This window comes from Nocardioides lijunqiniae (assembly GCF_015024225.1).
GTDB lineage: Bacteria > Actinomycetota > Actinomycetes > Propionibacteriales > Nocardioidaceae > Nocardioides > Nocardioides lijunqiniae.
The window spans coordinates 57,672-113,870 of the sequence record NZ_JACJGM010000013.1 but is presented as its reverse complement, the minus strand read 5'-3'; the positions used below and the strand labels follow the sequence as shown (position 1 = coordinate 113,870).

Below are 56,199 nucleotides of genomic sequence, written 5' to 3'. Positions count from 1 at the left end.
CCTGGTGGAGGACGTCGCCCTGGCGACCGGCGCGGTGGCCGAGGAGGTCGAGACCCCCGGCGCCTTGCCGGCCTTGGTGGCGCTCACCCGCACCGACAGCCGTCGTCCGACGTCCGCCGCACCGACCCGGTACGTCGGTCCGGTCGCGCCGGCGATCGGCGTGCCGTTGCGCAGCCACTGCCGGGCCAGGGCGAGGCCCTTGGTGTTCCAGGAGCCGGTGGTGGAGGCCAGCGTCGAGCCGACCCGCGCCGGACCGGTCACCTGGGGGGCGACCAGCGCCGCGACCGTCTCCACGTCGGCCAGGGTCACGGTCTCCTGGCGCACCGCCTCGGGGTTGCCCGCGACGTCGGTGGAGGCGAAGTCGACCAGGTGGGGGCCGTAGCCCGTCACCGTGATCGGCGCCTCGCCGGCCACCTGCCACTCGCCGCCGTCGACGCGGTAGGCCGTGCGACCCACCCCGCTGGTCGCGTCCTGAGCCGAGAAGACCAGGGTCGCCCGGTCGGAGAACTCGACCCCCGGCCGCTGCGTGACCGCGAGCTGCGTCGTCGGCGCGACCGTGTCGATCCAGACCGGCAGGGTTCCGACCGCCGAGGTGTTGCCGGCCGCGTCGCGACCGCGGAAGGTCAGCTCCCGCTTGCCGTCACCGGTGACCGGCACCGGTCCGACGTAGGCCTGCCAGCCGGCGTCCGCACCGGTCTCGACCGTGAGGGCCTCGTCCCGGTTGTCCGCGGCGTCGACCTGCACGAGGACGTCCGAGCGGTACCACCCGTCGTCGCCCACGGTCCCCGAGGAGACCGCGGCGGAGAGGTCCGGCGCCTGGGTGTCGGCCGGGACCGGCAGCACCCACAGGTCGGCGATCGACGGGTCGAAGAAGCCCGACGCGTCCGTCGGGTACTCGAAGCGCACCCGCACGTCGCCGTCGGCCGCCAGGACCGACGGGTCGTCGACCAGCGCGTCGTAGACCTTGGTGCCCGCGCCCCCCTCAGTGCGCGGGACCAGCTGCGTCTTGACCAGGACGTCGTCGACGTAGACGTGGTACTTCTTCGTCCGCGCGCCGTCGAAGGTCTCGATGTTGCGCAGGACGAACGGCTGACCGGCGGGCACGTCGACCAGCACGGAGTACCAGGACCCGGGCGTGGCCGAGTTGGCGTAGCGGCGGGTGAGCCCGGCCTCCACGTTGGTCCCGCTGCTCGCCGAGGCCTGAAGACCGTGCGCGGTCTCGGAGGCGCCGTTGCCGAAGTCGACGTGGTCGACGACGCCCGCGCTGGGCGGGGTGGCGAGGCCGAGCGTCGCCGTCGTGTCCCTCGACGCCAGGGTCGCGCCCGCGCGGCGGACGGAGACCGTCACCGGCATGCTCCCGGCCACGCGGTCGAGGGGCACCACCACCGGCACCGTCGCGACGACGGATCCGCCGGCGGGCACCAGGACCTCCGGCGAGGGCACGGAGGCCCAGCCGTCGGGCAGGGTCGCCACCACGCGGGCCCGGACGTCGGACGCCCCGGTGTTGGAGACCGGCACGTCCAGGGTGGCCCGCTCGGTCGGCTCGCCCGTGCCGAGCTCGGCGACCACGTCGCCGATCTCGAGCCCGGAGGTGACCGTCGCCCAGCCGGCGGTGGTGTCCTCCACGGTGAACGTCTCCCCGCCCAGGGTGAAGGTCAGCGAGAGCGCCGCGTCGTAGGCGCCGGGCGCCTGGTGCCTCGGCACCGCCACCGTCACCGGCAGCTGCACGCTCTGTCCGGCCGGTACGCCGGCGGCCGAGATCTCCACCGGGTCCCAGCCCTCCACCGTGACCGTGCCCGTCAGGTCCGTGATGCCGGACGCCGCGGTGTTGGCGACCTCGAGGGTGCCGGTCACCTCGCCACCCGGCAGGACGGCGCCGCTGACCGGCGGCAGCGTCACCGAGAAGCCCAGCGCCGACGTGACGGCCAGCACCAGCTGGTTCTCGATCGCGGCGAGCCGGGAGTCGAGGTCGGCCGCGACCGGCGCGGCGACCGCCGAGCCCGTGAGCCAGGCGCGCAGGTCGCGCACCTCCGTGAGCGCCGAGCGCAGGGCCGGCGTCGCGGCGTCGTCGTCGCCCGCGAGCCGGGCGAGCAGCGCCTCGGCCACGTCGTCGTGCGCGGCGGACAGGCCCTCGTCGAGCTGCCCGCGGTCGCCGGCGGCCAGGTCGCCCGCCTCGGTGAGGTCGCCGACGTGGCCCTTCAGACCGTCGACGGCCTCGAGGATCGCGCCGAGCTCGGCGTTGCCCGCGGTCACCGCGAGCTCGTAGTGGCCCGAGCCGACGGTCACGGTGACGTGGCCCGGCTCGGACGTGACCTCGGTGACGCCCTCGGCCTGGTCGAGCAGGGTGCCGCTCTCGGTGACGGCCCACGCGGAGTCGGCCGGGACCACGATCTCGGCGGTGGTGTTGACCGGGACGTCGACGGTGAGCGACAGGTCCTCGCCCTCGAGCCGCCAGTCGGTGGCGATGGTGCCGTAGACCGACTCCATCTCACCGCCGCCGTGCGTCAGACCTCCGCCGACGACCGGCGCGACGCGGATCTTCCTGTAGCCGGGCTCGAGCGCCTTGATGCCACCGATGTTCTGGTACATCCAGTCGCCCACGGCGCCGTAGGCGTAGTGGTTGAAGGAGTTCATGCCGACGTCGCCGAAGGTGCCGTCGGGCTTGATGGAGTCCCAGCGCTCCCACATCGTGGTCGCGCCCTTCGCCACCTCGTAGCCCCACGACGGGTAGTCCTCGTGCATGAGCAGCGTGTAGGCGAGGTCGTCGCGGCCGATGCTGCTGAGTGCCGGGAGCAGCCAGGGGGTGCCCAGGAAGCCGGTGGTCAGGTGGTTGTCGCTGGCGGCGAGCTTGGCGACGAACCTGGCCGCCACCTTCTCGCGCAGGGCGGCGTCGGGCACCAGGTCCATGCCGAGCGCCATCGCGTACGCCGTCTGGCTGTTGCCGTCGACGGTGCCGTCGGGCTGCACGAGCGTGTCCGCGAAGGCGGCACGCACGTCGGCCGAGAGCTGGGCGAACTCGGCGGCGTCGGCGTCCTCGCCGATGCCGGCGGCCATCTCGGACATCATCCGGGCGTTCTCCGCCAGGTAGGCCGTCCCCAGCACGCTGGTGGGCGTGTTGTCGTTGAGGTTGAGCCAGTCGTCCCAGTTGCCGCGGGCGGTGTCGATCAGGTCGGCGCCGGCGCCGTCCTGGGTGAAGCGCAGGAACTTCTCCATCGCGACGTAGTTCTCCCGCACGATCGCGGTGTCGCCGTGGGCCAGCCAGACGGCGTACGGGACGGTCACGGCGGCGTCGGACCAGCCGAGCCCGCTGCCCAGGTCGATGCCGGGCGGCACGGGCGCGATGCCGTGGAAGTTGCCGTTCTCGCGGGCCGAGTCCTGCAGGTCCACCATCCACTTGCCCAGGAAGGCCCGGGTGTCGCGCAGGTAGCTGGCCGTCGGGGCGAACACGTTGATGTCACCGGTCCAGCCGAGGCGCTCGTCGCGCGCCGGGGTGTCGGTGGGGATGGACAGGAAGTTGCCGCGCTGCCCCCACGAGATGTTGCTCGTCAGCTGGTTCAGCATCGCGTCGGAGGTCTCGAGCGTGCCGGTGGCGGCGAGGTCGGAGCCCCAGACCACGCCGGTCACGTCGGCGGCGGCCGGCGGCGTCGCGGCGCCCACGATCTCCACGTAGCGGAAGCCGTGCTGGGTGAACTTCGGCTCGTAGGTCACCGTGCCGGTGGTCGCGAAGGTGTAGCGGTCGGTCACCTTCGCGGCGCGCAGGTTGGCGGTGTAGAGCGTGCCGTCGGGGTTGAGCATCTCGCCGTAGCGGATGGTCACGGTCTGACCGGCGACGCCGGACAGCTGCATCCGGGCGCCGCCGACCATGTTCTGCCCGAGGTCGTAGACGAGGGCGCCGGGGGTGGGCTCGGTGCGCTCGACCGTGGCGAGCTCCTCGGTGACGCGCACCGGGTCGTCGCGCTGCGGCACCAGCTTGGCGGTGTCGGACGCCACGACGGCCACGTCGGCCCAGCCGGCGTCGTCGAACTCCGGCTGCTCCCAGCCGGTCTGCTCGGCGCGGGCGTCGTAGGTCTCCCCGTCGATGTTGTCGGTGAAGACGTAGGGGCCGTAGTGGGACGTCCAGGTGTCGTCGGTGTCGACCCACTCGCTGGAGCCGTCGGTGTAGTCGATCCGCAGACGGGCCACCAGCGCGAGCTGGTCGCCGTACATGTCGGGACCCCACATGCCGACCTTGCCGGCCCACCAGCCGTCGGCGAGCTCGGCGCCGAAGGCGTTCTCCCCCGACCGCACCAGCTCGGTCACGTCGTAGGTCTGGGCCTGGATGCGCTTGCGGTAGTCGGTCCACCCGGGAGCGAGGAGCTGGTCGCCCACCTTCTCGCCGTTGAGGTTGAGCTCGTAGATGCCGTGCGCGGAGGCGTAGACGCGGGCGCTCGCCACGGTCTTGCCCGCCTCGGTGGCGAACTCCTTGCGCAGCAGCGGGCGGTTCGCGTCGGGCGAGCGCCACAGCGCGTCGAGCCGGCCCTTCAGCTGGAGGCCCTCGGGGACCAGGGTGCCGCCGTCGAAGGGGTTGCCGTCGGTGAAGTCGGTGTCGAGCAGGACGTCGCCGTTCTCCGCGGTCACCGTCACCTCGTGGACCGTCGCCTGCTCCGTGCCCTCGTTGGCCTGGTCGAAGCGGAAGCCCACGAAGCCCCGGTCGAACGTCGGGTCGGTGCGGGTGTCGATCGTGGTGCCGTCCAGCTTGGTAGTGATGGTCGGGCCGTCGAAGGTGACGCTCATGGTGTGCTCGCCGTCGAGCAGGTCGGCGGCGGAGACGACGTCGGCGATGCTCTTGTTGGCCATCAGGCTGTAGTTGCCGTTGACGCGCAGGTGCGGACGGAACCTCGGCGTCCCGTCCGCGACGCTGAGCTGCCACATGTAGGCGTTGCCCGTGGTGCTGGCGCGCACGAAGGCGCCGAACACCAGGTTGTCGATGTCGAAGTCGAAGTCGACGGTGTAGTCGGTCCAGCGGTCGACCTCGGTCCCGGCCGGCTTGCCCACCCACGCGGCGTCGCCCCAGTCGGCCGGCTCCAGGAGCCCCGTCTCGAACGTCGCCGGCGCGCTCCAGGCGGACTGCTCGCCCGCACCGTCCCAGACCCGCACCTGCCACACGTACTCCGTGCCCGACGCCAGCGCCGGGCCGGCGTAGGCCACGTCGACCTGGCGGGCCGAGTCGACCTTCCCGCTGTCCCACACGTCCGGCTGCCCCAGCGCGTCCTCGCTCGAGGCGACCCGCACCTGGTAGGCGGACTGCACGACGCCGCGGGCGGTGGACTCCGAGACCCAGCCCAGGGTGGGCGGCGCTCCCGGGATGCCGAGCGGGTCGACGCGGCCGTTGGCGGTGAGGTGGCCGACCGAGAGCGGCTCCGCGGCGTGGGCCGCGGGAGCGCCGAGGGCGATCGGGGCCACCACGCCCAGGGACAGCGTGAGCGCCAGCCCCGAGACGAGGGAGCGCAGGCGGTGCGAGGGAGCAGGCAGCATGGGGGGTCCTGACTGGAGAGGCTTTGAAACGTTGCAACCAGCAACGTAGGGCCTCGTGACGCTCGTCACAATGCGCGTGTCCGCATCCGGTCACGCCGGATTCCGGCACTCCTCAGATCAGCCGCGACCGGACCGCGTGGACGACCGCCTCGATGGTCGAGTCGACCCCGATCTCGTCGGCGATCGCGCGCAGCCGCCGCCGCACGGTGCGCTCGGAGACGCCCTGTCGGCGGGCGACGGCGTCGACGGTGAGCCCGTCCGCGAGGAGGCTCAGCACCTCCAGGTCGGCAGGGTCGGGCCGCCACCGGGCGCCCTCGCCCGGCTGCCCCTCCGAGACCTCCCTGGGCATGCCTGGTCTCAGCCCCGGGGGGACAACCGTCGCAGCGCGGTGACGTGACGGGGCTCGAGCTCGTCCAGGGACGTGACGCCCAGCAGGCGCATGGTGCGCTCGATCTGCCCGGTCAGGATCTCGATGGTGCGGTCCACGCCCTCGCGCCCGCCCGACATCAGGCCGTAGAGGTAGGCGCGGCCGATCATCGTGAAGTGGGCGCCGTGGGCGAGCGCCGCCACGATGTCCTGGCCCGACATGATGCCGGTGTCGAGGTGCACCTCGAGGTCGGACCCGACCTCGCGCACGACCTCCGGCAGCAGGTGGAAGGGCACCGGCGCGCGGTCGAGCTGGCGGCCGCCGTGGTTGGACAGCACGATCGCGTCGACGCCCAGGTCGGCGAGCCGGCGCGAGTCCTCGACGTTCTGCACGCCCTTCACCGAGATCTTGCCCGGCCACTGCGAGCGGATCCAGGCGAGGTCCTCGAAGGTGACCGTGGGGTCGAACATCGTGTCGAGCAGGTCGGCCACCGTGCCCGACCAGGAGTCGAGCGAGGCGAACGCCAGCGGCTCGGTCGTCAGGAAGTTGATCCACCACGCCGGTCGCGGGATCGCGTTGACCACGGTGCGGGGCGAGAGGGTCGGAGGGATCGTCATGCCGTTGCGCACGTCGCGCAGGCGGGCGCCGGCGACCGGGACGTCGACGGTGACCAGCAGGGTGTCGTAGCCGGCGGCGGCGGCCCGGTCGACGAGCGCCATCGACCGCTCGCGGTCCTTCCACATGTACAGCTGGAACCAGTGCCGTCCGCCGGGCGCGGCCGCGGCGACGTCCTCGATCGAGGTGGTGCCCATCGTCGACAGCGCGAACGGGATGCCGGCGGCGGCGGCCGCCGTGGCGCCGGCGATCTCGCCCTCCGACTGCATCATCCGCGTGAAGCCGGTGGGGGCGATGCCGAACGGCAGGGAGGTCGGGGCGCCGAGCACCTCGCGCGAGGTGTCGACGGTCGAGACGTCGCGCAGGATCGCCGGGTGGAACTCCACGTCGGCGAAGGCCTCGCGGGCGCGGGCCAGCGACACCTCGCCGTCGGCGGCGCCGTCGGTGTAGTCGAAGGCCGCCTTGGGCGTGCGGCGCTTGGCGATGCGGCGCAGGTCCTCGACCGTCAGCGCCGAGGCGAGCCGCCGGTCCTTGGGCGAGAGGACCGGCTTCTTGAACTTGAGCAGCGGCGCCAGGTCGTGGCGCTTGGGGAGCTGTCGCTTCATACGGGAAGTCCACCATCCTTCAGGGGGAGCCGCGACTCGGCGGCGTCCCAGTCGACACCGGCGCGAGGCAGGTGCTGTCGCACGTCGTGGGTACGGCGGACGAGGTCGCGCATGGAGGCCAGGTCGGGCACCCCGGCGCCCAGGGTGCGGGCCTGCACCAGGACGTTGCCGAGGGCCGCCGCCTCGGCGGGACCGGCGAGCACGGGCAGCTCGCAGGCGTCCGCGGTGAGCTGGCACAGCAGCTCGTTCTGCGAGCCGCCGCCCACGACGTGCACGACCTCGACGCGGCGCCCGGCGAGCTCGGCCGCCGTGCGGAGCTGGCGGCGGTAGGCCAGTGCCAGGCTGTCGAGGATGCACCTCGTGACGGCCACGGGCGTGCGCGGGATCGGCTCGCCCGCCTCTTCGGCCAGCCGCACGATCCGTGCCGGCATCGCGTCGTGCGCGCCGGTTCCGGGCGGCAGCAGCCGCGGGTCGTTGACGTCCACGACCGTGCGCGCGGCCGGGGCGTCCGTCGCGGCGGCGAGCAGCGTGTGCAGCTCCACCCGGGTGGCGCGGTCGTCACCCCAGGCCCGCAGGCACTCCGAGAGCACCCACAGCCCGGTGACGTTGCGCAGGAAGCGCACCGTCCCGTCGATGCCGCCCTCGTTGGTGAAGTCGGCCAGCCGGGCCGCCTCGCTCAGCACCGGCTCGTCGAGCTCGAGCCCGACGAGCGACCAGGTGCCGGAGGAGATGTAGGCGAAGGCCTCGTCCTGGGCCGGCACCGCGACGACCGCCGACGCGGTGTCGTGAGAGGCGACCGCGATCACGGGCACCTCCTCCCCGACGCCCAGGTGGTGGGCGACCTCCGGCAGCAGCGGTCCGACCCGGTCACCGGCGTCGCGCAGCGGCGGCAGGACCGCCCACGGGATGCCGAGGCGCTTGGCCAGGTCCAGCGCCCACTCCCGCGCGCGCACGTCGTAGAGCTGGGTGGTCGAGGCGTTGGTGCGCTCGGCCCCCACGGTCCCGGTGAGCCAGTAGCCCAGGAGGTCGGGCAGCAGCAGGAGCGACTCGGCCGACTCGAGCGCGGCCGTCCCGCGCGCGGCCACGAGCTGGTAGATCGTGTTGAAGGGCAGCTGCTGGAGCCCCGTGGTGGCGTACAGCTCGGGTCCGCTCACGGTCTGCAGGACCTGCTCCATCACGCCGTCGGTGCGGGCGTCGCGGTGGGAGTAGGGGTTGCCCAGCAGCAGCCCGTCGCGGTCGAGCAGCCCGTAGTCGACGGCCCAGGAGTCGATGCCGATGCCGTGCAGCGGACCGGTCCGCGCGACGGTGCGCAGCCCGGCCAGCACCTCGCGGTGGATGCCGAGGACGTCCCAGAACAGCCCGCCGCGGGCGCGCACGCCGCCGTTGGGGAAGCGGTGCACCTCGTCGAGCTGGAGGATCCGCTCACCGACCCGGCCGGCCATCACGCGACCGCTGGTCGCGCCCAGGTCGACCGCGGCCACCCGGACCGGAGCCGGACCGCTCATCGCAGGAAGGCGGCAGCGACACCCGCGTCGACCGGCACGTGCAGCCCGGTGGTGTGCGAGAGGTCCGGGCCGCAGAGCACGAAGACCGCGTTCGCGATGTTCTCCGGCAGCACCTCGCGCTTGAGGATCGTGCGCTGCGCGTAGAACTTGCCGAGGTCCTTCTCCTCGACGCCGTAGACCGCGGCGCGGTTGGCGCCCCAGCCGCTCGCGAAGATCCCGGAGCCCGCGACGACGCCGTCGGGGTTGACGCCGTTGACCTTGACGCCGTGCTCGCCGAGCTCGGCGGCCAGGAGCCGGACCTGGTGCGCCTGGTCGGCCTTGGTCGCGGAGTAGGCGATGTTGTTGGGACCGGCGAAGACGGAGTTCTTCGAGGAGATGTAGATGACGTCGCCGCCCATGCCCTGGTCGATGAGCACGCGCGCCGCGGCCTTCGACACCAGGAACGAGCCCTTGGCCATCACGTTGTGCTGCAGGTCCCAGTCGGCCTCGGTCGTCTCGAGCAGCGACTTGGACAGTGACAGACCGGCGTTGTTGACGACCAGGTCCACGCCACCGAAGGCGAGCACGGCGGCGTCGACCATGGCCTGCACGGCCGCCTCGTCGGAGACGTCGGCGGCCACGCCCACGGCCACGTCGGGGCCGCCGATCTCGGCGGCCGCGGCCTGCGCCTTCTCCAGCGACAGGTCGGCGATGACGACGCAGGCGCCCTCGGCGGCGAGCCGCTTGGCCGTGGCCTTGCCGATGCCGCCGGCGGCGCCGGTCACCAGCGCGATCCGGGTGGCCAGGGGCTTGGGGGCCGGCATCCGCTGGAGCTTGGCCTCCTCCAGCGCCCAGTACTCGATGCGGAACTTCTCGCTCTCGTCGATCGGGGCGTACGTCGAGAGCCCCTCGGCGCCGCGCATGACGTTGATGGCGTTGGTGTAGAACTCGCCGGCCACGCGGGCGGTCTGCTTGTCCTTGCCGTAGCTGAACATCCCGACGCCGGGCACCAGCACGATCAGCGGGTCGGCGCCGCGGATCGCGGGCGACTCCGGGGTGGCGTGGCGGTCGTAGTAGGCCTGGTAGTCCTCGCGGTAGGACACCGCGAGCTCGCGCAGCCGGGCCACCGAGTCCTCGACCGACGCGGAGGCGGGGAGGTCGAGGACGAGCGGCTTGACCTTGGTGCGCAGGAAGTGGTCGGGGCACGACGTGCCCAGCGCGGCGAGGCGGGGGTGCTCGCTGCTGGCCAGGAAGTCCAGCACCACGTCGGAGTCGGTGAAGTGCCCGACCATGGGGCGGTCCTGGGACGCGATGCCACGGATGGTGGCGCCCAGCGCCGCGGCCTTGGCGCGCCGCTCGGTCTCCGGGAGGGCGGCGTACCCCTCGAGGGCGGGGCCGAACGGCTCCGGCCTGCTGTGCTCGGCGATGTGGGCAGCGGCGGTGTCGATGATCCACAGCGAGCTGCGCTCGGCCTCCTCGCTGGTGTCGCCCCACGCGGTGATGCCGTGACCGCCCAGGATGCAGCCGACCGCCTGGGGGTTCCTCGCCTTGATCTCGGCGATGTCCAGGCCGAGCTGGAAGCCGGGACGACGCCACGGCACCCAGACCACCTTGTCGCCGAAGATCGTGGCGGTCAGGGCCTCGCCGTCGGCGGCGGTCGCGATCGCGATGCCGGAGTCGGGGTGCAGGTGGTCGACGTGCGCGGCGTCGACGAGGCCGTGCATGGCGGTGTCGATCGACGGCGCGGCGCCGCCCTTGCCGTGCAGGCAGTAGTCGAAGGCCGCCACCATCTCGTCCTCGCGCTCGACGCCGGGGTAGACGTCGACGAGGGCGCGCATGCGGTCCAGCCGCAGCACCGCCAGGCCGGTCTCCTTCAGCGTGCCGAGGTCGCCGCCCGAGCCCTTGACCCACAGCAGCTCGACGGGCTCACCGGTCACCGGGTCGGTCTCGGTGCCCTTCGCGGAGGTGTTGCCGCCGGCGTAGTTGGTGTTCTTGGGGTCGGCGCCCAGGCGGTTGGACCGAGCGATCAGCTCGGCGGCGGTCGGGTTGCTCATGTGGAAGGCGTCCTCGGGGAGAGTGTGGGTGACGGGCGGTGGGTGGGTCAGGTCCAGGACAGGGCGGTGCCGCCGACGCGGGCGGTCTCGATCTCCTGCTGGTAGCCGCTGGCGGCGTAGGCCTTCATCGGGCTGGCCGGCAGGCCGCGCTCCTCGCGCCAGGCGGCGAGGTCGGCGCGGACGTCGGTGGAGTAGGCGTCCATGAAGACCTCGTGGGCGCCGAGCACGTCGCCGGCCTCCTGCGCGGTGGCCAGCGCGTCCCGGTCGACGAGCAGCGCGCGCGCCGTCATCTCCTGGACGTTGAGGACCGAGCGGATCTGGCCGGGGATCTTGTCCTCGACGTTGTGGCACTGGTCGAGCATGAAGGCGACGTCGCTGTGGCCGTCGGGGTTGGCCGGGCCGTAGCCGCCGCCACGGATGACCTCGAACATGATGCGGAACAGCTGGAAGGGGTCGGCCGCGCCGACGATCAGGTCGTCGTCGGCGTAGAAGCGCGAGTTGAAGTCGAACGACCCGAGCCGGCCCAGACGCAGCAGCTGCATCACGATGAACTCGATGTTGGTGCCGGGGGCGTGGTGGCCGGTGTCGAGGCAGACCACCGCCCGCTCGCCGAGCGCGCTGACCTGGGCGAACGACGTGCCCCAGTCGGGGACGTCGGTGTGGTAGAACGCCGGCTCGAAGAACTTGTACTCCAGCACCAGCCGCTGGTCCTCGCCGATGCGCTCGTAGATCGTGGCCAGCGACTCGGCCAGTCGGTCCTGACGACCCCGCAGGTCGGCCTGGCCGGGGTAGTTGCTGCCCTCCGCGAGCCAGATCTTCAGGTCGCGCGACCCGGTGGCGTTCATGACGTCGATGCACTCGAAGTGGTGGTCGATCGCCTTCTGGCGGACCTTGGGGTCGGTGTGGGTCAGGGCGCCGAGCTTGTAGTCGTCGTCCTGGAAGGTGTTGGAGTTGATCGTGCCCAGGGCCACGCCCTGGTCGGCGGCGTAGGCGCGCAGCGCGACGTAGTCGTCGACCAGGTCCCAGGGGATGTGCAGGGCGACGGTGGGCGCGAGGCCGGTGAAGCGGTGCACCGTCGCGGCGTCGGCGATCTTCTCCTCCACGGAGCGCGGGGTGCCGGGCGTGCCGAACACCTTGAAGCGGGTTCCGGAGTTGCCGAACGCCCAGGAGGGGAGCTCGATCGCCTGACCCTCCAGGAGGGGCGCGATGTCGGCGAAGTTCGTCATGGTCAGCTGCCTTCGGGTGCGGTGTGGGTGGGAGCGGGGAGCTGGTCCTCCAGGTGGAAGACCTCCTCCAGCTGCAGGAACGCCTCGTCCGGCCCGACTCCGTCGAGGTCGACGAAGTACTCGGCCATGTCGGCCTGCCAGCGGGCGTTGACCTCGGTGGCGGCCATGCCGGCCTGCGCCGCGGCGAGGTCGGGGGTCTCGAGGTAGCCGATCAGCAGGCCGTCCCCGCGCAGGAACAGGGAGTAGTTGTGCCAGCCGGTGTCGTGCAGCGCCTGGCACATCTCCGGCCAGACCGCGGCGTGCACGGCGCGGTAGTCGTCGATGCGGTCGGGGCGCACCTGGAGCTGGAAGCAGACGCGCTGCATCGCGGGCCTTTCCGAGAGGGGGAGGGCTGCCGGCCGTGGGGGGACGGCCGGCAGCCCGGCGTGGGACGACGGCTCAGAAGTCGAACTCGTCGATGTTGTCGGCGTTGAAGCGGAACGGCTCGCCGAGCAGCACGCTGTTGTCGGGACCGACGGTGTACTCGCCGAGGTCGCCGGCCTCGAAGGTGTCACCCTCGCCCTCGATGTCGCCGTCGACGAGCGCCTTGGCGGCGTACGCGGCGAGGTAGCCGAGGTCGGCGGGGTTCCACAGGGCGAACTCGGTGACGGTGCCGTCGGTGACGTACTCACGCATCTGGTTGGGCGTGCCCAGACCGGTCAGCGCGACCTTGCCCTTGGCGTCCGAGGTGGACAGGTAGCGAGCGGCGGCCGCGATGCCCACCGTGGTCGGGGAGATGATGCCCTTGAGGTCGGGGTGCGACTGCAGGAGCGCGGCGGTGCGGTCGAAGGACGTCTGGTCGTCGTCGTCGCCGTAGACGGTGTCGACCACCTCGATGTCGGGGTGGTTGGCGGCGATCTCCTCCTCCATGAGCTTGATCCACTCGTTCTGGTTGGTCGCGTTGGCCGCGGCCGAGAGGAAGGCGATCTCGCCCTTGTCGCCGATCTGCTCGGCGATCATGTCGACCTGGACCTTCGCGATGCCGGCGGAGTCGGCCTGGTTGATGAACAGGTCGCGGCAGTCGGGGTTGGTGTCGGCGTCGTAGGTGACGACCTTGATGTCGGCGTCGCGCGCCTCGCCGATCGCGTCGCACAGGGCGTCGGGGTCGTTGGCGGAGATGACCAGGGCGTTGCGGCCCTGCTGCGTGGCGGTGTTGATGTAGGTGACCTGGCCGTCGGGCGAGCCCTCGGCGGGGCCGACCTCCTCGTAGCTGCCGCCGAACTCGTCGACGGCCTTCTCGCCACCGGCGTTGGAGGTGTCGAAGTAGGGGTTGCCGAGGTTCTTCGGGATGAACGTGACCGTCGTGCCGTCACCGCCGCCGGAGCCGCCGGAGCCGCCCTCGTCGTCGCTGCCGCAAGCGGTGAGAGCCAGGCTGGCGACCAGCGTCACGGCCGCGAGGGTCGAGAGTCGTCGATTCTGGAGCTTCATTCTTCTTACCTTTCGATTGCTTCCGGCAGCGTTGCCGGAATCAGCTCAGCGACCGCTTGCCGGCGCTGTCCGAGGTGCGGCCCGAGGAGCGCGCCCCCTTGCTCGCGGCCACCAGACGGCGGACAGGCGCGAGAAGACTCGTGGACATCACGGAGAGCACGAGGAGCACTCCGATGACGATGTTGATGATGTTGACCGTCTCGCCGCTCAGCAGCATGGCCCGCTGGATGACGCCGATCAGGAGCACGCCGGCGATGACGCCGTGCAGGGCGCCGCGGCCTCCGAAGATGGAGACCCCGCCGAGCAGGACCGCGGCGATCACCTGGAGCTCGAGGCCCATGGAGTTCTCGGCGCGGGCGACCCCGGTGACCAGGGTGGTGTAGATCCCGACGACGCCGGCGACCGTGCCGGCGAGCACGAAGAGGATAGCCTTGGTGCGGGCCACGTCGACCCCGGTGAAGGTGGCCGCCTCGTCGTTCAGCCCGATCTCGAAGACCCCGCGGCCGAACGGCGAGAAGTGCAGCAGCAGCGCGAAGCCGATCGCCAGCACGACGAACGGGATCAGGATCATCGGGTAGGGCTGGTCCTCGACGATGCGCTGCTTGGCCAGGTCGGTCCAGGAGTCGGGGAAGCCGGTGCGCGACTCGGTGCCGAGCAGGCCGGCCCCGATGCCGCGGAAGAGCGCCATGGTGCCGATCGTGACCGCGATCGAGGGCAGCCCGACGTAGGCGACGAGGAAGCCGTTGACGGCTCCACACACGGCGCCGAGGCCGATCGCGAGGATCGCGGCGACCCCGACCGAGAGGCCGCCGTCGACGTGGAGCATGCCGAAGCAGACGCTGGTCAGCGCGACCGTGCTCGCCACCGAGAGGTCGATCTCCCCGGTGATGATGATCGCCGTCATCGGCAGCGCGAGGAGCAGGATGCTGGCGGAGTCGCGGAACAGGTAGTACATCGTCTGCGGGCCGTCGAAGTACTCGACCGACGAACGCGAGTAGACGATGGCGGCGATCAGCAGCGCGATGACCACGAACTCGCGGCTCATCACGACGCGCTGCCAGAAGGGGCGCGAGTAGGCCGAGTAGCTGCGGGCCTGCGCGGGGGCGTCCGGGGTCAGGATGCTCATCGCACGACCTCCTCGTGGTCGGTCGGGCCCTGCGGCGCCGTCGGGAGTGGGTCCGGCCCGGGATCCGCGGGGGTCCGCCCGGCATCGGGGCCGTGCTCCCGGGCCGCGATCAGCGCGCGCTCCTGCCGGCTGACGAGCACCCGGTCCAGGACGATGGCGCACACGATCAGGGCGCCGACGACGGCCTGCTGCCAGAAGTCGGAGATGCCGAGGACCGGCAGGGCCCGGTTGATGGTGACGAGCAGGAAGGCGCCCAGGGCGGCGCCCCACACGGTGCCGCTGCCGCCGAAGATCGCCACGCCGCCGATGACCGCGGCGCCCACGGCCTCGAGCTCGATGCCCTGGCCGACGCTGGAGCTGACCGTGCCGAAGCGGGCCGCCGAGACGACGCCGGCCAGGCCGGCGAGCGCGCCGCTGAGGACGAAGGCGAAGAGGATGCGCCGGCTCACCGACAGGCCGTAGAGCTGGGCCGCGTCGGGGTCGGAGCCGATGGCGTAGAGCTCGCGGCCACCGCGGGTGGTGTGGAGGTAGTAGCCGACCAGGCCCAGCACGACGGCCGCCACGATCGTGAGCACCGGGATGCCGAGGATCGACTCCGTGCCGAGGTCGCGGAAGGAGCGGGGCATGTCGTCGGCGTTGATCCGGTCGCTGCCGGCCCAGGTCAGGAAGGCGCCGCGGTAGATGTACATCGTGCCGAGCGTGATCACGAGCGCGGGCACGCGGCCCCACGAGACGAGCACGCCGTTGACCAGGCCGAGCGCGGCGCCCATCAGCACGCCGGCGAGCACCACGACGATGATCGGCAGGCTGGTGTCGATGAACAGGCGCCCGGTGAGGTACGCCGTCAGCCCGAGTGTCGAGCCGACCGAGAGGTCGACGTTGCGGGTGATGATCACCGCGGTCTGGCCGACGGCCAGCAGGACCAGCGACGACGGGGTCAGCAGCAGGTCGCGCCAGCCGGTGGAGGCGAAGAGGAACGAGTCGCTCTTGGCCGTGGTGACGGCGATGAGCAGGAGCAGCACGACCGCCACGGCCAGCTCGCGCGAGCGCAGCAGGTCCTTGACGAGCCGGCTCCCGGTGGAGGCGGCGCTGGGCTTGACCAGGGTGTCGCTCATGCCGGGACCTCCGTGCCGGTGTGGGTGACGGAGTTGGTGGCCGCGAACATGACGTTCTCGGGCGTGGCCTCGTCGCGGTCGAGCTCGGCGGTGATGCGGCCCTCGCAGACCACCAGGATCCGGTCGGCCATGCCGAGGACCTCCGGGAGCTCGGAGGAGATCATCAGGATCGCGAGACCCTGACCGGCGAGGTCGGAGAGCAGGCGGTGGACCTCGGCCTTGGTGCCGACGTCGATGCCGCGCGTGGGCTCGTCGATGATCAGCAGCCGCGGCTCGGTCGCCAGCCACTTGGCGATGACGACCTTCTGCTGGTTGCCGCCGCTCATCGTCGAGGCCGTCATGTCCAGCGCGCTGGTCTTGACCTCGAGCCGACCGGCCCAGGGGCCGGCGGCGCGGTTCTCCGCGCGGCCGGTGAGCAGGCCGCCTCGGGTCAGGCCGCGGCGGATGACGCCGGCGACGTTGCGGGCCACCGAGCTCTCGGTGATGAGCCCCTGCTTGCGGCGGTCCTCGGGGACGAAGGCCATCCCGGCGCGGATCGCGGCCCGCGGGCTGCGCGCCGGGACGCGCTTGCCCAGGAGCTCGACCGAGCCGGTGTCGTAGCGGTCGACGCCGAAGACGGCGCGGGCGATCTCGGAGCGGCCGGCGCCGACGAGTCCGGCCAGGCCGACGATCTCGCCGGCCCGGACCTGGAAGGAGACGTCCTGGAAGAGGCCGGTCGAGCCGAGGTCGCGCACGTCGAGCACCACGTCGCCGATCTCGGCGGGGGCCTTGGGGAACAGCTCGCCGACCTCGCGGCCGACCATCTGCGCGACCAGGGCGTCGACGTTCGTCTCGGCGATGTCCCACGTGGCGACGTACTCGCCGTCGCGCATCACGGTGACGGTGTCGCACAGGGCGAAGACCTCGTCGAAGCGGTGGGAGATGAAGACCAGCGCGCGACCCTCGTCGCGCAGGCTGCGGGCGACCGCGAACAGCCGCTCGACCTCGACGCCGCTGAGCGCGGCGGTCGGCTCGTCCATGATCAGCAGGCTGGCGTCGAGCGAGATGGCCTTGGCGATCTCGATGATCTGCTGGTCGGCGATGGACAGGCCGCGCGCCAGCCGGCGCGGGTCGATGGAGACGCCGAGGCGCGAGAAGAGCTCGCCGGCCTCGCGGTGCATGCGGGCACGGTCGATGCGACGGCCGCGGCCGCGGGGCTGGCGCCCCATGAAGATGTTCTCGGTGACCGAGAGGTCGGGGAAGAGCGTCGGCTCCTGGTAGATGACCGCGATGCCCGCGGCCTTGGACTCCGCGGTCGAGCCGAAGTCGACGTCCTCGCCGTGGAAGCGGAAGGTGCCGGCGTCGCGCCGGTGTACCCCCGCCACGATCTTGATGAGGGTCGACTTGCCGGCGCCGTTCTCACCCACGAGCGCGTGGATGGACCCCGCCCTGACGGACAGGCTCGCGGAGCGGAGGGCGACCACGGCGCCGAACGACTTGCGCACGTCGGCGAGCTCGAGTGCCACGCTGCTGGGCTCCTGCACGGGTTCCCCTGACGTATTGAAAGGTTTCACTTACGAGCCCGTACGCTAGGTGACTGCCGTCACAGGCGTCAAGAACTTCCAGGGAAAAGGTTTCACGTTCGTTACCTGGCGAGCGCGGCTAGGGTGACGGCGACTCACGGGAAGGGAGCCACGGGTGGTGCAGCAAGGGGGGCGCGACGCCTCGGTCGTCGACGTCGCCGCGGCAGCGGGGGTCTCCCTCGGCACCGTGTCCAACGTGCTCAACCGGCCGGACCGGGTTAGCCCCGCCACCCGGGCCAAGGTGCAGGCGGCCATGCAGGAGCTCGGCTTCGTGCGCAACGAGTCCGCCCGGCAGCTGCGCGCGGGGCACAGCCGGGTCATCGGCTACGTGATGCTCGACGTGAGCAACCCGTTCTTCACCGACGTCGCGGGCGGCATCGACCGCGCCACCGCCGACTCCGACCTGTCGCTGTTCCTGTGCACGAGCGACAACGACCCGCGACGTGAGGCGGCGTACCTGCGCAACCTGCAGCAGCAGCGCGTGCAGGGCATCCTGCTGACGCCGGTCGACGCCTCGTCGTCGCTGCTCGACGAGATCGCGCGCCACACGCCGCTCGTGATCGTCGACCGCACCCGCGACGACGACAGCTTCTGCTCCGCGGCCGCCGACGACGTGGCCGGGGGGCGCCTGGCCGTCGAGCACCTGGTGGAGCGCGGACACACCCGGATCGCGTTCGTCGGCGGGCCCTCCTCCATCGGCCAGGTGCGCGACCGGCACCAGGGCGCGCGCGAGGCGTTCCGCGACGCGGGCCTGCCCGACGACGGGCTGGTCGCCATCACCACCCCCGGCCTGACCTTCGCCGACGGCCGGGAGGCCGGCGAGCGGCTGGCCGGCCTGTCGGAGCGCCGACGGCCCACCGCGGCCTTCTGCGCCAACGACCTGGTCGCGCTGGGCCTGCTGCAGCACATGACCGAGATCGGCCGGCGGGTGCCGGAGGACCTGGCGATCGTCGGCTTCGACGACATCGACTTCGCGGCCGCCGCGGCGGTGCCGCTCACGTCGGTGCGCCAGCCGCGCGGCAGCCTCGGCCGGGCCGCGGCGGAGCTCCTGCTCGACGAGGCGACCAACCCGGCGCACCGGCACCAGCAGATCACCTTCACGCCGGACCTGGTGGCCCGGCGCTCCACGCAGAACTAGCCGTCGGTGGGGGGCGCCGTCACGGGCGACGTGGGCGTCACGGGCGTCGCCTCAGGGGCGGGCGGCGTGGGCACCGGTGCGGGCGTGGGCGCCTGCGAGGGGGAGGGCTTGGGCGGCTTCGGCGGCTTCGGCGTCGGCTGGGGGCTCGGCTTCGGGGGCGCCGGGGCCGGGGCCGGGTCGGCGGACGGCGCAGCGGGGGACGGCGCCGGGGCGGGCGCCGTGGGGGCCACGTCGACGACGTAGGTCAGCGACTCGCTGGCCTCGGCGAGCGGCCGGTCGACGAAGCGCCAGCGGTAGGAGGTGCGGGTCGTCGGCGTCACCGTCACGCGGGCGTCGTCGGCGTCCACGACGGCGACCGTCGTCCAGCGCTCCGCCCCCGCGGGCAGCTCCTCGAGCAGGAGGGTGGCGTCCGGGACGACGCCGCCGGAGACCTCCAGGACGCCCCGGAGCTCGACGCTCTCGCCGGCCTCGACGGTGGTGCGGCCGCCGAGCATCTGGGTGGAGGTGGCCAGCCCCTCGACGTCGTACGTCGTGACGGCACCGCGGGTGCCGGAGCGCAGCGCGTCCATGCTGAAGGGGCGGCCGTCGCAGCCGAACCCGACCGTGAAGAGCCCGGGGCCGTCGCCGCCGTTGGCGGCCGCGAAGGCGCGGACGGTGGTGGCGGGCGCGGTGGAGGCCGGCGTCACGACCCGGCCGGTGGCGAGGTCGTACTTCGTCCAGACGTAGGACAGCAGCGTGGCGTCGACGTTCTGCCAGACGCCGGTCGCGGCGGTGACCGTGGCCCGGCCGAACCACACCAGGTCGGTGCCGACGTCGGCGGGCGAGCGGTAGCCGGCGTAGGCCACGCCGGTGCCACCGCTCGGCGCGTGCACGGTCATGCCGGCGGCGGTGGCGCGGGAGACGGAGGCGACCGAGAAGAGCCCGCCCATGGCGTTGCCCCCGGCGAGGTCGAAGCCGAGGCTGCGCTGGCCGGCGGGAGCGAGCCCGGGCGCGCGGCCGATGCGGGGCTGGACCTGCTCCGGCGCGCGGTCGAAGAGGGAGCTGCAGCCGACGAAGCCGAGCTGCGCCCCGGCGTCGGGGAAGGCGGTCCCGCGGACGGTCACGGTCGAGTCTGCGTGGGCAGGAGCGACCGACGCCACGGTGGCCGCGGCCAGCGTGGCGAGCACTCCCAGACCGGCACGGATCGACACGAGCAGAAGCCTAACCCCGCTCGGGTGAACGCGTCCCCTCAATCTGGTGAAGCCCTGGCACGCTGGGAGGCGAAGAAGTCCTCGAGGAGGGTCGTCGACTCCTCGGCGAGGACCCCCGCCACCACCTCGGGGCGGTGGTTGAGACGCCGGTCGCGCACCACGTCCCAGAGACTGCCGACCGCGCCGGCCTTGTCGTCGTAGGCGCCGAAGACGACCCGGTCGACCCGGCTGAGCACGGCGGCCCCTGCGCACATCGTGCAGGGCTCGAGGGTGACGACGAGCGTCCAGCCGTCCAGGCGCCACTCCCCCCTCGCCGCGGCCGCGGCCCGCAGCGCCACGACCTCGGCGTGACCCGTGGGGTCCCCCTCGGCCTCGCGCACGTTGCGACCGGTCGCGACGATCGCGCCGTCGGCGGCCACCACCACCGCGCCGATCGGGACATCGTCGGCCGCGAGGGCGGCGCGCGCCTGGTCCAGGGCCGCGAGCATGGGCTCGCGCCACGGCGTGCGGTCGCTCACGCGGAGGTGAGGCCGACCGCGTCGTCGAACTGCTCGCCGAAGCCCATCCGGCGGGCGACCTCGGAGAGGATCTCGTCGGGGTAGGAGTCGACGTCGTCGAGCAGGATCGCGAGGTCCATCGCGGGCACGCCGAGGTCGCCCAGGAGGTCGAGGTCGCCGGCCGGCGCCTGCTCGTCGTCGTCCTCGAGCGGCGGCAGGCGGAGGAAGTCGAGCGCCGAGGAGGCCAGCTCCCACTCGTCGGCGGCGGTGACGTCGGAGAGCAGGACCCGGGTCCGGGGGCCGGCGACGCGCACGACGACGAAGAAGTCCTCGTCGACGGCGACCAGGCCGACCGCCCCGTGGTCGCCGGGGAACCGGCGCAGGGCGTGGGCCAGCGTCTCCACGTCGGCGAGGGTGTCGTGGACGAGCTCGTGCACGGTCCAGACGCCCTCCTCGCGGTAGGCGGCCAGCGCGAAGTCGACGCCGTCGGAGGTCTGGGACATCGCCGCTCCTCCGCTCGCTCCCGCCGGTCGTGGCACCGGACTCCTCCAGGGTGGCACGCCCAGCGGCGACGGCCAACCCTCTTCGCCTCGGGTTCCACTACGGTTTGCGCATGCGTACCCACGTCGTCGACCACCCGCTCGTCGCCCACAAGCTCACGACGCTGCGCGACGTGCGCACCGACTCGCCGACGTTCCGCAGCCTCACCGACGAGCTGGTCACGCTCCTGGCCTACGAGGCCACCCGCGACGTGCGCGTCGACCCGCACGAGATCGAGACGCCCGTGTCGCCCATGACCGGCGTCCGGCTGGCCACCCCCAAGCCCCTGGTCGTGCCGATCCTGCGCGCCGGCCTCGGCATGCTCGACGGGATGATGCGGCTGCTGCCGACGGCCGAGGTCGGCTTCCTCGGGATGATGCGCAACGAGGAGACGCTCGAGGCGTCGACGTACGCCGAGCGGCTGCCCGAGGACCTGTCGGGGCGCCAGTGCTACGTCCTCGACCCGATGCTGGCCACCGGCGGCACGCTCGCCGCGGCGATCCGCTTCCTCACCGACCGCGGCGCGGACCACATCACCGCGATCTGCCTGCTCGCCGCTCCCGAGGGCTGCGCGCGCCTCGAGGAGGCGCTGACCGGCCTCGACGTCCCCGTCACCGTCGTCACCGCGGCGATGGACGAGCGGCTCAACGAGAAGGGCTACATCGTGCCCGGCCTCGGCGACGCGGGCGACCGGCTCTACGGGCTCGCGCACTGACCCTCGGGGTCGTGGACCGACGGGCCTGGGCAGTGAGCCAGGTCACACGTCGCGCTGTGTAGGTTGACCTGCGGCTCAACCCACAGGAGGCAGCGTGCGCATCGGCATCCCGCGCGAGTCCAAGGCCGGCGAGACCCTCGTCGCCGCCACCCCGAAGACCGCGGCCCAGCTGGTCGGACTCGGCTACGAGGTGGTCGTGGAGTCCGGCGCCGGGCTGCTCGCCGACCAGCCGGACGACGCGTTCACCGAGGCCGGCGTCACCGTGGTCCCCGCCGACGAGGTGTGGGAGAGCGACGTCGTGGTCAAGGTCAACGCCCCCACCCCGGCCGAGATCCGGACCCTGCGCCCGCAGGCGACGGTGGTGTCGCTGATGGCGCCGGCACGGAGCCCCGAGCTCGTCGAGCGGCTGCACCAGGCCGGTGTCACCGCCCTCGCGATGGACGCCGTGCCCCGGATCTCCCGGGCGCAGTCGATGGACGTGCTCTCCTCCATGGCCAACGTCGCGGGCTACCGCGCGGTGATCGAGGCCGCCCACGTGTTCGGTCGCCAGTTCACCGGTCAGGTCACGGCCGCCGGCAAGGTCCCGCCCGCCCGGGTGTTCGTCGTCGGCGCCGGAGTCGCCGGCCTCGCCGCGATCGGGGCGGCCGGCGCCATGGGCGCGGTCGTGCGGGCGTTCGACGTGCGGCCCGAGGTCGCCGAGCAGGTCGAGTCGATGGGCGCGCAGTTCGTCACGGTCGACATGGAGCAGGAGGTCAGCGCCGACGGCTACGCCAAGGAGATGACCGCCGAGCAGGTGGCCGCCACCGCCGCGATGTACGACGCGGAGGCGCGCGCCGCCGACATCGTCATCACCACCGCGCTGATCCCGGGCCGGCCCGCGCCGCTGCTGATCACGGCCGACACCGTGGCGGGGATGGCCAACGGCAGCGTGGTCGTCGACATGGCGGCGGCCAACGGCGGCAACTGCGAGCTGACCGTCGCCGACGAGAAGGTCGTCACCGGCAACCTGGTGACGATCCTGGGCTACACCGACCTGGCCGGCCGTCTGGCGGCGCAGACCTCCCAGCTCTACGGCACCAACGTCGTCAACCTGTTCAAGCTGCTCACCCCCGCCAAGGACGGTCAGCTGGTCCTCGACCTCGACGACGTCGTCCAGCGCGGCATCACGGTCACCCACGGCGGCGAGCTCCTCTGGCCGCCCCCGCCCGTGCAGGTCTCCGCGGCGCCGCCGGCGGCGCCGGCGGCGGCCGTCGAGCCCGCGGCCCCGAAGCCGCCGCCCGACCCACGGCGCAAGGTCTACGCCGCCGCGCTCGGCGCCGTGCTGTTCGCCGTGCTGGCGGCGTACTCGCCGGGGCCGTTCCTCAACCACTTCACGGTCTTCGTGCTCGCGGTCTTCGTGGGCTACTACGTCATCTCCAACGTCGCGCACGCGCTGCACACGCCGCTGATGAGCGAGACCAACGCGATCAGCGGGATCATCCTGGTCGGCGGCATCCTCCAGGTCGGGTCGACCGACGTGGCCGTCTCGGTCCTCGCGACCGTGGCCGTGCTCGTGGCGAGCATCAACATCTTCGGCGGGTTCCTCGTGACGCTGCGGATGCTCGAGATGTTCAGGAAGGACTGAGATGAGCGACTTCCTGACCTCGGACGAGCTGCCGGGGCTGGTGCAGGCGGCCTACATCATCGCGGCCGTGCTGTTCATCGGCGCGCTGGCCGGCCTGTCCCGGCACGAGACCGCCAAGCGCGGCAACCTCGCCGGCATGGTCGGCATGGGCCTCGCCCTCCTCGCCACCCTGCTCCTGGCCGCGCGCCAGGCCGAGCTGCCCGACCCGCTCGACCACTGGCGCGGGCTCGGCTCCACCCTGGGCGCGATCCTGGCGGCGATGCTGGTCGGTGCGGTCATCGGCGCGTGGCGCGCCCGCACCGTCCAGATGACCGGGATGCCCGAGCTGGTCGCGATCCTGCACAGCTTCGTCGGCCTGGCGGCCGTGCTGGTGGGCCTCAACTCCTTCCTCGACCCCGAGGCGCCCACCGTCGGGTCGCTCGGGACGATCCACGAGGTGGAGGTGTTCATCGGCGTCTTCATCGGCGCGGTGACCTTCACCGGCTCGATCGTGGCCAACCTCAAGCTGAGCGCGAGGATGAAGTCGACGCCGCTCGCGCTGCCCGGTCGGCACCTGCTGAACCTCGCGATCATCGTGCTCTCGGTGGCGCTGCTCGTGTGGTTCATGAACGACCACGACAACGGGATCATCCCGCTGCTGCTGATGACCGCGCTGGCCCTGGCGCTGGGCTTCCACCTGGTCGCCGCGATCGGCGGCGGCGACATGCCGGTGGTCGTCTCGATGCTCAACAGCTACTCCGGCTGGGCGGCCGCGGCCGCGGGCTTCCTGCTCGACAACGACCTGCTGATCATCACCGGCTCGCTCGTCGGGTCCTCCGGCGCGATCCTGTCCTACATCATGTGCAAGGCGATGAACCGCTCGTTCATCTCGGTCATCGCCGGAGGCTTCGGCTCCGACGGCGCCGTCAGCGGCGAGGCCCGCGACTACGGGGAGCACCGCGAGATCCGGGCCGCCGAGGCCGCCGAGCTGCTGGCCGACGCCTCGTCGGTGGTGATCACGCCGGGCTACGGCATGGCGGTGGCGCAGGCGCAGTACCCGGTCGCCGAGCTCACCGCCAAGCTGCGCGCCCGCGGGGTCGACGTCCGCTTCGGCATCCACCCGGTCGCCGGGCGGCTGCCGGGACACATGAACGTGCTGCTCGCCGAGGCCCGCGTGCCCTACGACGTCGTCCTGGAGATGGACGAGATCAACGCGGACTTCGCGTCGACCGACGTGGTGCTGGTCATCGGGGCCAACGACACGGTCAACCCCGCGGCGCTCGACGAGCCCGGGTCCCCGATCGCGGGCATGCCCGTGCTCGAGGTCTGGCACGCGCGCGACGTGATCGTCTTCAAGCGGTCGATGGCCACCGGCTACGCAGGCGTGCAGAACCCGCTGTTCTTCAAGGAGAACTCCCGGATGCTGTTCGGCGACGCCAAGGACCGCGTCGAGGACATCGTGCGCGCCCTGCCGTCCTGAGCCTGCCGAGCCGACCCTCGTTCGTCGGACGTTCATCCGCCCTGGGTAGGTTCGGAGGGTGGAGACCGACGCCGTCCTGACCCTGCTCAAGGACGTGGCCGCGGAGGTGATCAACCCCCGCTTCCGCGCCCTCGCGAGTGCCGAGATCTCGCACAAGGGACCGGGTGACCTGGTCACCGTCGCCGACCGCGAGGCCGAGGTGCTGCTCACCGACGCCCTCGAGGCCGCCTACCCCGGCGCCGTCGTGCTCGGCGAGGAGGCCACGGCCGCCGACGCCTCGGTGCTGGAGCGCTACCAGGCCGCCGAGCACGCCTTCACCGTCGATCCCGTCGACGGCACCAAGAACTTCGTCGCCGGCTCCCCCGACCACGCGGTCATGGTGGCCGAGCTGCGCGGCGGCGACGTGGTGCGCAGCTGGATCTGGCAGCCCCAGCACGAGGTCTCCTTCGTCGCCGAGCGCGGCGCGGGCGCCTGGCGCAACGGCGAGCCCCTGGTCCGCCCGCCGCTGCGCGACGCCGTGCGCGGGGTGACCTCACGCCGTACCTGGATCGGGCGGGCGCTCGGCACGCTGCGCGCGCTCGACCTGACCTGGGTCTGCTGCGGCGTCGACTACCCCCAGCTCGTCGAGGGCGGCGCCGACTACGCGCTCTACGCCGGCACGAAGCCGTGGGACCACGCCCCCGGCTCGCTGCTGCTCAGCGAGACCGGCGGCCACGTCGGCACCTTCGGCGGCGCGGCCTACCGGCCCCAGGAGCCCGAGCCGCGCGGGCTCATCGCCGCGGCCGACCCGGCGACGTACGACCTCGTGCAGGGGCTGGTGCCGTCGCTGCCGGGCGTCTCGTCGTCGGCGTAGGGGGCAGTTTCCCCAAGGTATGCAGCCGAAGCGTCACTTCCCTCGCGCTGCATCCCCAGGGAAGTGACGGTCCACCTGCATCCCTTGGGGAAACGGTCGGGGGCCCCGCCCCTCACCCCAGCGGGAACGTCTCGACCAGCTCGTAGCGCGGACGCCGGCGCGCGCCCTGGCCGAGGTGCGAGGCGATCAGCGACACCTGGTCGACGGTGAACGTCGGGCCCTCGTAGGCGTCGAGCAGGCGCACCCAGCTCGTGACCTCGGTGGGCCGGCCGATGCGGGCCACGGTCAGGTGCGGGCGGAAGCGGCGGCCGTCGATCTCGATGCCGGAGGTCGCCGCGGCGGTGCGAGTGCCCGCGGCGAGCCGCTCGAGCGAGGTGCTCTCGTCGGGCTCGAGCGCCAGGTCGGCATAGAGGACGCGGGCGCGGGCCACGTCGGGGAAGGCTCCCCCGCCGGCCACCCGCGTCGCGAACGGCGTACGGCGCGCGGCGGCGGACCCGAGGCGCTCGACGAGGTCGTCGAGCCGGCGGTCGGGCACCGACTCGAGGAAGGCCAGCGTGAGGTGCAGCTGGTCGAACGGCGCCCAGCGGAACGACGCCGCCTCGCGGCGGGGCTCCAGGAACGCGTCGAGGTGCTCGGTCACGACCAGTGGTGGCACGACGGCCACGAACATGCGCTGCCCCATCCGACGAGCCTAGTCAGAGGTGCGTGCCGAGGAGAGACCCGATCAGGTAGGTGACCCCCATCGCGAACAGCCCGCCCGCGACGTTGCGCACCACCGCGCGCCCCGCGGGCCCGTAGCCGAGTCGGGCGCTGGCCCAGCCGGTGAGCGCGAGCGCGACCGCCACCGCGCCGACGGTGACGCCGACCCGGGCTCCCTGGCCGACGAGCAGGATGGTGAGCAGCGGCAGCAGCGCGCCGAGCGTGAAGCTGACCATGGAGGCGAGGGCGGCGTTCCAGGCGCTGGTGATCTCGTCGGGGTCGATGCCGAGCTCGGCCTCGGCGTGGGCGCCGAGGGCGTCGTACGCCGTCAGCTGGCGCGCCACCTCGACGGCGAGCTCCTCGTCGAGCCCCTTGCCGACGTAGAGGCCGGCGAGCTCGGCCAGCTCGTCCTGGGGTTCGTCGCGCAGCTCGCGCCGCTCCTGGTCGAGCAGCGCCAGCTCGGAGTCGCGCTGGGTGCTCACCGAGACGTACTCGCCGGCCGCCATGCTCATGGCCCCCGCGACGAGCCCGGCGACGCCGGCGATCGTGATCGCGCTGCGGTCGGTGGTCGCACCGGCGACGCCCATGACGATCCCGGCGGTCGACACGATGCCGTCGTTGGCGCCCAGGACACCGGCGCGCAGCCAGTTGAGCCTGCTGCGGGAGGACTCCTCGTGCGGCTCGCCCTCGTGGGGTCCTACGGAGGCGCTCACAGCCCGAGGTCGCGGCCGATGAGCTCCTTCATGATCTCGTTGGAGCCGGCCCAGATCTTGGAGACCCGGGCGTCGCGCCAGGCGCGGGCCACGCGGTACTCGTTCATGAAGCCGTAGCCGCCGTGCAGCTGGACGCAGTGGTCGAGGATCTCGTTCTGCACCTGGGAGGTCCACCACTTGGCCTTGGCCGCGTCGACCGCGGTGAGCTCCTTCTTGGCGTGCGCGAGCACGCACTGGTCGACGTAGGCCTGGGTGACGTCGACCTGGGTGAAGAGCTCGGCCAGCAGGAACTTGTTGTGCTGGAAGGAGCCGACACCCTGACCGAACGCCTTGCGGTCCTTGGTGTACTGCAGCGTCTCCACCAGGATCTGCCGCGCGTGCGCGAGGTTCGAGATCGCGCAGCCCAGCCGCTCCTGCGGGAGGTTCTGCATCATGTGGATGAAGCCCTGGTCGAGCTCGCCGACGATGTCGTCGTCGGTCAGCCGCACGCCCTCGAAGAAGAGCTCGGCGGTGTCGGACTCGTCCTGGCCGACCTTGTCGAGCTTGCGGCCGCGCGAGAAGCCCTCGGCGGAGGTCTCGACGCCGAAGAGCGTGATGCCCTTGGCCTTCTTCTCCGGCGCCGTGCGCGCCGCGACGACGACGAGGTCGGCGGAGTAGCCGTTGGTGATGAACGTCTTGGAGCCGTTGAGGACCCACCCGTCGCCGTCGCGCACGGCGGAGGTCTTCAGCGCGGCCAGGTCGGAGCCGCCTGAGGGCTCGGTCATCCCGATCGCGGTGAGCAGCTCGCCCGAGGCCACCCCGGGCAGCCAGCGCCGGCGCTGCTCCTCGGTGGTGAGCTCGACGAGGTACGGCGTGACGATGTCGGCGTGGATGCCCACGCACGAGGACAGCGCGGCGTTGACCTTGGAGAGCTCCTCCAACAGCACGGCGTTGAACCGGTAGTCGCCCGCACCGTCATCGCGCTGGCCGCCGTACTCCTCAGGAATCTCGAGCCCGAGGAGGCCCTGCTTGCCGGCCTCGAGCCAGAACTCCCGCGGCAGCGCCTTGGCCGCCGCGTGCTCCTCGACGTGGGGGACGACCGACCGGTCCAGAAACTCGCGGACGGACGAGCGGAACGCCTCGTGGTCCTCGTCGTAGATCTCACGCTTCATGCGCGCGATCCTACCGACGGGTAGCCCCACTCAGCCCGAGGTGGGCGCCGCCCTCGCCCGCCGGCGTCCCACGAAGCCGAGCACGGCTCCGACGACGGACAGGACCAGCACGACCACGCCGGCCGTCGTGAGCCAGAACGGCATCCGGGCGCTGCCCTGCAGCCGGTCGGTGGTGGCGTCGGTGTCGAGGTAGACCTCGGCGGCCGCGTCGGGGTCGTAGATCAGCGGCGACGTGTCGCCCACCGAGACGTCCTTGCAGGCGTAGCGCTCGCGGTGCTCGCGCTCCACGCCCGCCTCGTCGGCGTAGGTGTAGACGGGGCAGGTCACCGTGCGGGTGGTGTAGGTGCGCCGGCCGCTCTTCTGCCGACGCTCCACCTCGTGGGTGCCGGTGACGGTCGCCTCGACCCGGACCCCGGAGCCGTCGCGCAGCGACTCCAGCGAGTCGAGCCGGTCGTCGCTGTTGGCCTGCGCGCCGGCGTAGCCCGCCGCGAGCAGCAGCACCCCGCAGAACCCGACCTTGCCCCACATCCGAGTGCCCTCCCACGATGGAGCGCACAGGCTACCTAGCCCAGGACCTCGTCGACCCAGGCGGGCACCAGGACCCCCGCGGGGCCGTGGCGGGACTCGTGGAACCAGTCGGTGCCCTCGCTCGGCTGCAGGTTGAGCTCGAGCGTCCGGGCGCCGTACGACGCCGCCGCCTGGACGAACCCGGCTGCGGGGTAGACCGCGCCGGAGGTGCCGATCGAGACGAACAGGTCGGCCTCGGCGAGCCGGTCGGAGATCCGGTCCATCTCGTAGGGGATCTCGCCGAACCACACCACGTCGGGCCGCAGCTCGCTCACGCCGCACCCCGGGCACGGCGGCAGGTCCACGAGGTCACCGTCCCAGCGCATCCGTCCGCCGCAGGCCCGGCAGAGCGCGGACAGCAGCTGGCCGTGCATGTGCAGCACCCGCGAGGAGCCGGCGCGCTCGTGGAGGTCGTCGATGTTCTGCGTGACGACGAGCAGGTCGTCGCCGAGCCCCTGCTCGAGCCGGGCGAGCGCGTGGTGCGCGGGGTTCGGCTCGACGCCGGCGAGCGCGGCCCGGCGGGCGTCGTAGAAGCGGTGGACGGTGATCGGTGCGTGGTCGTAGGCCTCCGGCGTTGCGACGTCCTCGACGCGGTGGCCCTCCCACAGGCCGTCGGCGTCGCGGAACGTCGGCACCCCGCTCTCGGCGGAGATCCCGGCACCAGTGAGCACGACGACCCTCATGCCGACCTCCGGTGCACGGTCACGACGTACCCGCCGTCGTCGTACGGCGCGCGGTCCCAGGTCGCGAGGCGCTCCTCCGGGACCAGGCCGGCGGCGGCGAACGCCTCGTCCACGTCGGGGAGCGGCGTGACCGGGCAGTCCCCCGGGAGGTGGTCGGCGTCGAGCCCGAAGCCGCAGACGACGAGGCCGCCGGGCACGCAGTGGGCGGCCAGGCGCTCGGCGGCGGCCGTGAGCGTGGCCGGCTCGAGCAGCGGGATCACGTTGCCCGCGAGCAGCACCAGGTCGAACGTCTCCCCCAGGTCGAGGCTCGCGAGGTCGGCCTCGCGCCAGTCCAGGTGCGGCGCGGCGGACCGCGCCTCGCGGAGCATGGACGCGTCGACGTCGGTGCCGACGACGGCGTACCCGAGCTCGTGCAGGCGTACGGCGATGCGGCCCGTGCCGCAGCCGGCGTCGAGCACACGGCCAGGCGGGGCCAGCAGCGCCTCGACCAGCGCGGCCTCGCCGTGCACGTCCTGCCCGCGCTCGGCCATCCTCGCGAACCGGCGCGCGTAGGCGGCGGCGTAGTCCTCGCCGGTCGTCTCGCGCGCGATGCGCTGCCAGAGGGTCATGGGACCCCAGGCTTCCACACCGGGCTGACGACCTCGCGGCGCACGTGTCGTATCGCGTCGCTGCTGCTCGTGGGCAGGGTGACGGCGGACCATGGTGGTCCCCACCGACAGAGGAGTCCTCGTGGCGCAGTACCTGATCTACTTCAACCAGCAGTGGGTGGGCGACCACCCCGAGGAGTGGTTCCGCTCGCGCGGCCCGCTCGCGGCGGCGGTCGTCGAGGACATGAAGGACGTCGGCGTCTGGGTCTTCGCCGGCGGTCTCGTCGAGGACGGCCCGGTCTCCAGCGCCGACGCCACCTCGGGCGAGCTGCTGGTCACCGACGGCCCGTACGCCGAGACCAAGGAGGTCCTGGGCGGGCTGGCGATCGTCGACGTGCCCGACCGGGCGAGCGCCGAGGAGTGGGCGGGCCGGTTGGCCGAGGCCTGCGGCTGGCCCCAGGAGGTCCGCCTCTTCGGGTCGCTGCCCGACGACGACTGACGGTTCGTCCTGCGAGTGGCACGATGCCGACGTGATCTCCCTCAGACGAGCGTGGGTCGCCGTGCTCCTGGTGCCGCTGCTCACCGCGTGCGGTCCCGCGGATGAGGGCAGCATCGGGATGATGGTCAACGCCGACGGGCACGTCATCGTGATGGTGGAGACATGCAGCGCGGTGATCGAGTCCGTCATGTTGCAGCGGGAGCACGAGCTGTCCCCCGACCTCGTCTGGTCCGACGACTCCGTCAGCATGGGTCACGACGCGGTGCAGACGTTCGACACGGGCCTGCTGGCCGCGGACCTGCCCGCGGGCTCGTACGTCGCCTCCGCCGAGACCGACGACATCGACGCGCAGGTCGACTTCACGAGGGCTCGGCGCCGTGACCTTGTCGGGCTCGGCCTGGGCAAGGTGCTGTGGCTGAACGAGCCGGGGTACGGCCAGGAGCCGATCGTCGCCAGCGAGGACGACTTCGCCCAGCACAAGCACTGCTAGGGGCCGCCCCCTGGGCCGCTCCGTGGACCGGATCAGTAGTACCAGGGGAACGGCGACCAGTCGGGCTCGCGCTTCTCGAGGAACTGGTCGCGGCCCTCGGCGGCCTCGTCGGTCATGTAGGCCAGGCGGGTGGTCTCGCCGGCGAACATCTGCTGGCCGACCAGCCCGTCGTCGATGAGGTTGAAGGAGTACTTGAGCATCCGCTGCGCGGTCGGGGACTTGCCGTTGACCAGGCGGCCCCACTCCAGCGCGGTCGCCTCGAGCTCGGCGTGCGGGACGGCCCTGTTGACGGCGCCCATGCGGACGGCGTCCTCGGCGTCGTACTCCTGGCCGAGGAAGAAGATCTCGCGGGCGAACTTCTGGCCGACCTGGCGGGCGAGGTAGGCCGAGCCGAAGCCGCCGTCGAAGGAGCCGACGTCGGCGTCGGTCTGCTTGAAGCGCGCCTCCTCCTTGCTCGCGATGGTCAGGTCGCAGACGACGTGGAGGCTGTGGCCGCCGCCGGCCGTCCAGCCGGGCACGACGCAGATGACGACCTTGGGCATGAAGCGGATCAGGCGCTGGACCTCGAGGATGTGCAGCCGCCCGAGCTTGGCCTTGTCGACAAACTCTGAGGTCTCGCCCGCTCTGCCGTCTGCTCCCTCCGGTCGCGTGTACTGGTAGCCCGCGCGACCTCGGATCCGCTGGTCGCCGCCGGTGCAGAACGCCCACTTGCCGTGGCGCTCGCCCGGGCCGTTGCCGGTGAGCAGCACGCAGCCGACGTCGCTGCTGATGCGCGCGTGCTCGAGGACGCGGAGCAGCTCGTCCACGGTGTGCGGGCGGAAGGCGTTGAGGACGTCGGGGCGGTCGAAGGCGACGCGCACCGTGCCGTGCGCCTTGGCGCGGTGGTACGTCAGGTCGGTGAGGTCCTCGAAGCCCGGGACCGGGTCCCAGGCCTCGGGGTCGAAGGTCTCCGACACACCGGCGATGGCACTCATGCGGCGACTGTAGTGACCGGGATCGGGGGGTGGTCCGATCGGGTCGTGTGCCGGAGGCAGCGCTCCGGCGCGGGCTGCGGCACACGACCCGTCGCCGGCCGGAGGGCGCGCGGGCCCGGCGGCGTGGCCGATCGGGTCGTGTGCCGGAGGCAGCGCCCCGGCGCGGTCTGCGACACACGACCCACCCGCGACCCCGTTCCGCGCCCCGGACCACCGCTGGAATAGCCGGGGCCGACGTGGTCTTGTGGGTGGCATGACACTTGAAGGCGAGTACGAGCCCAGCCCGAGCGACTGGGTCCGCGAGCAGGTCGAGCAGTACGAGGCCAGCGGCGGCCGGGAGGCCAACACCCTCATGGGCAAGCCCGAGTGGCCGATCGTGGTCATCACCTCGAAGGGCGTCAGGTCCGGCAAGCTGCGCAAGAACCCCGTGATGCGTGTCGAGAAGGACGGCGTCTACGCCGCGGTCGCCTCCAAGGGTGGCGACCCCGAGCACCCGACCTGGTACCACAACTTCCTGGCCCATCCCGAGGTCGATCTCCAGGACGGCCCCGAGCCGCACACCTACGTCGCCCGCGTCGCCGAGGGCGCCGAGCGCGCCGAGTGGTGGGAGCGCTGCGTGGCGCAGTACGCGCCGTACGCGGAGTACCAGGAGAAGACCGACCGCGAGATCCCCGTCTTCCTGCTGGAGCGCAAGGCCTGACCCGCACTCGTCGGGGTGGTCCCGGCGACCTCAGCCGACGCGGGCGATGGACTGGGCGAGGCCGGTGAGGTGGCCCAGACGGGCGATCTCGGAGTCGAGGAACTCGGGGCCGCCGTGGCGGCCGATGACGAGCATCTCGTTGCCGTCGAGGCGGGCGGCGGCGTAGAGGGTGACGTCCTCGGCGAGGGACTCCAGGCGACCGGGCCGCTCGAGCTCGACGAACTCCAGCTCGTCGGGCGCCGCGCCCGTGCCGTAGAGGATGCCCTTGACGCGGTGCAGACGGATGCCCCAGTCGGAGCGGAACGTCATCGGCAGCAGGTCGACGAGGCGGTTGACGGCCTCGCCGGGGTGGGCGGTGAGGTCCTCAACGGCCTCGAGGTCGAGGAACAGGTTGCCGCCCGCGGCGTAGCGGCTGATCCACACGACGCTGACGCCCTCGAGGTTGTTGCACGCCGACACGATCGAGTCGGGCATCGTCGCGCCGGTCATCTCCAGGAGCACGTCGTCGACGGCGGTGCCGTCGTGGCGCTTCTCGACGATCTCGATGGCCTCGATGTCGCCGCCGGCCTCACCGACGGCGCTCGCCAGACGACCCAACGACCCCGGGACGTCGGGCAGCTCCACGCGCAGCAGGTAGGGCACGCCACGACCCTAACCCGGCGGTGTTGCGCGCCCGTTTCGGTTTCTCAGTCCTCGGCGCGCGTCGCGAGGAGCCGCTGGCGCAGGCCGGTGGCGCGCTGCGCCTGCGTCTCCACCGCCGCACGTACGGCGGCCTCCGAGCCCACCACGCGCACGTGGCGCTGGGCGCGGGTGACGGCGGTGTAGAAGAGCTCACGGGTCAGCAGCCGCGACCCGGCCTCGGGCAGGAGCACGGTGACCCGGTCGGCCTGGCTGCCCTGGCTCTTGTGGATCGTCATCGCGTGCATGGTCTCGATCGCGTCGAGCCGCCCCGGCGCGAAGCCCTTGAGCCCGCCCGCCCCCGCGATGTAGGCGCGCAGCCGGCCGTCCTCGAGCACCGCGACGCCGGTCTCGCCGTTGTAGATCTCCAGCGTGTGGTCGTTGGTGGTCACCAGGATCGGGCGGCCGGCGTACCACTCGGTGTAGATGCCCTGTCCGAGCTCCTCGCCGAGCCAGCGCTCGATCTGCGCGTTCCACCGGCGTACGCCGAACGGTCCCTCGCGGTGGGCGCAGAGCAGGCGGTGCCGGTCGAGCGCCTCGACCGCGCCGGCCGCGTCGCCGAGCACCGCGGCCTCGCGGATCTGGAGCGCCGCGCGCACGGCGTCGTCGCGCAGCGCCGACTCGGCGTCGTCGGTCTCCACGAACTCGACGTGCTCCGAGCGCGCCCGCAGCGCGGCGAGCACGCCGTCGGCGTCGCCGGCGCGCAGCGCCTCGGCCAGGGTCTGGATGTCGGCGACCGAGCGGTGGTTGACGACCAGCGACGCCACCGGCGAGGCGGGGTCGCCGTCGTAGCCGGCGACCAGGTCGGACAGCACGGCGCCGGCGCCGACCGACGTGAGCTGACGGGGGTCGCCGAGCAGCACCAGCCGACTGCGCAGCCGCACCGCGTCGAGCAGCCGCGCCATCATCGTGAGCTCGACCATGGAGGACTCGTCGACCACGACGACGTCGTACTTGAGCCGGTTGCTGCGGTCGTGGCGGAAGCGGGTGCGGTTGTCGGGGCGCCAGCCGAGCAGCCGGTGCAGGGTCATCGCGTCGGTGCGGTCGACCCACTCGCGGTCGGCCGGCTCGAGCCCGCCCACCGCCTCGGTCACGGCGTCCTGGAGCCGCGCGGCGGCCTTGCCGGTGGGGGCGGCGAGCGCGATCGAGATCCGCTCGCCGCGGGTGCGCGCCTGGTCGGCGAGCAGCGCCAGGATGCGGGCGACGGTGGAGGTCTTGCCGGTGCCGGGGCCGCCGGTCAGGACGGTGGTCCACTGCCTGACCGCTCGTACGGCGGCCGCGCGCTGCTCGTCGCTGAACCGGTCGTCGGCGAGCCGCTCGAGCGCGGCCGTCAGCGCCGCCTCGTCGACCGGCGGCGCCTCCTGCGCGGCCCGCGCGACCAGGTCGTCGCAGACCTGGCTCTCGAGGCGGTGGTAGCGGTCGAGGTAGAGCAGGCCGTGCTCGAGGCGCAGCGCGCCCCGGGCCACCAGGGGCGACGCACGCACGGCGACGGTCCACTCACCGGCGTCGGGCCACGGCAGCGCCGGGTCGAGCAGCGGCACGGAGGCGAGGTCGAGGCACACCGAGCCGCGGCGTACGGCGCGCACGGTCAGCGCCGCGGCGAGCAGCACCCGCTCGTCGGTCTCCTCGCCGAGCGCGCCCAGCCGGGCGGCGACGTGGAGGTCGGCCGCCTCGACGACGCCGGCGCGGTTGAGATCGCCCAGCAGCCCGGTCGCGCCGTCGACCAGACGCCGGTCGCGGTCGCTCGTGGGCTCGAACAGCTCGGTCACGACCGCACCCCCGCCACGACGCCGTCCAGCAGGTCGGACAGCTCCTCGACCAGCGCGACGGGCGGTCGCCAGGAGAAGATCCCGCACGGCTCGCCGTCGACGAGCGGGGTCTCGGGCCCGCACATGCCGCGCAGGTAGAGGTAGAGGACGCCGCCGAGGTGCCGCTCGGGGTCGTAGCCCGGCTGGCGCCAGCGCAGGAACCGGTGCAGGACGGCGGCGTAGAGGAGCGCCTGCAGCGGGTAGTCGGAGTGACCCATGGCGCCGTCGAGCGCCTCCGGCCGGTAGGCGTGCGCGGTGAGCGGCTCGTCGCGGGGGCCGAGCCAGTTGGTCTTGTAGTCGACGATCAGGTAGCGCGGGCCGGGCAGCCGCAGCACGACGTCGACCGAGCCGGTGAGGTAGCCGAGCAGCGACTGGTCGCCCAGCGCGGGGTTCTCGAGCGCCTCGGCGTAGCCGCGGACCGGGTCGCCCTCGGGCAGGTGGCGGCGCAGCAGCGGCGCGAGGTCGCCCAGCCGGACCCGGGGGTCGCCGGGGCGCGGGTGCGCGAGGTCGCCGCCGGCCAGCGGCAGCTCGAAGTCGAGCTCGCGCAGCCGGTCGCGCAACCCGATCTGCCGCAGCGTCGTGCCGTCGGCGAGCGACCCGAGCGGCGAGTCGCAGACCGCCACCAGCGCGTCGGCCAGCTCCTCGCGGTCCAGCTCGACCGGCCACCACACCAGCTGCTCGTCGAGGTGGTCGAGGATCTCCGCGCGCAGGTCGGGGGCGTCGGGGTCGGTGTGCTCGAGGACGGCGTGGACGAGCGAGCCGAACGTCGCACCCACCGGCAGGTCGGCCATGGGGGACGGCACCGACGCCTCGGGGGCCACGGACACCACCGGGTCGCCCGTCATCGCCTCGTCGTCCTTGGCCGCCACCTCGGGCTCGCTGGCGACCAGCCCCGCGGGCGCCGCGGCGAGCTCGACCGCCGAGAGCGAGGAGTACGACGTACGGCGCCACGTGACGTCGACGTCGCGCGTGAAGTCGCGCGCGGCCAGCGACGGGGTCTCGGCGCGCGGCGGCTCGGCGCCGGGCTCGGCCGGGACGGCGGGCTCGGGGGTCGGCCCGCCGGCGGCGTGCCAGCGGGCGAAGAACTCCGCCGCCTCGTCGTCGGTGCGGTTGGCGAACTCGTCGGGCACCGCGGCCATGCCGGGCCGGCGGCCCTGGATCATCCGCTGGAGCGGCGAGGCGGGCGTGTTGCGCGTCGGCGCCCACCAGCAGACGACCTGCGACTGCGCGCGGGTGATCGCGACGTAGAGCAGCCGCAGCCACTCGCCGGCCTCCTCGTCGCGCCAGCGGCGCACGGCCTCGCTCCACGTCGAGCCGGTCTCGCCACCCACCGCGACGCAGCGCTGGTGCTCGGCGTCGTGGAAGAGCGGGGTCGAGGGCGTGGGCAGGTTGCGGTCGGCCAGCGCCGGGAGGTAGACGACGGGGTACTCGAGGCCCTTGCTGGCGTGGATGGTCACGAGCTGGACCGCGGCGGCGTCGGAGTCCAGACGGCGGGTGCGCTCGGCGCCGCGCCCGCCGCGGCCCTCGGCCACCTGGAGGCGCAGCCACGCCAGCAGCGCCACGAGCCCGAGCCGCTCGGTGAGGGCGACCTCGTGGAGCACCTCGCCGATGTGGCGCAGGTCGGTGAGCAGCCGCTCGCCGCCCACCTGCGCGAGCACCCGCTCGGGGAGCCCGGCCGTGGTGGCCGCCTCCAGCACGGCCGCCACCCCGCGTCGCGCCAGCACGTCGGCGTAGGAGCGGAGCAGGTCGGCGACCTCGTCGGTGAGCGCGTCGCCGCCCTCGTCGATGCCGCGGGCGGTGTGGCCGACGAAGCAGGTGAGGGCGGCCGTGCGCACCCGCGGGCTGCGGTGGGGCATCTCCATGCCCTCGAGCAGCTCCAGCCACTCGACCGCGGCGGGGGTCGCGAAGACGCTGCCGCCGCCCGCGATCACCGCGGGCACGCCGACCTCCTGCAGCGCACGGCGGCAGGCGTCGAGGTCGAAGTGGCGGTAGCTGATCACCGCGACGTCCCTCGGCTCGATCGGCCGGCCCTCGAAGGTCGCCCCCGAGGCCAGCAGGGCGCGGATGTCGTGGGCGAGGTCCTGGGCGATGTGGGGCCGGGCCTGGGCCACGGTGAGCGGGTTGGACCCGCGGCGGCCGAGCTGGTCGCGGCGTACGACGCGCAGCCGGAACGGCGCCTGGCTGGGCGCACCGGCGAGCCGCGAGCCGGCGTGGTGGGCGGTGACGTCGTGCACCACGATCTGCGGGTCGCCGAGCTCGGCGCCGGCCAGCACCGTCTGGAAGGAGTCGAGCAGCGCCGCGTCGCTGCGCCAGTTGACGGCCAGGGTCTTGCGGGTGGTGGCGCTGCCCGCCGCGTCGAGGTAGGTCGTGACGTCACCGCCGCGGAAGGCGTAGATGGCCTGCTTGGGGTCGCCGATCAGCACCATCGTGGCGTGGCCGGTGAACGCGCGGTCGAGGACGTTCCACTGCACGGGGTCGGTGTCCTGGAACTCGTCGACCAGCACGATCTGCCAGCGCTGCCGCATCCGCGCGCGGGCCGGCGCCTCGGGGTGCTCGAGCGCGTCGGCGAGCTGGCTGAGCAGGTCGTCGTAGGACAGGATCCCGAGGCGGCGCTTGCGGCGCTCCATCTCGTCGCGCACGGCCCGCGCGAAGCGCACCCGCCGGCCCGCCGGCGTCGCCGGGTCGTCGTCGGGCGGGTGCAGCTCGGCCTGCGGGTCGCCGACCGCCGTGCGCGCGATCGCGAGGGCCTCGTCGCGCGAGAAGACCGGGTCGTCGCCGGCGTAGGCGAAGGCGCGGAGGTAGAGGTCGTCGACGACCTCGCCGAGCAGGTCGTCGAGGTCCTCGACGAGCCGGGCCTGGGAGTCGGTGTCGCCGGCGACGCCCAGCGAGTCGAGCACGAGGCTGCAGAACTGGTGGGTCGTCGCGATCGTCGCCGCGTCGAACGTCGCCAGCGCGTGGGTGACCCGCCGGTGGCGGCGCACCCGCTCGTCGGCGTCGCAGTCGAGCAGCAGGTCGACCAGGTCGGAGGGCTCCACGGGCAGCAGCTGCTCGGCCGCGAGCGCCCGCTCGGCCTCGACGAGCTGGGCCCGCACCCGCTCGCGCAGCTCCTGGCTGGCCGCGCGTCCGAACGTCACCACCAGCATCTGGTCGAGCGTCGCCTCGCCCTCGGCGACGTAGCGCGTGACGAGCGCGCCGATCGTCCAGGTCTTGCCCGTGCCGGCGCTGGCCTCGAGCAGGGTCGTGCCCGTGGGGAGCGGGTCGCGGATGTCGAAGGGCTGGTCGGTCGTCGCGGGGCTCATCAGAGGGGTCCCACCCGCTCGTGCTCGAGGACCGGCTCCCAGATCGCCGCGGCGTACGTCGGCAGGCCGGCGTCGACCAGCGCCTCGAGCGGCGCGCGCTCGCCGTAGACCTGCACGTGGGAGACGTCGGCGTCCTCGCCGGTGATGCCCCAGCTGTTGTTGGGGTCGGTGACCCACTCGCGGGCCGCGGCCACGGCGGGCGGGCGGTCGCTGCCCCGCTGCTCGAGGGCGCGGGCCTCGGCCCAGGCGTTGGCCGTGGCGAGCGGGGCGGGCAGAGGGCGGCGCAGGCCGAGGTCGCGCAGCTCGACGAGGCGGCGCAGGTGGTCGACGGCGCGGTGGTCGAGGGGTCCGGCGAGCGCGCGCTTCGGGCCGGCCTTGTCGCGCCCGACGGCGTGGGAGGTCCAGTGGGCGTCGGGGTGGCCGGCGCTGAGAGCCAGCAGGTCCACCCAGGCCAGCAGCCGCTGCCGGGCCTTGAGCCGGGAGTAGCCGAGGGTGACGAGCTTGTTGCCGTAGACGCCGGGGACGGTGCCGGTGAGGCGCCGGCCGCCGCCGAGGTCGACGTCCACGTCGACCGAGCGCACCTCGCCGGCGCGCAGGTCCTCGGTGCGGGCGAGGAGCCGCTGGGACTCCTGGACGACCTCGGTGAGGGAGCGGGTGCCGAGGGCGCCGGGCGGGAGCGTGCCGCGCAGCTGCTCGGCGAGCATCACCGCGGTCGGGTCGGCGCCGGCCATCACCTCGCGCAGCAGCCGGTCGCCGACGCCCCACTTCTCGAGCGCGTCGAGGTCGATCGGGATCGCGTCGCCGACCTCGTCGGCGTCCAGCGGCGCGGACACCACGAGGCGCTGGCGCAGGAACGTGCGCACGGGGTGGCTGAGGAAGGCCTTGAGGTCCAGCAGCGTCACGTCGCCGGGGCCGCGGTCGGGCAGGGCCCCGTCGAGGAACGGCGGGACCGGGCGGCGAGGGCCGACCACGGCGCGGGCACCGGACAGCGCGGCGCGGTCGAAGCTGAACGGCCGCTCCCCCGCGATGCCGCCGGGCGCGAAGTTGCGCACGTCGTGGGGCTGGAGCGGGTGGCGCACGCGGATCGCGTCGCGCACGGGCGCCGAGGAGGTGCGGTCGGCGGCGTCGAGGATCTCGCCCAGGGGCACGGCAGGCGGGCGCGGGGCCCCGGAGTGCTCGTTGGCGCCGGTGTAGGTGATGACGAGGGTCTCGCTCGCGGCCAGGACGGCGTCGAGGAGCAGCTGCCGGTCCTCGCTGCGGGGGTCGCGCTCGCCGGTGAGCGGGCGCCGCGCCAGCGCGTCGTCGCCGTCGAGCGCGCCGACCCGCGGGAAGTCGCCGTCGTCGAGGCCCACCAGGCAGACCACGCGGTGGGGCACCGAGCGCATCGGGACCATCGTGCAGACCGTCAGCGTGCCGGTGCGGAAGTTGGCGCGCGTGGGCCGGCCGCCCAGCCGGGCCTGGAGCATCGCGCGGACGTCGGCGAGGCGCAGCTCGACGCCGCTGTCGCGCGCGCCGCCGGTGGCGTCGGTGGCGCGGGCGAGCTCGCGCTCGAGCTGCGGGACCTGCCAGGCGTCGTCGGCGGAGACGTCGGCGACGCCGCGCACGCCGTCGCGCAGCGCGGCCATCCAGTCGGCGACGGTGGTCGCCGCGACCATCGCCTGCAGGCAGGTGTCGAGCCGGTGCACCAGCTCGGCGAGCCGGCCGGCGAGCTCGATGTCGTCGCTGCCGACGTCGTCGAGGGGCAGCCCTCGGCCGAGGTGGTGGTGGTCGTCGCCGCTCATCGCCACGCCCAGCAGGATCCGGTCGAGGCCGGCGCGCCAGGTGTTGTGCTCGAAGCGCTGCATGTCGAACGACGCCCGCTGCTCGGCGTCCAGGCCCCAGCGGATGCCGGCCTCGGCGACCCACGAGGTGACCCGCGCGAGGTCGTCGTCGCTCAGGCCGAACCGCAGCCGCACCGGCTCGGTCGCCGCCAGGTCGAGCACCTCGCTGGCCGTCACGCGTCCGCCCGCCAGCTCGACCAGGCTCGCCGCGACGGCGAGCAGCGGGTTGGTGCTGCTGAGGGCGCGGTCGGCCAGCCGGACCCGCAGCCGGTGGGCGGGGTGGCCGTCGCGGTCGCTGCCGTCGACGACGTCGGCGAGGCCGAAGCCCGCCGAGATCAGCGGCGCGTAGGTCTCGATGTCGGGGCACATCACGACGATGTCGCGCGGCTCCAGCGTCGGGTCGTCCTGCAGCAGTCCGACGAGCGCCTCGCGCAGCGCGTCGACCTGGCGGGCCGGGCCGTGGCAGGCGTGGACCTGGAGGCTGCGGTCGTCGGGGTCGTGGACGCGGCCCGCCCGCAGCGCCGGGTCGGGGGCGCGGTTGGCGCGCAGGTCGCCCTGGAGCCAGCCCAGGAGGGTGTCGCGCTCGGGCACCCGGTCCCGGGGCGTGGCAGGCGCGTCGAGGCCGTCGAGGGCGCGCCGCAGCTCGCGGGTGTCGCGGCCGAGCGAGGCGAGCAGCGGGTGGCCGACGAGGTCGGCGGACTCGTCGTCCTCGCGGGCGACGACACCGCCGACGCCGGTGAGGGCGTCCCACAGCGCCGGTGACGGCTGGGGCAGCCAGAGGTGGACGTCGCGGCGCTCGCCGAGGGCCCGCAGCAGCGACACCTCGGTCACGGGCAGCCGGGTGTGGCCGAACAGGCTGAGCCGCTCCGGCAGGTCGAGCCCGTCACCACCGGCCGCCAGCGCCTCGAGGGTGCGGGCGTGGCGGACGTCGGGCGGGTCGACGTTGACCCGCTCCAGGAGCCGGCGCCACAGCATGGGCTGCCAGGCGAGGTCGTCGTCGAGCGCAGCGCCCGCACCGTCGGTGTCGCGGCCCTCGCGCCAGTCGGTCACGAGGCTCGGCCGCTGGACGGCGTACGACGCGTAGAGCCCGGCGAGCCGCCGAGCGACGGAGTAGCGACGGTTGCGGCGCAGCAGCCCCTCGTCGCCGTCGAGGCCGTGGCCGAGGTGGGCGGCGAGCGTGGCGCACCACGGCTCGTCGAGGCTGTCGTCGATCGTGGCGAGCAGCGGCCACACGAGGCGGTCGGGGTCCCACACGTCGTCGCGCTCGCGGTCGAGCAGCAGGCTGACCAGCGAGCGGGGGTTGAGGAACCGCACGCCCGCGCACACCCCGTCGCCGCCGCGCTCGCCCGCGCCCAGCCGGTGCGAGAGCCGCTGGGTCAGCCACCGCTCCACCCCCTTGGCGGGCACGACCACGACCTCCTCCGCGAACGGGTCGGCCAGCGGCACGGCGAGCATCTCGCCGAGCGCGTCGGCGAGCTGGTCGGTGCGCGGAGCGCGGTGGAGGTGCAGCGTCATCGCCGCCGACCCTAGTGGCGGGGGGCGACAGTGGTCGGCGGCGGTTTCACCAAGGTATGTCGCCGAAGCGTCACTTCCCGGGCGCTGCAGAGCGAGGGAAGTGACGTTTCGCCTGCATACCTTGAGGAAACGCCACCCGCCCCACCCGGGCGCGCCGATTGCGCACCCACGCCGGAGTTCGCCACAGTGCAGGGTGACCACCAGCGACGTCCCCCGTCCCGGCGACCGCGAGCGCGACCGCACCCGGCTCCCCCTCGACGTCGACACGTCCGCGCGGCCGATCGGGCCGGTGCAACCGGGCAAGGGCGCGCCGAACGTCGTGATCGTGCTGATCGACGACATGGGCTACGGCGCCTCGACGGCGTACGGCGGTCCGTGCGAGATGCCGACGGCGGAGCGGCTGGCCGGGGAGGGGCTGCGCTACAGCCGCTTCCACGTCACCTCGCTGTGCTCCCCCACCCGGCAGGCGCTGCTGACCGGCCGCAACCACCACTCGGTCGGCATGGGCGTGACCTCGGAGATGTCGACGCCGGAGCCCGGCTACCACGGCTACCGGCCGGCCAGCGCGGCCACGATCGCCCAGATCCTCGGCGGCAACGGCTACTGCACGGCGGCGTTCGGCAAGTGGCACCAGACCCCGCCGGTGGAGGTGAGCCCGTCGGGGCCGTTCACCCGCTGGCCCATGGGTGAGGGCTTCGACTTCTTCTACGGCTTCATGGGCGCCGAGATGAACCACTGGTACCCCCAGCTCTACGCCGGCCGGCACCCCGTCGAGCCCGACCGGCTCCCCGAGGACGGCTACCACCTCTCGGAGGACCTAGTCGACCACGCGATCGACTGGGTCGAGAACCAGCAGGCCATCACCCCCGACCGGCCGTTCTTCACCTACCTCGCGCTCGGCGCCACGCACGCGCCGTTCCACGTGGCGCCGGAGTGGCGCGACAAGTACGCCGGCCGGTTCGACGCCGGCTGGGAGGTCCAGCGCGAGCAGACGCTGGCCCGGCAGAAGGAGCTCGGCATCGTGCCCGAGTCCGCGGAGCTGGCGCCGTGGGCCGAGGGCGTGCCCCACTGGGACGAGCTCGACGAGACCGAGCGGCGGGTCGCCGCGCGCTTCATGGAGACCTACGCCGGGTTCGCGGAGCACGCCGACGTCCAGGTCGGCCGGTTCGTCGACGCGCTCGACGACATGGGCGTCCTCGACGACACGCTGTTCTTCTACCTCCTCGGCGACAACGGCGCCTCCGGCGAGGGCGGGCCCCGCGGCACCTTCCGCGAGCACCTGGTCGGTCACGGCATCCAGGACGACACCGCCGACATGGCCGCCCGGCTCGACGAGCTCGGCTCCGCCTCGACGTACCCGATCTACCCGGTCGGCTGGGCGCTGGCGATGAACACGCCGTACCCCTGGACCAAGCAGGTCGCCTCGCACCTCGGCGGGATCCGGGACGGGATGATCGTGCGCTGGGGCGACGAGATCGCCGGGCGCGGCGAGGTCCGCCACCAGTGGCACCACGTCATCGACGTGCTGCCCACGATCCTGGAGGCGACCGGCCTGCCCGCGCCGACCACCTTCAACGGCACCGAGCAGCAGCCGATCGAGGGCACGAGCCTGCGCTACACCTTCGACGAGGTGGACGCGCCCGACCGCCCCCGCACGCAGTACTTCGAGATGGTCGGCAACCGCGGCATCTACCAGGACGGCTGGGCGGCCGTCACCCGGCACGGCACGCCGTGGGAGATGGTCGGCTCCGGCGAGCGGTCCTTCGACGACGACGTCTGGGAGCTCTACCACCTCGACACCGACTGGAGCCAGGCCCACGACGTGGCCGCCGATCACCCCGAGCGGCTGCGCGAGCTGCAGGAGGTGTTCCTCCGCGAGGCCGAGCGGCACCACGTGCTGCCGCTCGACGCGCGGGTCACCGAGCGCGAGAACCCCGAGGTCGCCGGCCGCCTCGACCTGCACGCCGGGCGCACCTCGCTCTCCTTCGGCCCCCGCGTCCGCCGTCTCTCGGAGGAGGCCGCGCCCAACGTCAAGAACCGCACCCACCTGATCACCGCCGACCTCGAGGTCCACACGGGCAGCAACGGCGTGGTGGTCGCGCAGGGCGGGCGGTTCGGCGGGTGGTCCCTGTACGTCGTCAACGGCGTGCCCCACTACGCCTACAACTTCGCCGGCCGCGACCTCACCACCGTGCGCGGGACCGCGCCGATGGTGCCGGGACGCCACGACCTGGTCGTGCGGTTCGCCTACGACGGCGGGCCGCCGGGCAGCGGGGCCGAGGTCACGCTCGAGGTCGACGGCGAGGCCGTGGGCACGGGCCGGGTCCCGGTCACCACGGGCTACTACTTCTCCTTCGACGAGACGTTCAACGTCGGCGTCGACCGCGGGACGCCCGTCACCGACGACTACCGGGCGGTGCACAACCGGTTCGAGGGGCTCATCCACCGGGTCCGCTTCGACCTGGCCGGCGTGGCCGACCCCGGCAGCGACGAGGAGCGCGCCCGCGCCGTGATGGTCCACCAGTGAGCGGCTGCTGCGCGCCCTCGCGGGACGAGGGGGACGGCCCTGCCGTCAGGGGTGTCGAGGCAGGACTCCGTCCTTCCGCAACCCCCGGGGAGCCCGCAGGCCTGGTCACCCTCCCCGGTGGGCTGGCGCAGCACGGCAGCGACGACCCCGACCACCCCGAGGAGTGGCCGGTGCGCGAGGTGACGCTCGCGCCCTACCGCGTCGCGCGGTGCGCGGTGACGACGACGGAGTTCGGAGAGTTCGTCGCAGCGACCGGCTACCGCACCGACGCGGAGCGCTACGGCTGGTCCTTCGTCTTCGGCGCCTTCCTGCCCGACGACTTCCCGCCTACCCGTGGCGTCGCGGCCGCGCCGTGGTGGCGCCAGGTCCCGGGCGCCGACTGGGCCCACCCCGAGGGCCCGCACAGCGACCTGCGCGAGCGGGGCGACCACCCCGTCGTCCACGTCTCGCGCACCGACGCCGAGGCGTACGCCGCCTGGCGGGGCGCCCGGCTGCCGACCGAGGCCGAGTGGGAGCACGCCGCCCGGGGCGGGCTCGTGGGCCGGCCCTTCCCGTGGGGCTCGGAGCTGGAGCCGGGCGGCGAGCACCGGATGAACGTGTGGCAGGGCCGCTTCCCCGAGCAGGACACCGCCGCGGACGGCTGGCGCGGCACCTGCCCGGTGGACGCGTTCGCACCCAACGACCACGGCCTGCACAACGTGACCGGCAACGTGTGGGAGTGGTGCTCCGGCGCCTGGTCGGACGCCGACGGCAGCGCGGTCAGCCGCGGCGGCTCCTACCTGTGCCACGCGTCGTACTGCCGCCGCTACCGGGTCTCGGCGCGACAGCCGCACTCGCCCGACTCGAGCACCGGCAACCTGGGCTTCCGGCTGGCCGCCGACGTCTGAGCCACCGGCTCAGTCGACCGTGCGCACCTCGCGCGACGTGGCGCCGGAGGAGCGGTCGGCGATCTCGATGCGGGTGCCGTCGGTGGCGGCGACCGCGCCGGCGACCGTGATCTCCACGAGACCGTCGTCGAACACCGCGTGGATCTGCTCGGCCTCGGTGCCCTCGGGCAGCGTGACCGCGCGCCGGAAGGCGCCGTGGAAGCGCTCGCGGATGAGGAATTGCGCCGACTCGTCGTCCGCCCCGGTGGGTCGCGTGCCCGAGACGGTGAGCACCCCGTGGCTGAAGCTCACGTCGACGTCGGCGGGGTCGACCCCGGCGAGCTCGACGCGGATCACCAGGTCGTCGCCGTGGGACAGGATGTCGGTCGACGGCACCCACGCCGAGGCGTGCGTGCGCTCGGAGACCTCCACGCCGTGCTCGCCCCGGCCGTGCAGGCCGACCGAGCGCATCCGCGAGAGCTCGCTGAAGAAGTCGGTGACGCCCTCGAAGGGGTTGCGGTGCTCGCTCATCGGGTCTCCTCGGTCTCGACGCGTCGGGCGGGCGCCGACGTCACGGGCTCGGCGTCGTGCGGCTCGTCACGGGGCGCCCGGGTCTCCTCGCGCAGCGCCTTGACCCAGCAGTAGGCCACGCCCACCAGGACGATCGTGAACGGCACCGAGCCCAGCACCGCCGCCTGCTGCAGGGCGGCGAGCCCCCCGACCAGCAGCATCGCGCAGGCGATGCCACCCATCAGGACGCCGAGCACGACGATGACGAGCTTGGGCGGGGTGAGCGAGCCGCGGGAGGCCAGCGTGGCCATCACCACCGACGCCGCGTCGGCGCCGCTGATGAAGAAGAGCGCGATCAGCAGGATGCACAGCGCCGAGCTGAGCACCGGCAGCGGCAGCACGTCGAGCGCGGTGAAGAGCGACAGCTCGGGCGTGTCCAGCGAGCTCAGGAAGTCGGCCTCGCCGTTGCGCTGCAGCTCGATGCCGGTGCCGCCCACGATCGCGAACCAGAAGAACCCGAAGCCGGTGGGCGCCGCGACGACCCCGACGATGAACTCCCGGATGGTGCGCCCGCGGGAGATGCGGGCGACGAACATGCCCACGAACGGCGCCCAGGAGACCCACCAGGACCAGTAGAAGATCGTGTTCTTGGCCATCCACTGCTCGTCGCCGACGCCGGTCTCCAGCGACATCGGCAGCACCTGGATGATGTAGGTGCCGATCGACTCGATGCCGTTGGAGATCACCAGGACCGTGGACCCGCCGACGACGAGGAAGAACACGAAGAGCCCGATCGTGGCGAAGGCCCCCAGGTTGGCCAGGTAGTTGATCCCCTTCTCGACCCCGGAGACGGCCGAGAGCAGGAAGAGCGCGGTGACCACGACGATGATCAGGACCGCGACGCTGTCCTTCTGCTTCACGTCGAAGAGGTAGTGCAGACCGCTGTTGAGCTGGAGCCCGTTGAGGCCGAGCGCGGTGGCCGTGCCGAACAGGGTGGCCACGATCGCCAGGGCGTCGATGAGCCGGCCGATCGGCCGCGTGGACGCGTCGGGGCCGAGGATCGGGGAGAACGTCGAGCTGACCAGGATCGGCTGGTTCTTGCGGTAGCCGAAGTAGGCCATGGCGCCGCCCATGACGGCGTACATCGCCCAGCCGTTGAAGCCCCAGTGGAAGTAGGTGTAGCGCAGCGCGGTGAGCGTCGCCTCCTCGCTCTGCGGCTCGGCGAGCTGGTGGGGCGGGGTGTTCCAGTGGGCGATGGGCTCGGAGATGCCGTAGAAGAGCAGGCCCGCGCCGAGGCCGGCGGCGAACATCATCGAGACCCAGGAGAACGTCTTGAAGTCGGGTCGCGAGTCGTCGGGTCCCAGCCGGATCCGGCCCCACGGCGAGACCGCGAGCACCACGCAGAGGACCAGGACGCCGGTGGCGACCAGGATGAACGCCCATCCGAAGTTGCCGACCACCCAGCCGAGCGTGGTGTCCATGACCGATTTCAGGCCGTTCGGGCGGACCAGCCCCCAGCCCACGAAGACCGCGATCAGGGCCGCCGACCCCCAGAAGACCGGAGGGTCGACGTCCTTCAGGTACCGCTTCATCCGTGCCCCCAGAGCATCACGTCCTGGGCCGGCCGGTCGGACCCGAGGTGGGCGACCACCCTCGTCGCGTCGCCCCGCGGGTGTCAATGTGACACCGCCGAGATGGCCGGTAGGCGCTCCCTATCGCTCGCCGGCGCCCCAGGTCGGTCCAGGTCAGCCCAGGTCAGCCCAGGTCGGCGAGGTCGAGCACGAACCGGTAGCGCACGTCGTTGCGCTCCAGCCGCTCGAGCGCGGTCGCGACCTGGCGCGACGGCAGCACCTCCACGTCGGCGGTGATGCCGTGCTCGCCGCAGAAGTCCAGCAGCTCCTGGGTGGCCGGCCGGCCGCCGCTGCCGCTGGAGCTCAAGCGCTTGCGGCCGATCAGGAGCGCGAGCGTCTCGACCGTCACCGGCCCGAGGTGGCCGACCGAGCAGAGGGTGCCGTCGAGGGCCACGGCGGCGAGGTAGGGGCCCAGGTCGTGCTCGGCCGACACCGTGTCGATCACCAGCTCCAGGGTCCCGGCCACGCGGGCCATGTCCTGCGCGTCCGTCGAGACGACGACGTCGTCGGCGCCCAGGGCGCGCGCGTCGTCGGCCTTGCGCGGCGAGGTCGTGAACACCGTGACCCGCGCGCCGAGCGCGTGCGCGAGCTTGACCGCGAGGTGGCCGAGCCCGCCCAGGCCGACCACGCCGACCGTCGTGCCCTCGCCCACGCCCCACTGCCGCAGCGGCTCCCAGACGGTGATGCCGGCACACATCAACGGCGCGACGGCGGCCGGGTCGAGCCCGGGCGGGCGGCGGTAGACGAACCCCTCCCGCACGACGTACTCGGCGGAGTAGCCGCCGCTCGTCACGGTGCCGTCGGTCCGGTCGCGGCCGCCGTAGGTGAGCGTGGGGTACTCCACGCAGAAGTTCTCCTGGCCGATCTCGCACATCGCGCACACCCCGCAGGAGTCGACGATGTTGCCCACGGCGACCGGGTCGCCCACCGCGAACGCCGTCACGTCGGCGCCGACCGCGGCGACCTCGCCCACGAACTCGTGGCCGGGGACGACCGGGAAGGCGTCGGCGTCCCGCGCCTTCAGCGCGTGCAGGTCGGTGTGGCAGACCCCGCAGTGGGTCACGCGCACGGCGACGTCGTCCGGCCGCAGGTCACGGCGCTCGATGCTCACGAGCTCGAGCGCCGCGCCGGGGGCGGCTGCCTGGAAGGCCTGGGTCTCGCGCATGGTGTCCCCTTAAAGAAACAAACTAGTTGGTTGGTTCCAACACTCAACCACGACGACTCCCGGATTCCAAACCGACCGGTTGGTAATCTCGGCGCATGACCCCGCCCGAGCCGACCGTCGCGCCGACCCCCAAGGGCGAGGCCACGCGACGACGGATCATGGACGCGGCGACCGCGGAGTTCGCCGAGCACGGCATCGCCGGGGCGCGCGTCGACCGGATCGCGGCGGCCGCCAGCTCCAACAAGGCGCAGCTCTACGCCTACTTCGGCAGCAAGGACCGGCTCTTCGACACCGTCTTCCGCGAGTCGCTCGAGCGCATCGTCGAGGTCGTGCCGATCTCCGCCGACGACCTCGCCGACTGGGCGGTGCGGCTCTACGACGAGTACATCGCGCACCCCGAGCTGATCCGGCTGGCCACCTGGTCGCGCCTCGAGCGCCGCCCCACCGGGCACCTCACCGAGGACCGCCTGGACGAGGCCAAGCTGGCGGCGATCGCGTCGGCCCAGGAGTCGGGCGGGATCCGCCCGCTCCCCGGCGCGGAGCCGTTCGACGTGATGGCCATGGTGATCTCCATGTCCATGGCCTGGTCGCCCGTCAGCAACGTCTACGCCGCCACCGCCTCCGAGCCGGCCCGCGTCCACCGCCAGCGACGCGAGCTGCTGCGCGAGTCCGTGCGCCGGGTCTTCGCCGCCGACGGCTGAGCGCCGAGCACGACCCGCGGCCCGCGGGCTCAGCCCATGGAGTGCAGGCGCTGCGGGGTGATCGTGAGGACGAGACGCTGCTGGTCGCGGCCGCCGTACCAGGGGTAGGGGCCGCCGGTGTAGCGCTGCGCGAGCATCTCGATGTGCTCGGCCCCGCCGTCGGTGGTCGCGTCGCTGACCACGCCCCGGATCTCGTGGTAGCGGCTGGGGTTCGCGGGGTCGGACACCGCCAGCGAGACCCGCGGGTCGCGGGTGACGTTGCGCGCCTTCTGGTGGGTCACCACGGTGTTGACCAGGACGTGCGCGCCCTCGGCGTCGACGTCGACCCAGGTCTGCGTGAGCTGGGGCGAGCCGTCCGGCATGGTCGTCGCGAGGTAGCAGGTGGCGCCCGAGCGCAGCAGTCGCACGAGCTCGTCGGGAAGGGGGACGGCGGTCGGGGAGCTCATGGGACCATGCTCCCCGACGCAGGAAGGGCTGTCGGAGCCTGGCCCTACCGTCGCGACATGTCCTCCTCACAGCACGACTTCGACTTCGTCCTCGGGCGCTGGTCGGTCCGCAACCGCAAGCTCGTCGACGTCACCGACCCCGACTGCGACGAGTGGGTCGAGTTCGACGCGACCAGCGTCGTCGCCCCGGTCCTCGGCGGGATCGGCCACGTCGACCAGATGAGCGTGCCCACCCCCGCCGACAGCGCCCCGCCGTTCGAGGCCATCACGTTGCGCCTGTTCGACCCCACCGACGGGACCTGGCGGATCTGGTGGAGCTCGACGCGAGCGCCGGGGGTCCTCGACACCCCGGTCGTCGGCAGGTTCGACGGCACCCACGGCGTCTTCGAGGCCGTCGACACGGTCGCGGGGCGCCCCACGCTGGTCCGCTTCGACTGGTTCGCCGAGGACCCCGACCTGCCGCGCTGGCAGCAGTCGTTCTCCTACGACGGCGGCACCACCTGGGCGCTCAACTGGCAGATGTTCTTCCACCGCGGCTGACCCCGGTGGTCACACCTGTCCCGGCTCGCGCGTCAGTGAGACGAGACCAGCCGACGTGGAAGGGTGCCGACCGTGGACCAGACCGAGGAGTTCGAGGCGGAGCGACCGCGCCTGATCGGGATCGCGAGCCGCGTGCTCGGCGACCCCGTGGAGGCCCAGGACGTCGTGCAGCAGGCGTGGCTGCGCCTGCACGGGACGGACGCCGAGATCGAGAGCCTGCCGGCGTGGCTCACGACCGTGACGACACGGCTGTGCCTGGACCGGCTGCGCGCCCGCACGCCGGTCCCGGTCGACGACCTCGACCCCGGAGAGACCGTCGGCGACCCGGCCGACGAGGTGGCCCTCGCCGACACCGTGGGGCTCGCTCTCCACGTCGTCCTCGAGCGGCTCTCGCCGCGCGAGCGGGTCGCCTTCGTGCTGCACGACAGCTTCGGCTTCGAGTTCCCGACGATCGCCTCGGTCCTCGACACGACCCCGGCGGCCGCGCGCAAGCTCGCCTCGCGCGCTCGCGCCAAGGTCGCCCAGCCCGCCCCCGAGGACCGATTGGCCGACTGGGAGGTCGTCGACGCGTTCATGGCCGCGGCCAAGAGCGGCGAGTTCGAGCGCCTGCTGCGGATGCTGGCCCCCGACGCCACCGTCTCCGCCGACGACGCCGCCGTGCTGGCCGGCACCCCGCAGCGCATCGAGGGCCGTGACGAGGTGGCGACGTTCTTCAACGGCAGCGCCCAGGCCGCGCTCCCGGTCTTCGTCGGCGACCGCCCGGGCACCGCGTGGTTCCACCTCGGCGAGGCCAGGGTCGTCTTCGACTTCACCGTCGCCGAGGGCCTCGTGCGTGCCATCACCTTCCGCGCCGAGCCCGACGTGCTGTCGCGGGTCGTGCGCCGCGACGGCGGCCGCACCCGCGACTGAGCGGTCACACCCTCGGCGCCCCGCGCGTCAGCACCACAGCACCCGTCCCACGACACCAGGAGAAGCCATGAAGACCATGACCTGCCGCGATCTCGGCGGCCCGTGCGAGCTCGCCCACCACGGCGAGAGCGCCGACGACGTCATCAACGCCCAGGACCGGCACCTCAAGGAGGCCGAGAAGGCCGGCGACGCGTCGCACCAGGAGGCGCGCGACGCGATGAAGAGCCGCTGGCGCCACCCGAAGCGGTCGCTGGGCTGGTACCGCGACACGAAGCAGGCCTTCGCCGACCTCCCGGAGGACTGAGCCGCCCACCCCGCCGGGCGTCTTGAGCGCGCGTGCCAGGGTGGAGCGCATGACGCAGACCCCTGGCTCGCCGGCACCTGACTCATCCTCACCCGTGGTCGTCGTGACCGGGGCCAACGGCCTCGTCGGCGCCCGCACCTGCGCGGCGCTGGTCGAGCGCGGCGCGACCGTCCGCGCCGTCGTACGTCGGTCCGGCGCGGCGCCGGCGCTGGCCGGCGTCGAGGAGTGGGTCGGCGAGCTCGACGACCCGGCGTTCGCGGCCACGGTGGTCGGCGGCGCCGACGCGGTCGTCACGACCGTGCACCCGATGAGCAGCGACCGCGAGACCCAGCATCGCGTCGGCGTCGAGGGCACCACCGCCATCGCCCGCACCGCGGCCGACGCGGGCGTCGCCCGGCTGGTCCACGTCTCCACGGGCGCGGTCTACGACCGGGCGCCGGGCGACCGCGACGTCGACGAGTCCTCGCCGCTCGCGCCCGACGACGCCGGCGACTACCCCGTGACCAAGCGCGACGCCGACCTCGCCCTGGGCGGGGTCGAGGGCCTGACCCGCGTGCTGCTGCGCCCGCCGGCCATCCTGGGCGCCGGCGAGACGTCGGTGTGGAACTCGCTGCGACCGGCCGCGATGCGCGAGCAGGAGCAGGCGCGCCACGCCGTGCCCCACCAGACGTTCCCGTGGGTGCACGTCGACGACCTGGCCGCCTTCGCCGCCGACGTGGCCACCGGCGCGGTCGCGGCGACCGACGACCCCGCGACCGGTCCGGTCGAGGGCGGCTGCACCGCCGTCAACGTGGCGGCCGGGTCCGCGACCCAGCGCGACTACGTCGAGACCGCGACCCGCGCCGTGGGCGTCGAGCCGGTATGGGACGAGCACGACGTGTGGACCGGACGCTACGTCGCCGACCGCGCCCGCGCCTGGGGCTGGACCCCGCGGGTGGACCTCGCGCAGGCGCTGGCCGAGATCGAGGACGGACTGCGGGGCTAGCCCGCGGCCTCCTCGAGCCGGGCGACCGCCTCGGCGTGGCCGAAGAGCCCCGGCAGCCCCCCGGTGTGCAGGAGCACGCAGCGCTGGCCGGGCACGATCTCGCCCTCGCGCACGGCGGCGGCGAGACCGGCCAGCGCCCTTCCGGTGTACGTCGGCTCGAGCACCAGGCCGGTCGTGCGCGCGGCCAGCAGCACGGCGTCCCACGCGGGCGCCGCTAGCCGGTCGTAGGCGGCGCCCACCTGGTCGGTGCGGATCCGCAGCGCCGGATCGGGACCGGCCGAGCCGTCGAGCAGGTGGGCCACGGCGGCGTGGGCGTCGGGCACCGCCCCGCAGTGCACGCCCAGGACCCGCTCGGCTCCGAGCGCCTGGACCAGCCCGGCCATCGTGCCGCCCGAGCCGAGCGCCACGGCCACGTGCCGCAGGTCCGGCACCTGCTCGGCCAGCTCGCGGCCCGCAGCGGCGTAGCCCTGCACGCTGAGGGTCGTCGAGCCGCCGAACGGCACGACGTGGGGGCGGGCGCCGTCGGCGGCCACCTCGCCGGCCACGCGCTCCGCGGCGGCCCGCAGCCCGTCGGCGTCGACCGCGCCGGCCCAGACCACCTCGGCGCCCAGGAGGGCGTCGAGCAGCAGGTTGCCCCGCGGCCCACGAGGCGCGTCACCGGCCAGGACCAGCACGACCCGCAGCCCGAGGCGGGCGCCGGCGGCGGCGGTCAGGCGGGCGTGGTTGCTCTGCGCGGCGCCGGTCGTGACCAGGGTGTCGCTGCCGGCCGCGACGGCCTCGGCGCAGGTCCACTCGAGCTTGCGCACCTTGTTGCCGCCGCCGCCGGGCCCGACCAGGTCGTCGCGCTTGACCAGGAGGTCGTCCGGGGCGAGCCCCAGGGCGGTGGCGAGACGAGGGGCGGGCTCGACGGGCGTGCGCCACGAGCCGAGGTCGAGGGGGGTCACAGCCATGCCCGAGTCGTACCACGCTCCCCGGTCAGGCGTCGCGGCGGCGCAGCAGGACGTGCGCGAGGGCCAGGAGCGCGCCGGTCTCGAATGCGAAGACCGCGAAGCCGGTCCAGGGCTCCAGCAGCATCGGGTTGAACGGCACCACCATGGAGACCGCCGAGCCGGCGTTGCCCGGCATCAGCTTGACCAGCCACTCGCCGAGCGTGCCGGGCACGAGGTTGGCCATGTTGCCCAGGATCAGCATCAGGGCCAGGACCACCGAGATGGTGGCCGCGGTGTGGCGCAGCAGGAAGCCGACCGCGACGCTGAACAGGCCGATCCCGGCCACGAACAGCCCGCCGCCGACCACCGCGCGGAGCATGTCGCCCTCCAGCGCGATGCCGATGCCCTCCCGGTCGAGGAAGTAGTTGCCGCCGGCGTACCCGGCCAGGGCGGTGAGCGTGCCCACGACGAAGAGCACGGTGGTGACGACCAGCGACTTGGCGGCGAGCACGCGGCCGCGGGAGGGGACGGCGGCGAGGCTGCTGCGGATCATGCCGGTGGAGTACTCGGTGGTGACCGCGAGCGCTCCCAGGATGGCCGCGGAGATCTGCGCGAACATCATCCCCCAGGTGATGAACGACCCCGGCGACTCGTCGGCGTCGCCGCCGGCCAGCCACTCGGCGTTGCCCCAGCAGATCAGCACGGTCAGCCCGGCGCCGAGGACGAACGTCGCGGCGAGGGTCCACCAGGTGGAGCGGACGGTGGACAGCTTGAGCCACTCGCTGCGCAGCACGGCGCCGAAGCCCGGCCCGGACGACGGTCGGGGGCTCGTGGTGGAGGGGCGCTCCACGGACGTGGCGGTCATCGGGCCGATCCCTGGAGGGATGCGCTGCCGGCGTGGAACTCCACGCTGTCGGCGGTGAGCGCCATGAACGCGTCCTCGAGCGAGGAGCGCACCAGCGTCAGCTCGTGCAGGACCAGGCCCCGCGCGGCCACCGCCTCGCCGATGGCGGGCGCGTCCAGACCGGTGACCCGGAGCTCGGAGCCCTGCCCGGTCGCCGAGGCGACCATCTCGACCTCGGCGTCGCGCGACTGCAGGAGCCGCCCGACCTCGGTGAGGGCGGGCGCCTTGACCCGCACGTACGACGCGGCGTGGTCGGTCATGAAGTCGCCCATCGAGCAGTCGGCCAGGATGCGGCCGCGCCCGATCACGATCAGGTGGTCGGCCATCAGCGACATCTCCGACATCAGGTGGCTGGAGACGAAGACCGTGCGACCCTCGTCGGCCAGCTGCCGGGCGAAGGTGCGCACCCAGCGGATGCCCTCCGGGTCGAGGCCGTTGACCGGCTCGTCGAGCACGACCACGGGCGGGTCGCCCAGCATCGCGGCGGCGATCCCGAGGCGCTGGCCCATGCCGAGGGAGAACCTCCCGGCGCGCTGCCCGGCGACGCTCTCCAGGCCCACCAGGTCGAGCACCTCGCCGACCCGCGTCGTGGGGATGCCGTTGGACGCCGCCATCCACCGCAGGTGGTCCCGCGCGGACCTCCCGGGGTGGATGGCGTGCGCGTCGAGGAGGGCGCCGATCTCGCGGAGCGGCGCCTGCGCGGCGGCGTAGCGGTGCCCGTTGACGCTCACCGTGCCGGACGTCGGCGCGTCCAGGCCGAGGATCATCCGCATCGTCGTGGACTTGCCGGCGCCGTTGGGGCCGAGGAAGCCGGTCACCCGGCCGGGCTCGACGACGAAGTCGATGCCGTCGACCGCGACCCGGTCGCCGTCCTTGCCGGGGAAGCGCTTCGTCAGCGCGTGCGCGCGGATCATCACCGCGCCCGTCGGGTGGTCGTGGAGGTCATGTCCTCAGCGTGCTGGCTCGACCCCGCCGCGCACATCGGGGACGACCCCGGGCTCGACCCCGGTCCTGCTCTCGGGGTGCCCGGGGTCGGACCGGGTCCGGCGGCGGCCCTGACGGAAGCCGCGAACCGCCGCGCGGGGGCGGCGTACGGCGCTAGGTTGCGACGCATGACCCTCGCGAAGACCGTGCTCGTGCCCGTTGCCGCCGTCGCGCTCGTCGCCTCCGGGGTGGGGATGGGCTGGAGCGCCGCGGCCGACGACCCCGAGCCGGTCGTCGTCGTGCGCGAGCTGCTCGCCCAGGACGTCGCCCCTCGCGGCGCCCCCGACCGCACGCTCGGCCTCAACCGGGTGACGGTGATGCCCGGCGCCCGCCTGGCCAGCCACCACCACCCCGGCACGCAGATCGCGTACGTCGAGTCCGGCGTCCTCACCTACACCGTCGAGACCTCCTCGGCCGTCGTGCGCACCGGACCCTCGGACCGGCCCCGCGTCGTTCGTCGGGTCAAGGCCGGGCAGACCGCGCGCCTGCGCCCCGGGCACTGGATCGTCGAGCAGCCGCGCATGACCCACCACGCCGCCAACCGCGGCACCACCCCCGTGGTCCTCTACATCTCCACCCTCTTCCGCACCGGCGCTCCCGCGGCCATCCCCGACTGACCTGCGACGGGTCCGGTGGATCCGTGGCAGGCTGGACCCGTGCCAGTGACACGAGGCTTCGGCGGCGGCAGCAGGCGGGGACGGCCGGAGCGGCTGCCCCCCGGTCAGTACGACACCGGGCGCGACTGGCCGGTCCTCACGGCCGAGGCGCAGCCGCGCATCGCGCCGGAGGACTGGACGATCACGGTCGACGGCGCGGTGGAGCGTCCGCACACGTGGAGCTGGCGCGAGGCGCACGCGCTGCCGGGCTCGACCTACTTCGGCGACATCCACTGCGTGACGACCTGGTCGATGCTCGACACGACGTTCGCCGGCGTCAGCGTCGACACGCTGCTCGAGCTAGCGGGGCCGCAGCCCGAGGCGGCGTACGTGATGGCGCACTCCTCGACCGGCTACACCACCAACCTCCCGCTCGCCGACGTGACCGACGGCAAGGCCTGGCTCGTCTGGGAGTACGACGGTCGCCCGCTGGCCGCGGAGCACGGCGGGCCCGTGCGGCTGCTGGTGCCGCACCTGTACTTCTGGAAGTCGGCCAAGTGGGTCGACCGGCTGGAGCTGATGACCCGAGACCGGCCGGGGTTCTGGGAGCAGAACGGCTACCACGACCGTGGCGACCCGTGGCTGGAGCAGCGCTACCAGGGCGACCCGTGAGCGCACCGGCCGAGGCCGCGCCCGCGCCGGTCGGGCACTGGACCACGGGCACCGTCGTCGAGCTGGAGCGACTCGGCGACCGCCTGGTCCGGCTGCGCCTCGACGTCGCCGACCGCACCGACCACCTCCCCGGTCAGCACTACGTGCTGCGGCTGCGCGCACCCGACGGCTACACCGCCCAGCGCTCCTACTCCGT

The 56,199-nt window shown here is 73.3% G+C and carries 50 protein-coding genes (2 of these 50 running past the window's edge); 18 read left to right on the top strand and 32 right to left on the bottom strand.

From position 1 onward, the window contains the following. The 11 genes from IRQ30_RS10450 to IRQ30_RS10400 form a co-directional block, all read right to left on the bottom strand. Window positions 1–5,514: the 5' portion of a family 78 glycoside hydrolase catalytic domain gene (locus IRQ30_RS10450; RefSeq protein WP_193612826.1), read on the bottom strand. It extends 261 nt beyond the left edge of the window; only the first 5,514 of its 5,775 coding nucleotides appear in the window; it begins with the start codon at window positions 5,512–5,514; its stop codon lies off the left edge, out of view. A 112-nt stretch (window positions 5,515–5,626) separates the two neighbouring features. Further along, the gene (locus IRQ30_RS10445; RefSeq protein WP_193612825.1) at window positions 5,627–5,863 is read right to left on the bottom strand and encodes a response regulator transcription factor; all 237 of its coding nucleotides are present in this window, start codon (window positions 5,861–5,863) and stop codon (window positions 5,627–5,629) included. Between the two features lie 8 nt (window positions 5,864–5,871). Beyond that, entirely contained in the window at window positions 5,872–7,101 is a 1,230-nt protein-coding gene (locus IRQ30_RS10440) for an alpha-hydroxy acid oxidase (protein WP_193607909.1), read from the bottom strand. Continuing rightward, on the bottom strand, window positions 7,098–8,606 hold the full coding sequence (locus IRQ30_RS10435) for a rhamnulokinase (RefSeq protein WP_193612824.1): 1,509 nt from the start codon (window positions 8,604–8,606) through the stop codon (window positions 7,098–7,100). Before IRQ30_RS10435 ends, IRQ30_RS10440 begins: the two co-directional genes overlap by 4 nt. Continuing rightward, window positions 8,603–10,639, bottom strand: a complete 2,037-nt coding sequence (locus IRQ30_RS10430) for a bifunctional aldolase/short-chain dehydrogenase (RefSeq protein WP_193612823.1) — start codon at window positions 10,637–10,639, stop codon at window positions 8,603–8,605. The genes IRQ30_RS10435 and IRQ30_RS10430 overlap by 4 nt, the downstream gene beginning before the upstream one ends. Before the next feature lie 47 nt (window positions 10,640–10,686). Then, window positions 10,687–11,865, bottom strand: a complete 1,179-nt coding sequence (rhaI, locus tag IRQ30_RS10425; protein ID WP_193612822.1) for an L-rhamnose isomerase — start codon at window positions 11,863–11,865, stop codon at window positions 10,687–10,689. 2 nt (window positions 11,866–11,867) lie between these two features. Continuing rightward, window positions 11,868–12,230 (bottom strand): L-rhamnose mutarotase, encoded by a 363-nt coding sequence (locus IRQ30_RS10420; protein ID WP_193612821.1) that lies wholly within the window; start codon window positions 12,228–12,230, stop codon window positions 11,868–11,870. Between the two features lie 73 nt (window positions 12,231–12,303). Further along, the gene (gene rhaS, locus IRQ30_RS10415; RefSeq protein WP_193607914.1) at window positions 12,304–13,332 is read right to left on the bottom strand and encodes a rhamnose ABC transporter substrate-binding protein; all 1,029 of its coding nucleotides are present in this window, start codon (window positions 13,330–13,332) and stop codon (window positions 12,304–12,306) included. 40 nt (window positions 13,333–13,372) lie between these two features. After that, window positions 13,373–14,458 carry an ABC transporter permease gene (locus tag IRQ30_RS10410; RefSeq protein WP_193612820.1) on the bottom strand — a complete coding sequence of 362 codons (1,086 nt, stop codon included), beginning with the start codon at window positions 14,456–14,458 and terminating at the stop codon, window positions 13,373–13,375. Beyond that, window positions 14,455–15,573 (bottom strand): ABC transporter permease, encoded by a 1,119-nt coding sequence (locus tag IRQ30_RS10405; RefSeq protein WP_193607916.1) that lies wholly within the window; start codon window positions 15,571–15,573, stop codon window positions 14,455–14,457. The genes IRQ30_RS10410 and IRQ30_RS10405 overlap by 4 nt, the downstream gene beginning before the upstream one ends. After that, window positions 15,570–17,078, bottom strand: a complete 1,509-nt coding sequence (locus IRQ30_RS10400) for a sugar ABC transporter ATP-binding protein (RefSeq protein ID WP_338087787.1) — start codon at window positions 17,076–17,078, stop codon at window positions 15,570–15,572. Before IRQ30_RS10400 ends, IRQ30_RS10405 begins: the two co-directional genes overlap by 4 nt. 172 nt (window positions 17,079–17,250) lie before the next feature. Between IRQ30_RS10400 and IRQ30_RS10395 the strand changes: the two genes are divergently transcribed. Then, a complete protein-coding gene (locus tag IRQ30_RS10395) occupies window positions 17,251–18,273 on the top strand; it encodes a LacI family DNA-binding transcriptional regulator (protein ID WP_338089652.1) in 1,023 nt (340 codons plus the stop codon). Here the strand turns inward: IRQ30_RS10395 and IRQ30_RS10390 are convergent. The 3 genes from IRQ30_RS10390 to IRQ30_RS10380 are packed head-to-tail and all read right to left on the bottom strand — an operon-like array spanning window position 18,270 to window position 20,463. Then, on the bottom strand, window positions 18,270–19,463 hold the full coding sequence (locus IRQ30_RS10390) for a hypothetical protein (RefSeq protein ID WP_193612819.1): 1,194 nt from the start codon (window positions 19,461–19,463) through the stop codon (window positions 18,270–18,272). The two genes, IRQ30_RS10395 and IRQ30_RS10390, sit on opposite strands and share 4 nt — an antisense overlap. A 38-nt stretch (window positions 19,464–19,501) precedes the next feature. Next, window positions 19,502–19,951 carry a nucleoside deaminase gene (locus IRQ30_RS10385; RefSeq protein ID WP_193612839.1) on the bottom strand — a complete coding sequence of 150 codons (450 nt, stop codon included), beginning with the start codon at window positions 19,949–19,951 and terminating at the stop codon, window positions 19,502–19,504. Between the two features lie 26 nt (window positions 19,952–19,977). Next, a complete protein-coding gene (locus IRQ30_RS10380; protein WP_193612818.1) occupies window positions 19,978–20,463 on the bottom strand; it encodes a tRNA adenosine deaminase-associated protein in 486 nt (161 codons plus the stop codon). Between the two features lie 110 nt (window positions 20,464–20,573). Between IRQ30_RS10380 and upp the strand changes: the two genes are divergently transcribed. The 4 genes from upp (at window position 20,574) to IRQ30_RS10360 (ending at window position 25,151) form a co-directional block, all read left to right on the top strand. Then, window positions 20,574–21,215, top strand: a complete 642-nt coding sequence (upp, locus tag IRQ30_RS10375) for a uracil phosphoribosyltransferase (protein ID WP_193607920.1) — start codon at window positions 20,574–20,576, stop codon at window positions 21,213–21,215. 94 nt (window positions 21,216–21,309) lie between these two features. Then, the gene (locus tag IRQ30_RS10370; protein ID WP_193612817.1) at window positions 21,310–22,839 is read left to right on the top strand and encodes a Re/Si-specific NAD(P)(+) transhydrogenase subunit alpha; all 1,530 of its coding nucleotides are present in this window, start codon (window positions 21,310–21,312) and stop codon (window positions 22,837–22,839) included. Between the two features lies 1 nt (window position 22,840). After that, a complete protein-coding gene (pntB, locus tag IRQ30_RS10365; protein WP_193612816.1) occupies window positions 22,841–24,298 on the top strand; it encodes a Re/Si-specific NAD(P)(+) transhydrogenase subunit beta in 1,458 nt (485 codons plus the stop codon). A 58-nt stretch (window positions 24,299–24,356) separates the two neighbouring features. After that, window positions 24,357–25,151 carry an inositol monophosphatase family protein gene (locus tag IRQ30_RS10360; protein WP_193612815.1) on the top strand — a complete coding sequence of 265 codons (795 nt, stop codon included), beginning with the start codon at window positions 24,357–24,359 and terminating at the stop codon, window positions 25,149–25,151. Between the two features lie 112 nt (window positions 25,152–25,263). Here IRQ30_RS10360 and thpR read toward each other — a convergent pair whose 3' ends face one another. The 6 genes from thpR to IRQ30_RS10330 are packed head-to-tail and all read right to left on the bottom strand — an operon-like array spanning window position 25,264 to window position 29,572. Further along, window positions 25,264–25,833 (bottom strand): RNA 2',3'-cyclic phosphodiesterase, encoded by a 570-nt coding sequence (thpR, locus tag IRQ30_RS10355; protein ID WP_193607924.1) that lies wholly within the window; start codon window positions 25,831–25,833, stop codon window positions 25,264–25,266. A 13-nt stretch (window positions 25,834–25,846) separates the two neighbouring features. Then, entirely contained in the window at window positions 25,847–26,563 is a 717-nt protein-coding gene (locus IRQ30_RS10350; RefSeq protein WP_193612814.1) for a VIT1/CCC1 transporter family protein, read from the bottom strand. Further along, window positions 26,560–27,714, bottom strand: a complete 1,155-nt coding sequence (locus IRQ30_RS10345) for an acyl-CoA dehydrogenase family protein (RefSeq protein ID WP_193612813.1) — start codon at window positions 27,712–27,714, stop codon at window positions 26,560–26,562. Before IRQ30_RS10345 ends, IRQ30_RS10350 begins: the two co-directional genes overlap by 4 nt. Before the next feature lie 30 nt (window positions 27,715–27,744). Next, window positions 27,745–28,242, bottom strand: a complete 498-nt coding sequence (locus IRQ30_RS10340; RefSeq protein WP_193612812.1) for a DUF3592 domain-containing protein — start codon at window positions 28,240–28,242, stop codon at window positions 27,745–27,747. Between the two features lie 35 nt (window positions 28,243–28,277). Further along, the gene (locus IRQ30_RS10335) at window positions 28,278–28,964 is read right to left on the bottom strand and encodes an NAD-dependent deacylase (protein WP_193612811.1); all 687 of its coding nucleotides are present in this window, start codon (window positions 28,962–28,964) and stop codon (window positions 28,278–28,280) included. Further along, a complete protein-coding gene (locus tag IRQ30_RS10330) occupies window positions 28,961–29,572 on the bottom strand; it encodes a class I SAM-dependent methyltransferase (RefSeq protein ID WP_193612810.1) in 612 nt (203 codons plus the stop codon). The genes IRQ30_RS10335 and IRQ30_RS10330 overlap by 4 nt, the downstream gene beginning before the upstream one ends. 121 nt (window positions 29,573–29,693) lie before the next feature. Between IRQ30_RS10330 and IRQ30_RS10325 the strand changes: the two genes are divergently transcribed. Together IRQ30_RS10325 and IRQ30_RS10320 are read left to right on the top strand one after the other, a co-directional pair. Continuing rightward, entirely contained in the window at window positions 29,694–30,050 is a 357-nt protein-coding gene (locus IRQ30_RS10325; RefSeq protein WP_193612809.1) for a YciI family protein, read from the top strand. Window positions 30,051–30,081: 31 nt separating this feature from the next. Then, complete coding sequence (locus IRQ30_RS10320) at window positions 30,082–30,540, top strand: hypothetical protein (RefSeq protein WP_193612808.1); 459 nt, start codon at window positions 30,082–30,084, stop codon at window positions 30,538–30,540. A 32-nt stretch (window positions 30,541–30,572) separates the two neighbouring features. Here IRQ30_RS10320 and IRQ30_RS10315 read toward each other — a convergent pair whose 3' ends face one another. After that, on the bottom strand, window positions 30,573–31,514 hold the full coding sequence (locus IRQ30_RS10315) for a 1,4-dihydroxy-2-naphthoyl-CoA synthase (RefSeq protein ID WP_193612807.1): 942 nt from the start codon (window positions 31,512–31,514) through the stop codon (window positions 30,573–30,575). 253 nt (window positions 31,515–31,767) lie between these two features. Between IRQ30_RS10315 and IRQ30_RS10310 the strand changes: the two genes are divergently transcribed. Then, window positions 31,768–32,214 (top strand): nitroreductase family deazaflavin-dependent oxidoreductase, encoded by a 447-nt coding sequence (locus tag IRQ30_RS10310; protein ID WP_193607933.1) that lies wholly within the window; start codon window positions 31,768–31,770, stop codon window positions 32,212–32,214. Window positions 32,215–32,244: 30 nt separating this feature from the next. On the opposite strand, the gene IRQ30_RS10305 is transcribed toward IRQ30_RS10310, so the two are convergent. Genes IRQ30_RS10305 through recC form a run of 4 tightly spaced genes read right to left on the bottom strand, consistent with a single transcriptional unit; the run spans window position 32,245 to window position 41,334 of the window. Next, a complete protein-coding gene (locus IRQ30_RS10305) occupies window positions 32,245–32,856 on the bottom strand; it encodes an ACT domain-containing protein (protein ID WP_193612806.1) in 612 nt (203 codons plus the stop codon). 44 nt (window positions 32,857–32,900) lie between these two features. Then, on the bottom strand, window positions 32,901–34,661 hold the full coding sequence (recD, locus tag IRQ30_RS10300; protein WP_193612805.1) for an exodeoxyribonuclease V subunit alpha: 1,761 nt from the start codon (window positions 34,659–34,661) through the stop codon (window positions 32,901–32,903). Further along, a complete protein-coding gene (locus IRQ30_RS10295; protein ID WP_193612804.1) occupies window positions 34,658–37,999 on the bottom strand; it encodes a UvrD-helicase domain-containing protein in 3,342 nt (1,113 codons plus the stop codon). Before IRQ30_RS10295 ends, recD begins: the two co-directional genes overlap by 4 nt. Further along, window positions 37,999–41,334 carry an exodeoxyribonuclease V subunit gamma gene (gene recC, locus IRQ30_RS10290; protein WP_193612803.1) on the bottom strand — a complete coding sequence of 1,112 codons (3,336 nt, stop codon included), beginning with the start codon at window positions 41,332–41,334 and terminating at the stop codon, window positions 37,999–38,001. Before recC ends, IRQ30_RS10295 begins: the two co-directional genes overlap by 1 nt. A gap of 193 nt (window positions 41,335–41,527) precedes the next feature. Between recC and IRQ30_RS10285 the strand changes: the two genes are divergently transcribed. After that, window positions 41,528–43,861 carry a sulfatase-like hydrolase/transferase gene (locus tag IRQ30_RS10285; protein ID WP_193612802.1) on the top strand — a complete coding sequence of 778 codons (2,334 nt, stop codon included), beginning with the start codon at window positions 41,528–41,530 and terminating at the stop codon, window positions 43,859–43,861. Next, entirely contained in the window at window positions 43,858–44,748 is an 891-nt protein-coding gene (locus IRQ30_RS10280; RefSeq protein ID WP_420827602.1) for a formylglycine-generating enzyme family protein, read from the top strand. Before IRQ30_RS10285 ends, IRQ30_RS10280 begins: the two co-directional genes overlap by 4 nt. Before the next feature lie 9 nt (window positions 44,749–44,757). Here the strand turns inward: IRQ30_RS10280 and IRQ30_RS10275 are convergent, their stop codons facing one another. From IRQ30_RS10275 to IRQ30_RS10265, 3 genes are all read right to left on the bottom strand, one after another. Beyond that, window positions 44,758–45,258 carry an Hsp20/alpha crystallin family protein gene (locus IRQ30_RS10275; protein ID WP_193612801.1) on the bottom strand — a complete coding sequence of 167 codons (501 nt, stop codon included), beginning with the start codon at window positions 45,256–45,258 and terminating at the stop codon, window positions 44,758–44,760. Next, the gene (locus IRQ30_RS10270) at window positions 45,255–46,829 is read right to left on the bottom strand and encodes a BCCT family transporter (protein WP_193612800.1); all 1,575 of its coding nucleotides are present in this window, start codon (window positions 46,827–46,829) and stop codon (window positions 45,255–45,257) included. Before IRQ30_RS10270 ends, IRQ30_RS10275 begins: the two co-directional genes overlap by 4 nt. A 163-nt stretch (window positions 46,830–46,992) precedes the next feature. Continuing rightward, on the bottom strand, window positions 46,993–48,033 hold the full coding sequence (locus tag IRQ30_RS10265; RefSeq protein ID WP_193612799.1) for an NAD(P)-dependent alcohol dehydrogenase: 1,041 nt from the start codon (window positions 48,031–48,033) through the stop codon (window positions 46,993–46,995). Window positions 48,034–48,128: 95 nt separating this feature from the next. On the opposite strand from IRQ30_RS10265, the gene IRQ30_RS10260 reads away from it, so the two are divergent. After that, a complete protein-coding gene (locus IRQ30_RS10260; RefSeq protein WP_193612798.1) occupies window positions 48,129–48,734 on the top strand; it encodes a TetR/AcrR family transcriptional regulator in 606 nt (201 codons plus the stop codon). Window positions 48,735–48,763: 29 nt separating this feature from the next. Here IRQ30_RS10260 and IRQ30_RS10255 read toward each other — a convergent pair whose 3' ends face one another. Continuing rightward, complete coding sequence (locus tag IRQ30_RS10255; RefSeq protein WP_193612797.1) at window positions 48,764–49,180, bottom strand: PPOX class F420-dependent oxidoreductase; 417 nt, start codon at window positions 49,178–49,180, stop codon at window positions 48,764–48,766. Between the two features lie 57 nt (window positions 49,181–49,237). Here IRQ30_RS10255 and IRQ30_RS10250 point away from each other — a divergent pair, with 57 nt between their 5' ends. The 4 genes from IRQ30_RS10250 (at window position 49,238) to IRQ30_RS10235 (ending at window position 51,918) form a co-directional block, all read left to right on the top strand. Beyond that, window positions 49,238–49,720 carry a hypothetical protein gene (locus IRQ30_RS10250; protein ID WP_193612796.1) on the top strand — a complete coding sequence of 161 codons (483 nt, stop codon included), beginning with the start codon at window positions 49,238–49,240 and terminating at the stop codon, window positions 49,718–49,720. A 72-nt stretch (window positions 49,721–49,792) separates the two neighbouring features. Further along, window positions 49,793–50,629, top strand: coding sequence for a sigma-70 family RNA polymerase sigma factor (locus tag IRQ30_RS10245; RefSeq protein ID WP_193612795.1), 837 nt, complete (start codon window positions 49,793–49,795; stop codon window positions 50,627–50,629). A gap of 67 nt (window positions 50,630–50,696) precedes the next feature. Then, window positions 50,697–50,933: a DUF1059 domain-containing protein gene (locus IRQ30_RS10240; RefSeq protein ID WP_193612794.1), complete on the top strand. Its 237-nt coding sequence runs from the start codon at window positions 50,697–50,699 to the stop codon at window positions 50,931–50,933. Between the two features lie 49 nt (window positions 50,934–50,982). Then, the gene (locus IRQ30_RS10235; protein ID WP_193612793.1) at window positions 50,983–51,918 is read left to right on the top strand and encodes an NAD-dependent epimerase/dehydratase family protein; all 936 of its coding nucleotides are present in this window, start codon (window positions 50,983–50,985) and stop codon (window positions 51,916–51,918) included. Here IRQ30_RS10235 and IRQ30_RS10230 read toward each other — a convergent pair. Genes IRQ30_RS10230 through IRQ30_RS10220 form a run of 3 tightly spaced genes read right to left on the bottom strand, consistent with a single transcriptional unit; the run spans window position 51,915 to window position 54,665 of the window. Next, on the bottom strand, window positions 51,915–52,868 hold the full coding sequence (locus tag IRQ30_RS10230; RefSeq protein ID WP_193612792.1) for a pyridoxal-phosphate dependent enzyme: 954 nt from the start codon (window positions 52,866–52,868) through the stop codon (window positions 51,915–51,917). The genes IRQ30_RS10235 and IRQ30_RS10230 overlap by 4 nt on opposite strands. Before the next feature lie 25 nt (window positions 52,869–52,893). After that, window positions 52,894–53,712 (bottom strand): ABC transporter permease, encoded by an 819-nt coding sequence (locus IRQ30_RS10225; RefSeq protein WP_193612791.1) that lies wholly within the window; start codon window positions 53,710–53,712, stop codon window positions 52,894–52,896. Further along, a complete protein-coding gene (locus IRQ30_RS10220; RefSeq protein ID WP_193612790.1) occupies window positions 53,709–54,665 on the bottom strand; it encodes an ABC transporter ATP-binding protein in 957 nt (318 codons plus the stop codon). Before IRQ30_RS10220 ends, IRQ30_RS10225 begins: the two co-directional genes overlap by 4 nt. Window positions 54,666–54,863: 198 nt before the next feature. Between IRQ30_RS10220 and IRQ30_RS10215 the strand changes: the two genes are divergently transcribed. The 3 genes in view from IRQ30_RS10215 to IRQ30_RS10205 are tightly spaced (at most 39 nt apart) and all read left to right on the top strand, a layout consistent with a single transcriptional unit that may run on beyond the window. Next, the gene (locus IRQ30_RS10215) at window positions 54,864–55,352 is read left to right on the top strand and encodes a cupin domain-containing protein (protein ID WP_193612789.1); all 489 of its coding nucleotides are present in this window, start codon (window positions 54,864–54,866) and stop codon (window positions 55,350–55,352) included. 39 nt (window positions 55,353–55,391) lie between these two features. Further along, a complete protein-coding gene (locus tag IRQ30_RS10210) occupies window positions 55,392–56,003 on the top strand; it encodes a molybdopterin-dependent oxidoreductase (RefSeq protein ID WP_193607951.1) in 612 nt (203 codons plus the stop codon). After that, a protein-coding gene (locus IRQ30_RS10205; RefSeq protein WP_338089651.1) for an FAD-binding oxidoreductase crosses the window boundary here: on the top strand, window positions 56,000–56,199 show its beginning. 517 nt of this gene lie beyond the right edge of the window; only the first 200 of its 717 coding nucleotides appear in the window; it begins with the start codon at window positions 56,000–56,002; the stop codon falls past the right edge of the window. The genes IRQ30_RS10210 and IRQ30_RS10205 overlap by 4 nt, the downstream gene beginning before the upstream one ends.

Coding starts and splice junctions, on each gene's coding strand:
- pntB (WP_193612816.1), top strand. CDS start 22,841: ATGAGCGACTTCCTGACCTCGGACGAGCTGCCGGGGCTGGTGCAGGCG.
- IRQ30_RS10330 (WP_193612810.1), bottom strand. CDS start 29,572: ATGACCCTCTGGCAGCGCATCGCGCGCGAGACGACCGGCGAGGACTAC.
- IRQ30_RS10420 (WP_193612821.1), bottom strand. CDS start 12,230: ATGCAGCGCGTCTGCTTCCAGCTCCAGGTGCGCCCCGACCGCATCGAC.
- IRQ30_RS10260 (WP_193612798.1), top strand. CDS start 48,129: ATGACCCCGCCCGAGCCGACCGTCGCGCCGACCCCCAAGGGCGAGGCC.
- IRQ30_RS10295 (WP_193612804.1), bottom strand. CDS start 37,999: ATGAGCCCCGCGACGACCGACCAGCCCTTCGACATCCGCGACCCGCTC.
- IRQ30_RS10335 (WP_193612811.1), bottom strand. CDS start 28,964: ATGAGGGTCGTCGTGCTCACTGGTGCCGGGATCTCCGCCGAGAGCGGG.
- IRQ30_RS10445 (WP_193612825.1), bottom strand. CDS start 5,863: ATGCCCAGGGAGGTCTCGGAGGGGCAGCCGGGCGAGGGCGCCCGGTGG.
- IRQ30_RS10435 (WP_193612824.1), bottom strand. CDS start 8,606: ATGAGCGGTCCGGCTCCGGTCCGGGTGGCCGCGGTCGACCTGGGCGCG.
- rhaI (WP_193612822.1), bottom strand. CDS start 11,865: ATGACGAACTTCGCCGACATCGCGCCCCTCCTGGAGGGTCAGGCGATC.
- IRQ30_RS10240 (WP_193612794.1), top strand. CDS start 50,697: ATGAAGACCATGACCTGCCGCGATCTCGGCGGCCCGTGCGAGCTCGCC.
- IRQ30_RS10385 (WP_193612839.1), bottom strand. CDS start 19,951: ATGCTCGCGGCCCTGGACCAGGCGCGCGCCGCCCTCGCGGCCGACGAT.
- IRQ30_RS10440 (WP_193607909.1), bottom strand. CDS start 7,101: ATGAAGCGACAGCTCCCCAAGCGCCACGACCTGGCGCCGCTGCTCAAG.
- IRQ30_RS10405 (WP_193607916.1), bottom strand. CDS start 15,573: ATGAGCGACACCCTGGTCAAGCCCAGCGCCGCCTCCACCGGGAGCCGG.
- IRQ30_RS10265 (WP_193612799.1), bottom strand. CDS start 48,033: ATGCGCGAGACCCAGGCCTTCCAGGCAGCCGCCCCCGGCGCGGCGCTC.
- IRQ30_RS10270 (WP_193612800.1), bottom strand. CDS start 46,829: ATGAAGCGGTACCTGAAGGACGTCGACCCTCCGGTCTTCTGGGGGTCG.
- IRQ30_RS10310 (WP_193607933.1), top strand. CDS start 31,768: ATGACACTTGAAGGCGAGTACGAGCCCAGCCCGAGCGACTGGGTCCGC.
- IRQ30_RS10255 (WP_193612797.1), bottom strand. CDS start 49,180: ATGAGCTCCCCGACCGCCGTCCCCCTTCCCGACGAGCTCGTGCGACTG.
- IRQ30_RS10340 (WP_193612812.1), bottom strand. CDS start 28,242: ATGTGGGGCAAGGTCGGGTTCTGCGGGGTGCTGCTGCTCGCGGCGGGC.
- recC (WP_193612803.1), bottom strand. CDS start 41,334: ATGACGCTGCACCTCCACCGCGCTCCGCGCACCGACCAGCTCGCCGAC.
- IRQ30_RS10315 (WP_193612807.1), bottom strand. CDS start 31,514: ATGAGTGCCATCGCCGGTGTGTCGGAGACCTTCGACCCCGAGGCCTGG.
- IRQ30_RS10225 (WP_193612791.1), bottom strand. CDS start 53,712: ATGACCGCCACGTCCGTGGAGCGCCCCTCCACCACGAGCCCCCGACCG.
- IRQ30_RS10430 (WP_193612823.1), bottom strand. CDS start 10,639: ATGAGCAACCCGACCGCCGCCGAGCTGATCGCTCGGTCCAACCGCCTG.
- IRQ30_RS10380 (WP_193612818.1), bottom strand. CDS start 20,463: ATGTCCCAGACCTCCGACGGCGTCGACTTCGCGCTGGCCGCCTACCGC.
- IRQ30_RS10345 (WP_193612813.1), bottom strand. CDS start 27,714: ATGAAGCGTGAGATCTACGACGAGGACCACGAGGCGTTCCGCTCGTCC.
- thpR (WP_193607924.1), bottom strand. CDS start 25,833: ATGGGGCAGCGCATGTTCGTGGCCGTCGTGCCACCACTGGTCGTGACC.
- IRQ30_RS10235 (WP_193612793.1), top strand. CDS start 50,983: ATGACGCAGACCCCTGGCTCGCCGGCACCTGACTCATCCTCACCCGTG.
- IRQ30_RS10215 (WP_193612789.1), top strand. CDS start 54,864: ATGACCCTCGCGAAGACCGTGCTCGTGCCCGTTGCCGCCGTCGCGCTC.
- IRQ30_RS10275 (WP_193612801.1), bottom strand. CDS start 45,258: ATGAGCGAGCACCGCAACCCCTTCGAGGGCGTCACCGACTTCTTCAGC.
- IRQ30_RS10410 (WP_193612820.1), bottom strand. CDS start 14,458: ATGAGCATCCTGACCCCGGACGCCCCCGCGCAGGCCCGCAGCTACTCG.
- IRQ30_RS10230 (WP_193612792.1), bottom strand. CDS start 52,868: ATGGCTGTGACCCCCCTCGACCTCGGCTCGTGGCGCACGCCCGTCGAG.
- IRQ30_RS10250 (WP_193612796.1), top strand. CDS start 49,238: ATGTCCTCCTCACAGCACGACTTCGACTTCGTCCTCGGGCGCTGGTCG.
- IRQ30_RS10220 (WP_193612790.1), bottom strand. CDS start 54,665: ATGATCCGCGCGCACGCGCTGACGAAGCGCTTCCCCGGCAAGGACGGC.
- upp (WP_193607920.1), top strand. CDS start 20,574: ATGCGTACCCACGTCGTCGACCACCCGCTCGTCGCCCACAAGCTCACG.
- rhaS (WP_193607914.1), bottom strand. CDS start 13,332: ATGAAGCTCCAGAATCGACGACTCTCGACCCTCGCGGCCGTGACGCTG.